Genomic DNA, 57244 nt, shown 5'->3' with positions numbered 1-57244 from the left:
GCAGGCCGTCGTCGCTGTCGGCGGACACGCGTTGGCGAATCAGCTCGAGGCGAGCGGCCAGTTGGTCGACGCCCGCGTCGTCGGGCAGGTCCGGCAACTGGATGGAATCGCCGGCCTGGACGTCGGTCGGCTCGTCCGCCAGCGCGGCGCCAACGCCCGCCAACGACAAGGTCAGCATCAGCAGCACGCGGCTGCAGGCGCGTACGAAGGTTTCCCGCATCTTCCCCCATCCTGTGGTCAAAACGCTTGATGATGTTCGACCGGCCCACGGCCAGGACAATTCCCTGAGCATAGCGCCGCTGGGATGGGTCTTTGCCGGCCGAAAGCGGATAATCAATCGATACAGATGGTTAAGGGTCAGAAATTCTGGCCACATCGATCCCCTTTTGGCCGCTTCCGCTGTTTTGTGTCGCGCGGTCGCTGGGCAGAATTCCCGTCACCGGACAACAAGAATCCTTCAGAGGGTACTCCCATGCTTACCGTGTACAGCGATGATCACCGCCTGCATTTCGGCCAGTCCGAACTGGTCGACGGCAAACTCCAGCCCTGCTTCGAGATGCCCAGCCGCGCGGACACCGTGCTGGCTCGCGTGAAGTCCCAGAACCTGGGCGAAATCATCGAGCCCAAGGACTTCGGCATGGAGCCGATCCTGCGCGCGCACAACACCCGTTACGTCGAATTCCTCAAGGGCGCCTGGGCCCGCTGGGCGGCCGAAGGCCACACCGGTGACCTGGTCTCCACCACCTTCCCGGGCCGCCGCCTGCTGCGCGACGGCCCGATCCCGACTGCGCTGATGGGCGAAGTGGGTCACTACAGCTTCGACACCGAGGCGCCGATCACCGCCGGCACCTGGCAGGCCGTGTACAGCTCGGCGCAGGTCGCGCTGACCGCCCAGGACCACATGCGCCAGGGCGCCAGCACTGCCTTCGCCCTGTGCCGTCCGCCGGGCCACCACGCCGGCAGCGACTTCATGGGCGGCTACTGCTTCCTGAACAACGCTGCCATCGTCAGCCAGGCCTTCCTCGACCAGGGCGCCAAGCGCGTGGCCATCCTCGACGTCGACTACCACCACGGCAACGGCACCCAGGACATCTTCTACCGTCGCAACGACGTGCTGTTCGCCTCGATCCACGGTGACCCGCTGGTGGAGTACCCGTACTTCCTCGGCCATGCCAACGAGCACGGCGAAGGTGCCGGCGAGGGCTACAACCACAACTACCCGCTGCCCCATGGCACCGGCTGGGACGGCTGGTTCGCCGCGCTGGACGACGCTTGCCGGAAGATCGCCGATTACGCGCCGGACGCGGTGGTTGTATCGCTCGGCGTGGATACGTATAAGGACGACCCGATTTCCGAGTTCAAGCTGGACAGCCCGGACTACCTGAAGATGGGCGAGCGTATCGCCGCACTGGGTATTCCGACCCTATTCATCATGGAAGGCGGCTACGCGGTGGAGGCCATCGGCGTCAACGCGGTGAACGTGCTGCAGGGCTACGAAGCCGCTGCAAGCCGATAAGACGAGTCGGGCGGATGAGAATCCGCCCGATTGCTTTTCATTGCTCGCAACCGTTTGCGCGAGCGCATCCAGCTGGGGAAGGACATGAACAAGAATACCGCGCTGCGCGGCCTGCTCGCCGCCGCCACCCTCATCACGGCCAGCGCCGCCAGCGCTGCACCGGAAGTGCGCATCTACAACTGGTTCGACTACATCGGCCCGGACACCCTCAAGGGCTTCCAGGGCGAGACCGGCATCAAGCCGCAATACGACGTCTACGACAGTAACGAAGTGCTGGAAGCCAAGCTGCTTTCCGGGCACTCGGGCTATGACGTGGTCGTACCCAGCGACAGCTTCCTCCCCAACTACCTCAAGGCCGGCGTCTTCCAGCCGCTGGACAAGAGCCAGCTGCCGAACTGGAAGAATCTCAATCCCGCACTGCTCAAGGTGCTGGAGAGCAAGGACCCGGGCAACCAGTACGTGATGCCCTACATGTGGGGCACCAACGGCATCGCCTACAACGTCGACAAGGTCAAGGCCGTGCTCGGCGACAACGCGCCGGTCGACTCCTGGGACCTGGTGTTCAAGCCGGAGAACCTCGCCAAGCTGAAATCCTGTGGCGTGGCCTTCCTCGATTCGCCCACCGAGGTGATCCCGCAGGTCCTGCATTACCTGGGCCTGTCGCCCAACAGCCACAACCCGGACGACTACAAGAAGGCCGAGGCACTGCTGGCGAAGCTGCGCCCGAACATCACCTACTTCAGCTCCTCGAAGTTCGTCACCGACCTCGCCAACGGCGACGTCTGCGTGGCCCTGGCCTGGTCCGGCGGCGCGATGCAGGCGGCCAACCGCGCCAAGGAAGCCAATAATGGCATCCACATCGAGTACCGCATTCCCAAGGAAGGTGCCGCGGCTTGGTTCGACGTGCTGGCGATTCCGAAGGACTCGAAGAACGTCGAGCAGGCCCATGCCTTCCTCAACTACCTGCTGCGCCCGGAAGTGGTCGCGCCGATCTCCGACTACGTGGCCTACGCCAACCCCAACCAGGCGGCGGACGGGCTGATCTCCAAGGAGCTGCACGACAACCCCAACGTCTACCCGCCGGCGGACGTGCAGGCCAAGCTGTTCTCGGTGGAAATGCTGCCGCCCAAGCTTGAGCGTATCCGTACCCGCACCTGGACCCAGGTGAAGTCCGGCAAATAATGTCGCTGGCGGCTGGCTGAACAGCGGATTTCCGTTGGCGGCCGGCTGGCGCGAACTGGCATGATCGGCGGACTTTCTTCGAGGAAGTCCGCCGATTGTTCTTTCGGCTTCCCAATTCCTGACAATTGCTGCCGAGCCCTTCCATGAACTCCCAAGCCAACATCGTCGAGCGCAAGGGCGCCGACGCCTTCGCCATCCAGGTCATGACCGGCCTGTGCGTGATCTGGGGCATCCAGGCGGTGATGGTGAAACTCGCCGCACCGGACATCGCGCCGATCATGCAGGCCTTCGGGCGCAACCTCGTGGCCGCCGTCGCGGTAGGCCTGATCATGTGCTGGCGCGGCGGCTGGGAGGGCTTCCTGCGCCAGGGCACGCTCAAGGGCGGGTTGCTGGCCGGTGTGCTGTTCGCCGCCGAGTTCTTCTTCATCGCCCAGGGCCTGGTCTACACCTCGGCCTCGCACATGGCCGTGTTCATCTACACGGCGCCGATCTTCTCGGCGCTGGCGCTGCATTTCCTCCTGCCCAGCGAGCGCCTGCGGCCACTGCAGTGGCTGGGAATCGGCGTGTGCTTCGGTGGTATCGCCCTGTGCTTCGGCGGTGGCTTCGACTTCGCCAGCATGGATGGCCACGTGCTGATGGGCGATGCCTTCGGTGTGCTCGCCGGGTTTTCCTGGGGCATGACCACGGTGGCGGTGCGCACCACGCGGCTGTCCGAGGCGAAACCGATCCTGACGCTGTTCTACCAGTTGCTGATCGCCGCGCTGCTGTTGCCCTTCGCCGCGCTGGCGCTGGGCAAGACCGAGGATGTCAGCTTCACCGCCATTGGCGTGGGCAGCGTGCTGTTCCAGGGGCTGGTGGTGTCGTTCTTCAGCTACTTCACCTGGTTCTGGCTGCTGCGCCGCTACCTGGCGTCGAACCTGGCGGTGTTTTCCTTCATGACGCCGATGTTCGGCATCGCCTTCGGCGTGCTGATCCTCGGCGAGCCACTGACCCTGAACTTCGTCGGAGGCGCCGCGCTGGTGCTGGCGGGCATCACGCTGGTAAGCAGCGAGCAGTGGATCCGGCGAATGCTTCGCCGCTGATGGGAACTGTCGCGCTCTTGATTCAGGTCAGGCGCTGCGGCGGGGGAAGGCGATAGGCTTTGTATCAAGGAGTGAGTGGCACGGGCGGAGAGTGGGACGCCGGGCTATTCTTCCTAGGGCGGCCCATGGTGGTAACGGGCCGCCCGACCTGAATTCGAACGAGGAGGCATTCCATGAAAGTCTGGCTGCAAAGCGTTGCGTGGAAACTCGGTGTCGCGCTCGGCCTGATCGAGCCTCCACGTCTGCAACCCATCCCCATCCGTAGCGACGAGCATCGTCGGCTGATGGAACAGCGCCGCCGATACTGACGGTGCCTGAGTTGGACACGAAAAACCCGCCTGATGGCGGGTTTTTTAATGGGTTCTCAACGGATTGCCCGTTATTCGTGGGCCTTGAACCAGTCGTCGATCATTCCCTTCAACCGCTCTCCGGAGAAGCTGTCGAAGTGTCCGCCGTGCACGGTGCGCACCGGCAGCTCGCGCAGGCGCGCCAGGCTGGCAGCGTAGTCGTCGAGGTTGGAGTGGTAGGCATCCTCGATCAGCGGGCCGTCGTAGATGATGTCGCCGGAGAACAGCGTCCGGGTCTTCTCCTCCCACAGGCTGATCCCGCCTGGCGAGTGGCCGGGCGTGTGCAGGACCTGCAGGGTGCGGTCACCAAGGTCGAGCACATCGCCTTCATCGATGGTGCGGGTCGCCGGAGCAGCCTTGACGCGGTATTCGGCGTAGCACAGCGGGCAGTCCGGGTGCGCGTCGAACATCTCGTCGTCGACGAAGGCGGTGGCCAGAGTACGTTCGCCGTCGGGACTGGCGAGAATGTCGGCTTCGGCCGGGTGCACGAGGCGCTCGTCGAACTCGTGATGGCCGGCGATGTGGTCGAAGTGGGTGTGGCTGGCCACTGCCAGCAGCGGGCGGTCTGTGAGCCAGGGCAGTTGCTCGCGCAGGCTGACCAGGCCGGAGCCGCTGTCGACCAGCACGTCGCGGTCGCGCCCCTGGATGTGCCACATGTTGCAGCGATAGAAGGGGCGGACGTAGGGCTCGTGGATCAGGCTGACGCCGTCGTAGCAGTGACGAACCTCGAACCAGCGGTCACGGGTGACGATCTTCATGACTCGGATTCCGGGCTTTTTGTGTAGGAGCGAGCTTGCTCGCGAACAATCCCGAACTGGGCGGTTCGCGAGCAAGCTCGCTCCTGCATGAGAGGGTTACTACCCTAACCTCTCCCAGGGGGAGAAGGAACCGTTCGGAGCCTTGGGGGATTGGAGCGACGTTGCCGGTAGCTGCGCGGCCGCTCGGCTCTGGCGGGTTCCCGCTCCCCCTGGGAGAGGGCAGGGCGAAGATGAAATGGCTTGAACGTAGGTTTGGGTGGAGCGGAGCGATACCCATGCCGATGGGTATCGCAGGCTCCACCCATCCTACGACAGCACTACGGCGCGAAGGGCGCCGCTTCCATCACTTCCACGATCAGTGGGCGATCGCTCGGCGCAGTGCGCAGCAGTTCCTGCAGGTGCGCGAGGTCACGGGCGCGCTCGGCGGCGCAGCCGAAGCCGCGGGCGATGGCGAGGAAGTCCGGGGTGTAGATGTCCACGCCCAGCGGGGTGATGTCGCGGCGTTCCATGTAGCGCTTGATCTCGCCGTAGCCATGGTTGTTCCACAGCAGCACGACGATGCCCACCTTGGCTTCCACGGCGCTGGCCAGTTCGGTCATGGTGAACTGCAGGCCACCGTCGCCCATCAGGCTGATCACTGGGCGGCCCGGCTCGCCGAGCTTTGCGCCGATGGCTGCCGGCAGGCCGTAGCCCAGGGTGCCGTAGCCGGTGGAGGCGTTGAACCAGCGGCGGCCGCCGTCCAGTTCTACCAGGTGGTTGCCGCTGTAGACAGTCTGGGTCGAGTCGCCGACGAAACGGGCGTCGGGCAGCACCTCGAGGATCTTGTCGAACAGGGTGCGGTAGTGCGCCCAGCCGCTGAAGTCCTCGGCCAGTTGCGCGCGTACCTTGGCTGCGCGTTGTGCGCCGGGGCTATTGGCGTCGGCTTCGCGGGCCGGCAGCAGTTCGAGCAGGGCGCGCATGGCCGTGCGGGCGTCGCTGTGGATGGCGATGCTCGGTGCGTAGTTGCGCATCAGCTGTTGCGGGTCGATGTCGATGCGGATCAGCTCGCCGCCGATCTTGAAGTTGCCATCGAACACCACGTCATAGTCGGTTTCGCCCAGCTCGGTGCCGATGGCCAGGACCACGTCGGCCTGCGCGGCCAGCTCACGAACGGGAATCAGCGACTGGTTGCTGCCGATCAGCAGCGGGTGGTCCGGCTGCAGCAGGCCCTTGGCGTTGATGGTCTGTGCGGTCGGTGCGTCCAGCGCGATGGCCAGGGCGCGGGCTTCGGCCTGGGCCTCGACGCAGCCGCCGCCGAGCAGCAGCAGCGGGTTCTTTGCCTTGGCCAGCTTGGCGGCGGCTTCATGCAGCGGCGAGCGAGCCGGGGCCGGGCGCGCCAGTTGTACGCGCGGGCGTACCTGCATGTGGTCGGCCGGGGCGGTGATGATGTCCAGCGGCAGTTCGATGTGCACCGGGCGCGGACGCTCGCTGTCGAACACGGCGAAGGCGCGGGCCAGTACGGCGGGCAGTTCCTCGACGCTCATCAGGGTGTGGCTGAAGGCACTGACGCCGGCGACCATGGCGCGCTGGTTCGGCAGCTCGTGCAGGTAGCCGTTGCCGTGGGCGAGGCGCGAGCGCTCGTTGACGCTCGAGATCACCAGCATGGGAATGGAATCGGCGTACGCCTGGCCCATGGCGGTGAGGATGTTGGTCATGCCCGGGCCGGTGATGATGAAGCAGGTCCCCGGCTTGCCGGTGACGCGCGCGTAGCCGTCGGCCATGAAGCCGGCGCCCTGTTCGTGGCGCGGGGTGATGTGGCGGATGCCGCTGTGGGGCAGGCCGCGGTACAGCTCGACGGTGTGTACGCCGGGGATACCGAAGACGGTATCGACGCCCCAGGCTTCGAGTTGCTTGACGAGGAATTCGCCGCAGGTGGTCATGGCAGTTCCTTAAGATTCGTGGGTGAGGTCGTGGTGATCATGCACAGTGCTGATCATGAAAAAGGGCGCGGAGATCAGCTCGCCGCGCCCTTTTGCCTAGCGCACTTTCCTTGTCAGGCCGCGTCGGCGACTGCCGCCGGGCGGGGCGACAGCAGGCTGACGACGATGAAGCTGACCAGGCCGATGGCCAGGCTGTAGTAGATCGGGGTGTTGGCGTCGAAGCCATCCTTGAGCATGAACACCAGGGCGGTGATGAAGCCCAGGGCCATGCTGGTGATCGCGCCGGCGGTGGTGGCGCGCTTCCAGTAGATGGCGCCGATCAGCGGGATCAGCATGCCGCCTACCAGCAGGTTGTAGGCCAGGGTCAGGGCGCTGAGGACGTCGTTCACCACCAGGGCGATGGCCAGGACCACGACACCGGTGATCAGGGTGCAGATGCGGTTCAGGCTCAGGCGGGTGGAACGCTGGCCGGTGACGATCGGCAGCAGGTCTTCGGTGATGGTGGTGGAGGCGGCGAGCAGGCCGGCGCTGGCGGTGGACATCATCGCGGCCAGGGCGGCGGCGATCACCAGGCCACGGATACCGTCCGGCAGGGCAGCGCTGACGATGGCGGCGAAGGCGTTGTTGACGTTGTCCAGGTCAGGCAGCAGGACCTTGGCGCACATGCCGATCAGCGCGCCGACCAGGCCGTAGATCACGCAGTACACGCCCGCGGCGGTGCCGGCGTACTTGGTGACCTTCTCGTCACGGGCGGTAAACACGCGCTGCCAGATGTCCTGGCCAATCAGGATGCCGAAGAAGTAGATCAGGAAGTAGGTGATGATGGTGTCGTAGCCGATGGTGTGGAAGCTGAAGGCAGTCGCCGGAAGCTTCGCCACCAGCTCGTCCCAGCCGCCCACGCGGTAGAGGCAGATCGGCAGCAGGATGAACATCAGGCCGACGGTCTTGATGATGAACTGCACGATGTCGGTCAGGGTCAGCGACCACATGCCACCGATGGTGGAGTAGATCACCACGACGCCACCGCCCAGCAGGACGGACACCCAGAACGGCAGGCCGAAGAGGACCTGCATCACGGTGCCGATGGCCAGGGTGGAGACCACGCCGATCATCAGCGCGTAGGCGAACATGATCACCGCGGAGGCCTGGCGGGCCATCGGGTTGTAGCGGCGCTCCAGGACCTGCGTGACGGTGAAGATGCGCAGCTTGAGCAGCGGTTTGGCGAGGAACAGGTTCAGCGCGATGATGCCGGCGCCCAGGGCTGCGCACAGCCAGAAGCCGGAGATGCCGTGGACGTAGCCCAGGCGCACGGTGCCCACGGTGGAGGCGCCGCCCAGGACGGTGGCGGCCATGGTGCCCATGTAGAACGACGGGCCGAGGTTGCGGCCGGCCACGAGGTAGTCTTCATGGGTCTTGGCGCGGCGCATGCCATACCAACCCAGCCACAACATGCCAGCGGCATATATCAGTACGACGATCAGATCTAACGCCATGGTCGGCTCCTCACACTTGCATTGTCATTGTTGCCGCGCGCTTGTGGCGTGCGGTAGGGCATCGGACCGGCGGCAACCGGTCCGATGGGGGCTTTCAGGTGGTGCGTTTCGCGTCAGGTCGCGAAGGCTGGATCAGGCAGTCGGCTCGCTGATGCTGCGAACCGGACGGTCATGGCTGCCGACCCAGCGCGGGCCCTTGGGGCCGTAGACACCGGCGGGTTCCGGGAAGGAGCGCAGCAGGGCCAGGTAGAGCAGGGCGGCCATACCGAGGGTGACCGGCAGGCTGATGTCGATGCCGCCGGCCAGGTTGCCCAGCGGGCCGACGAACTGGCCTGGCAGGTTGACGAAGCACAGGCCCAGGGCCGCACTCGGGATCCACGCACCCATGCCGCGCCAGTTCCAGCCGTTGTGGAACCAGTAGGCGCCGCCTTCCTGACCGCGGGTGAACACCTGCAGGTCGTCGGCGTGGTAGAAGCCACGGCGGATCACCAGGCCGAGGATCATGATCACCATCCAGGGGCTGGTGCAGGTGATGATCAGCACGGCGAAGGTGGACACGCTCTGCACCAGGTTCGCGGCGAAGCGACCGATGAAGATGAAGGCGATGGACAGCAGGCCGATCAGCAGGGTGGCCTGCACGCGGTTCAGCAGGCGCGGGAACACGCTGGACATGTCCAGGCCGGTGCCGTACAGCGAGGTGGTGCCGGTGGACATGCCGCCGATCACCGCGATCAGGCACACCGGCAGGAAGAACCAGCTCGGCGAAACGGCCAGCAGGCCGCCGACGTAGTTGTTCTGCGCGATGTAGTCCGGTGCGTTGACGGCAACGATGGTGGCGGTGGCCAGGCCGAACAGGAACGGGATCAGGGTCGCCAGCTGGGCGCAGATCACCGCCAGCATGATGCGCTTCTGCGAGGTCTCGCGCGGGATGTAGCGCGCCCAGTCACCGAGGAAGGCGCCGAACGACACCGGGTTGCTCATGGCCAGCAGGGCGGCGCCGATGAAGGCGGCCCAGAAACCTTCGCTGCCCATCTGCACGGTGCCGGCGTAGCTGGCATCGAACGGGCCCGAGAAGGCGAACAGGCCGAGCAGGAACAGCAGGCTCGCGGCCCACACGGCGATCTTGTTGACCATCAGCATGAAGCGGAAGCCGTAGATGCAGACGATCAGCACCAGCACGGCGAACAGGCCGTAGGCCAGGCCCAGGGTCAGGTCGGTTTCCGGCAGGTCGAACAGGCGCTTGGCGCCACCGATCAGTGCATCGCCCGAGCTCCAGACGGAGAGGGAGAAGAAAGCGACGGCGGTGAGCAGCGACAGGAACGAACCGACGATCCGCCCGTGCACGCCGAAGTGGGCGCCCGAGGACACCGCGTTGTTGGTGCCGTTGAGCGGGCCGAACAGGCCCATCGGGGCGAGGATCAGCGAGCCGACCAGTACGCCGAGGACGATGGCCCAGACGCCGGCCTGGAACGACAGCCCGAACAGAACCGGGAAGCTGCCGAGCACGGCAGTGGCGAAGGTGTTGGCACCACCGAAGATCATGCGGAACAGGTCGGTGGGCGTGGCGTTGCGTTCGCTATCCGGGATCTGCTCGACCCCGAATGTCTCGATCGTTGTAATTGCGTGTGCGTTGTTCTTGTTATCCATGACTTCCTCCCGGGGAGCCCTGTCTTTATGGCGTCGGTGACGGTGACAGGTGCTCGTGTGTGGCCAGCCAGCGGCCCTGTTTCGGATCACGGCGGAAGATGATGGTCTCCCGTTCGTGGTTCAGGCTTTCCTCTCCCTGGATGCGCAGCCGTGTGGCGACGTCGTGGCAGAACACGGCCACGTCTTCGCCCTGAAGGCTCACAAAGGTGTTGCTCGAAAGGCAGTCAAGGACCTCGAAACCATCGTCACGCAGCCAGCCTTCCCATACCTCGCGGTACGCCGCGCGCGAAAGCAGCGGCTGTGGCCAGGTGTGGAAGATGAAGCTGGCGTCTTCGCTGAAGGCCGCGAAGTAGGCTTCGGTGTCGGTGCGCGCGAAGGCTGCCACGAGAACGCGGGCAGCCTCCAGCACCTGTGCTACGCAGGCGTCGTTATTCATGTGTGTGCTCGTGCGCTCAGCGGCGCTCTACGCCCGGGAGGATGCAGAGCATTTCGTACAGCAGGTTGGCGCCGAGCAACGAGGTGTTGCCGGTAGTGTCGTAAGGCGGGGAGACCTCGACCAGGTCGCAGCCGATGATGTCCAGGCCCTGGCAGCCGCGGACGATCTCGATCGCCTGGATGGTGGTCAGGCCGCCGATTTCCGGGGTGCCGGTACCGGGCGCCCAGGCCGGGTCGATACCGTCGATGTCGAAGGACAGGTACACCGGGCCGCCGCCGACTTTCTCGCGGACTTCGGCCATCAGCGGTTCCAGCGACTTATGCCAGCACTCTTCGGCCTGCACCACGCGGAAGCCCTGCTTGCGGCTCCAGTTGAAGTCTTCGGCGGTGTAGCCCTGCGCACGCAGGCCGATCTGCACCACGCGGTCGCAGTCCAGCAGGCCTTCTTCCACCGCGCGGCGGAAGGTGGTGCCGTGGGCGATCTTCTCGCCGAACATGTGGTCGTTCACGTCGGCGTGGGCGTCGATGTGGACCAGGCCGACCTTGCCGTGCTTCTTGTGGATGGCACGCAGGATCGGCAGGGTGATGGTGTGGTCGCCGCCCAGGGTCAGCGGGAGGATGCCGTGGTCGAGGATCTTGTCGTACGCCTCTTCGATGATGCGTACGGCTTCCATCAGGTTGAAGGTGTTGATCGCCACGTCGCCGATGTCAGCAATGTTCAGCGAGTCGAACGGCGCGGCGCCGGTGGCCATGTTGTACGGACGGATCATGACCGACTCGGCGCGGATTTCACGCGGACCGAAGCGGGTGCCGGAGCGCAGCGAGGTGCCGATGTCCAGGGGCACGCCGACGAAAGCGGCGTCGAGTTCGTTGAGCTCTTCGGGGGACTGGATATGCGGCAGGCGCATCATGGTGGCGATGCCGCCGAAACGCGGCATTTCGTTACCGCCCAGGGGCTGGTGAAGTTTCTTGTCCATGGGGAGGGCCTCAGGCTGATCGCTGTCTTCGTGGAAACAGGCTTGTTGAATACTGAGGGTCGATTCTCGTCACGGGCGGTAGTGGAGAAAATCGCTGGCTACAAATAATCACTTCAGAGTTTTCTAAACTAATGGCGGCCGTTAGACTGCGCCACCTTGCCGCAGCAGACGGCTCGCCGGGCTTATAGCCTGCGGTTCCTGAATAGATAGGTGGCTTGCTATCATCCATTTTTCAGGTACAGAAAGTACTGAACTAGAGCGGCCCGGCCGCGGTTTTGCGGAGTCATCATGAGCGCGAGCGCACTGCCCGACGTCAAACTGCTGCGGATTTTCGCCTGCGTGGTGCGCAGCCAGGGCTTCGCTGCCGCCCAACAGGAACTCAACCTGTCGACCTCGGCGATCAGTACCTACATGAGCCAGCTGGAAAACCAGTTGGGTATCGTGCTCTGCCACCGTGGGCGTGGAGGCTTCGGCCTGACCAGCAAGGGCGAGCTGTTCCATCAGGAAACCCTGCGGATTCTCGGTGAACTGGAAGGTTTCGAGCGTTATGCGGCGACCCTCAAGGGCGAGCTGCGCGGCACACTGAACCTCGGCGTGCTGGATTCCACCGTGAGCGACCCGGCGCTGCCGCTGGCCGATGTGATCGGCTCCTTCAGCAGCCTGCACCCGGCGGTGCACCTGCATCTGCAGGTGCAGAGCCCCTACGAGCTGCAGTTGGCAGTGCTGGACAATCGCCTGGACCTGGCCATCGGCTCCTTCTTCAGCCGGATGAACGGCCTGGTCTACCAGCCTCTTTATAGAGAGCAGCACTGGCTGTACTGCAGCGACCGCCATCCGCTGTTCGACGGCCGGCGCATTCCCGCCGAGCTGATCACCCAGCAGCGCATGGTCGGCCGTGGCTACTGGAGCCAGGCGGAACTGGCGCGGCACGGCTTCAAGCACAGCGCCGGTACCGTGGAGAGTATGGAAGCGCAGTTGATCCTGATCCTTTCCGGCGGCTACATCGGCTACCTGCCCGAGCACTACGCCCATCCCTGGGTGGAGCAGGGCCGCCTGCGTGCGTTGCTGCCGGCGACCTTCGGCTACCAGGCGCCGTTCTCGCTGATCCTGCGCCGTGGCCGTTCCCGCGAGCCGCTGATCCAGAACTTCCGCGACCTGCTGCGTACCCAGCCGAGCCAGTCATGAGCCGTGCCCGTTGCCCGCGCTGCGAGCGCCCACTGAACCACTGCCTGTGCGCGCTGATCCCGCGCCTGGACAACCGCACCCGCATACTCCTGCTGCAGCATCCGAGCGAGGTCGGCCATGCGCTGAACACTGCGCGTCTGGCGGCGCTTGGCCTGGCCAATGCGGAGCTGAGGGTGGGCGAGGATTTCAGCGACCTTGACCTGTCCGCCTGGGACGCCTGGCTGCTGTTTCCCGGCGAATCCGCCGTGGCGCTGGACGAGCTGGCCGCGCGGCCTGTGGATAAGCCGCGCCTGCTGGTCGTGCCCGACGGCACCTGGCGCAAGGCGCGCAAGCTGCTGCACCTGAATCCGAACCTGGCAGCGCTGCCGCGGGTCGTTCTTCCTGGCGGACTGACCTCGCGCTACCGCCTGCGCAAGGCGCCGGCCGAGGGCGCGCTGTCAACCATCGAGGCAGTGGTGCATGCGCTGGACGCGCTGGATGCGCCGCAGTCCCATGCCGAGCTGCTGCGCCCGTTCGATGCGCTGATCGAGGGCCAGATCGCCGCGATGGGCGAGGAGACCTTCCGGCGCAACCACGGGCCGCGTCCGTCTTCATGATGGCGGCGGACCGTGTCCGCCTTTGCGTGCAGCTCCCGCCGGCAGGGTCGGCGTAGGTCTTGCTGCCAATATTCCTGTCCGCGCACGGAATGACCGGGGTATCGCTGCGCTCCACGCGGTCCTGCGCGCTGCCTTTCCCGTAAATACCGACGTTTACCGGGACGTCCCCCGGTAGCGCTCCAGTAGCAGTGGAATGGCCCGCTCGCGCCAGAACTGAGTGCTGATCATCCCACTGGACATGCCGCCGTGGGCATGGCGAGGCAGGTGTACGTGAGTGGGATGGTCCAGGCCGATACCGGCAAGCTCCTGGAAAAGCCGCGCGAGCAGTTGCGCCAGCGCGGCCTCGCTGGCGGGCCAGTGCGCGTCGGCGAGGTGCTCGGCCATTTCCCGCCACAGGTACGGGTCGCCGCGCAGGCCCCACTGGATGGGCTCTTCGCGGAACAGCTCGGCGACGGAGAGGGAACGGGGCATGGGCTGACGTCCTTGTGCGGTGGGATTGGCTGCCGCGCGCTGGCGGAAAGGCAGTGTCGCCGCTCGCAAGGGCGTCTGGAAAGGTTCTCTGCGCGTTGATTTCTGCCCGGCGGCCTCACCAGCGCAGCGACTGCCGCTATACTGCGCCCTTCATTTCCCTTCGCGAGGTGTTCGTCCGATGCGCAATTGATGCCGCCGTGGTTTCACGGCCCGTTTCCTTCCCTGGCCCGTTCCCGGGGGATTTTCGGCATCAATCTGGTAATGCGCATGACGAGCCCGTTCACCCTGGCGCTGCAAGGCGTCTCTTTCCAATTGCCCAGCGGCGAGCCGTTGCTGAGCGATCTCAACGAAACCTTCGACGACCGCCGCACTGCGCTGGTCGGGCGCAATGGCGCGGGCAAATCCGTGCTGGCGCGGATCATCGCCGGCGAGCTGGCGGCCAGCGCTGGCCGCTGCCTGGCGTCCGGGCCGGTGCATTACCTGCCGCAGCGCATCGAACCGCAGGCGTTTCGCAGCGTCGCCGAACTGGCTGGCGTACAACCGTTGCTGGATGCGCTGGCGCGTGTCGAAGCCGGTGGTGTCGACCCCGCTGACTTCGAGTCCCTGGACGGTCACTGGGATATTCGCGCGCGTCTGGAAGCCGAGCTGGCTGCCGCCGGGTTGGCGCACCTGCTGCCGGACACGCCTGCGACGCGCTTGAGTGGTGGTGAATGCACGCGGGTGGCGTTGCTTGGTGCGTGGCTCAGCGAGGCGGACTGGCTGATCCTCGATGAACCGAGCAACCACCTCGACCGCGCCGGCCGCGCGGCCCTGCGCGAACAACTGCAGCGCTGGCGCGGCGGGCTGATCCTGATCAGCCATGACCGTCTGCTACTGGACGACATGCAGCGGATCGTCGAGCTGTCGCCGGCCGGCCTGCGCAGCTATTGCGGCAACCATGCCTTCTACCGCGAGCTGCGCCAGCAGGAGCAGGACAACGCCCGCCGCGAGTTGCAGCGGCGCAAGCTGGAACGCGATCGTCAGCAGCACGCCATGCACGAGCAGAGGGAGCGCCAGGAACACCGGCAGGCGAAGGGGCGCAAGGAGGCGAAGGAAGCCAATCAGGCGAAGATCCTCGTCGACCGGCAGAAGGAGCGCAGTCAGACCAGCATCGCCCGTCTGGCCACGCAGCACGGCGAGCGCCGCGAACAACTGGCGCGAGAGGTGCACGAGGCTTTCGGGCCGTTGCGCGACGACATCGCGGTGCTGCTGAACGCGCCCGACTGCGAGCTGCCCGAGTCCCGTGGCGTGTTGCTGCTGGAAGCAGTGCGCCTGCCGTTCGGCAATGCCGCGCCACTCGATCTGCAACTGAATGGTCCGCGCCGCGTGGCGGTCACCGGACGCAACGGCTGTGGCAAGTCGACGCTGCTCAAGGTGATCGCGGGTGTGCTGAGCCCGATGGACGGGGTGTGTGAGGTCAAGGTGCGCCGTGCCTATCTGGATCAGCACCTCGCCGCGTTGCTGCCCGATCGCTCGGTGCTGGAGCTGCTGCAGGGGCGCAATCGCCCGGCAGACCCATCGGTGCTGCGCACGCGTCTGGCGCAGCTGGGCCTGCCAGCGGCACGGGTCGAACTGCCGAGCGCGCTGCTCAGCGGTGGCGAGCGGCTGAAGGCGGCACTGGCCTGCGAGCTCTACGCCGAGCATCCGGCCCAGCTGCTGCTCCTGGACGAGCCGGACAATCACCTCGACCTGCCGTCCCGCGAGGCACTGGAGCACGTGCTGCGGCAGTACCGGGGGGCGTTGCTGGTGGTGTCCCATGACGATGCGTTTCTCGGTCGGCTGGACCTGGATGCACGGCTGGAGTGCGGGGAGACCGACTGGCGCTGGCGGGTAGAGTGAGGCTTTACCCGCCGGGAAGGGCTGGGTAGGATCGTCTTCCCTCTCTTTCCGGCTGCCTCTGCCGTGCTCCGCCCAGGCGTTGAATCGCGAAGCGGGCATTCATGCAGCCGACGCTCCAACGGCCGTCACCACGGGTGGCGCGCTATCCCTTTGTGATCTGCTGAATCAGGATGCATTCATGCTTATTCGCCAACGCATCGCTGCGGACAACCCGCGGCTGCTCGATATCTGGCTGGGCGCCGTACGCGCGACCCACCATTTCCTCCAGGCGTCGGACATCGACGACCTGTTGCCCCAGGTTCGCGACCTCTACCTACCCGCCGTCGAGGTCTGGGTGGCTGCGGATGCCGAAGACTGCCCGCTGGGTTTCATCGGGCTCAATGGACAGCACGTGGAGATGCTCTTCATCGATCCGGACCTGCGTGGTCAGGGTATCGGCCGCGCGCTGCTGGACTTTGCCCGTGAAGCGCGCGACACGCTGAGCGTCGACGTCAACGAGCAGAACCCGCAGGCGGTGGGGTTCTACCTGCACTACGGCTTCGTCCAGACCGGACGTTCGCCCCTTGATGGCGAAGGCCGGCCCTTCCCGTTGCTGCATATGAGCCTGCCGGCGGGTTGATTACGCTGCTCCCCTGTAGGGGCGGGCCCATGGGGCGCTCCTGCAGGGGAATCCGTGTCAGGCCGTCTCGCCGCTACCGAAGCGAATGCTCCGCGCACCGAGCTTGAGCAGGCTGTCCGCGAACAGGTCGCTGGCCGTCTGGCGGCAGTCCCAGGCGGCTTCCCAGTCCTCCTTGCGGCGCCAGTGCAGCCGGCCGACCAGGCGCTGCGGTTCGCCCTCGGCATGCACCTCGCTGGCGAGGTAGCCGGGGCGCAGGTAGAACAGCGCCTGCAAGTGCGAGAGGTAATCGCCCAGGCGTGCGGCGATGTGCGGGCGCTGCTGGGGCGTCACGTCGATCTCGATCTGCAGCACGAAGTGCGGGTTGTCCACGCAGGCATGGGCGGTGATCGGGGCGGGTTGAGTCATGTTCCTTGGCTCCCTGGCTTGAAGCGAATGCCTGGCGAGGGTAAAACCTCAACATAACTTGAGGTCAATAGCCCATGAAGAAATCTTCCTCCTGTTCCATGCACCGGGAGCTGAGCGTTGGCGAGTTGGCCTCGCGCGCAGGCGTTGCAGTTTCCGCGCTGCACTTCTATGAGGCCAAGGGCTTGATCAGCAGCTCGCGCAATGCCGGCAACCAGCGCCGCTATGCCCGTGACACGCTGCGCCGGGTAGCGGTGATCAAGGTTGCACAACGCGTGGGTATTCCCCTGGGCGAGATCGCCGAGGCGCTGGGTTCGCTGCCGACCGGGCACAATCCGACGGCGGCGGACTGGGCACGCCTGTCGGCGCGTTGGCGGGATGATCTGAACGAGCGGATCGAGAAATTGCTGTTGCTGCGCGATCAGCTCGATGGCTGCATCGGCTGCGGTTGCCTGTCGATGGAGGCCTGCCCGCTGCGCAATCCGGGGGATCGGTTGGCGGAGGAGGGGCCGGGGGCGCATTGGCGGGGGGAGGAAGAGTGAGTGTGCAGGGGGCTCAAGAGCTGAAGAGCCCCTCTCCCTGAAGGGAGAGGGAACCGTTCGGCATGGGCCGTTGCTTCCGAGTCGGCCGGCAAGCTCAGCAGTGTCCGGCTAGAACGATAATTCCTCTCGGCACGGATTGGCCCCCTCTCCCTTCAGGGAGAGGGCTGGGGAGAGGGCAATGCCCCCACTCCGGAACCCCAGGAAATCCTCACCGCTCCCGCAAAGCCTCCCACCTCGCCTTTAACACCGGCTTGAGGATGTAGTCCAGCACGCTCTTTTCTCCGGTGATGATGTCCACCGTCGCCACCATGCCGGGGATGATCAGCAGGGGCTTGGCGTCGGTGCCCAGGTGGTTCTTGTCGGTGCGCACCTGGATCATGTAGAAGCTGTTGCCCTTGTCGTCGGTGATGGTGTCGGCGCTGATCACTTCCAACTTGGCCTTGAGCCCGCCGTAGATGGTGTAGTCGTACGCAGTGAACTTCACCGTGGCGCTCTGGCCCGGGTGAAGGAAGGCGATGTCCTGTGGGCGTACGCGTGCTTCCACCAGCAGGTTGTCTTCGAGCGGGACGATTTCCACCATGTCGTTGCCTGGCTGTACCACGCCGCCGATGGTGTTGACCTTGAGCTGCTTGACGATGCCGCGCATCGGCGAAACCACCAGGGTTCGGTTGACCTTGTCGTCGATGGCGCGGCTGGTGGCGGTGAGCTTGTTGAGATCGGTGCGGACGTCATTGAGCTCCTTCAGCGCATCGCTGCGAAAGCCCAGTTTCGATTCCTCCACCTTGCGCTGGATCTCGCTCACTGCGGCCTCGGCGCGGGGGATGGCGAGGTTGGTGGCGTTGAGATCGCCGCTGATCTCCACCGCGCTGCGGCGCAGGCGGAGCAATTCCACGGGGGACACCGCGCCGGCCTTCACCAGCGGCTCGGACATGTTGATCTCCTGCTGCACCAGCCCGAGGCTCGAGCGGTACTGCTGGGTCTTGGCGCGGAACTCCTGCAGCTCCTGGCCTTTCTGTCGCAGCTGTTCCTGGAGGATATTCAGCTCGCTGTTCTGCCGTTGCATGCGGGTCTGGTAGAGCGCCAACTGGTCTTCTACCACCTGCGGTGCGGCTTTCTTCAGATCATCGGTGAACACCGGTTCGCGCCCTTCGGCCTCCGCGCTCAGTCGCTCGACACGGGCTTCGAGGGAATTGCGGTCGGCTTCGGTCTCGCCCTTGTTGGAGGTGAATCGGGTGTCGTCCAGGCGCAGCAGCGGCTGGCCCTTGTTCACCACTTGCCCCTCGCGAACGAAGATCTCCGAGACAATGCCGCCTTCCAGGTTTTGGATGGTCTGCACCTTGGAGGAGGGGATGGCCTTGCCTTCACCCTTGGTCACCTCCTCGATGTCGGCGAAGTAGGCCCAGGTGATGGCCGCCACCAGCAATCCGAGCGCTGCCCAGAGGGTGATGCGGGTGGCGTTGGGGGAGTCCTCCAGCAGGGTGCCCTGTACCTCGGGCATGAATTCGGTGTCGCGGGCGCCGTTGCCGCCCAGGTAGTTGCGGATCGACTGTGAGAAGTGCATGGCCATTACCCCGCTGCCTGGCCGACATGGCCCTTGCGCAATGCTTCGATGACCGCGTCTTTCGGGCCGTCGGCGACGATGCGACCGCTGTCCAGCACCAGCAGGCGGTCGACCAGGCTGAGCATCGAGGTGCGGTGGGTGACCAGCAGCAGGGTCTTGTCGCGGCAGGCCTCGTGCAGGCGCTTGCGAAGGATCTCCTCGCTGCTGTTGTCCATGGCGCTGGTGGGTTCGTCCAGCAGCAGGATCGGTGGATCGAGCAACATCGCGCGGGCCATCAGCACGGCCTGGCGCTGGCCGCCGGAGAGCAACTGGCCGCGCTCGCCCACCGGGCGGTCGAAGCCGGCCGGGTGCTGCCGGGCCAGTTCGCTGACGCCGGTCAGCTCGGCCACTTCGAGCATCCGCGCATCGCTGACGTAGCGCGCGCCGAGGGTCAGGTTGTCGCGCAGGCTACCGGCCAGCAGCGGCAGGTCATGGGCGACGTAGCCGATCTGCTGGCGCAGGTCGGAGACGTCGAGCTGGCGCAGGTCCAGGCCATCCAGCAGGATCTGCCCTTCGTCCGGGTGATAGAAGCCCATCAGCAAGCGGCCGAAGGTGCTCTTGCCCGAGCCGCTCTTGCCGATGATGCCGATCTTCTCGCCGGGCGCCAGGCGCAGACTGACGTTGTTCAGCGCCGGGGTGGTCTGGTCCGGGTAGCTGAAGCTCAGTTGGCGGACTTCCAGCGCGCCGTGCAATTGGGTGCGCTCCAGCGGACGCTGGCGCGCCTGGCGTTCCTGCGGCAGCTCCATCAGCGCGTCGGTGCTCTTCATGGTCAGGCGCGCCTGCTGGTAGCGGGTGATCAGCCCGGCGATCTGCCCCAGCGGGGCGAGCACGCGGCTGTTGAGCATGTAGCTGGCGACCAGCGCGCCGACGCTGAGGTTGCCGTCGAGGATGCTGTAGACCCCGGCGCAGATCATTGCCAGGCCGGCGAACTGCTGGAGGAACAGGGTGCCGTTGGTGGCCAGTGCGGAGAGGAAGCGTGCGTGGTTGTCCAGCCGCGCCAGGGCGCCGTGGGTGGACTCCCAGCGGTACTGGCGTTCACTTTCGGCGCCGCAGGCCTTGAGGGTTTCCAGGCCACCGAGGGTCTCGATCAGCAGGGCCTGGCGTTCAGCCCCCAGGGTCAGGCTTTTCTGCACGGTGTCGCGCAGGCGGCTCTGAATGATGAGGGCGAAGATGATGGTGATGGGGAAGGCCAGCAGCGGCACGGCCACCAGCCAGCCGCCGAGCAGGCCGATGACCAGGATCATCAGCAGCGAGAAAGGCAGGTCGATCAGGCTGGTCAGCGTCAGCGCGGTGAGGAATTCGCGCAGGCCCTGGAAGTCATGGATGCTCTGGGCGAAACCGCCGACAGTCTCGGGCTTGGCCTTGAGCGACATGCCGGTGATGCGTTCGAACAGGGTGGCGGAGAGCACCACATCGGTCTTCTTGCCGGCCATGTCCAGCAGGTTGGAGCGCAGCACCCGCAGCAGCAGCTCGAACAGCGTACCGATCAACAGGCCGGCGGCGAGCACCCAGAGAGTCGAGAGCGCCTGGTTGGGCACCACGCGGTCGTAGGTCTGCATGACGAACAGCGGCACCAGCATGCCCAGCAGGTTGATCAGCAGGCTGGCGACCAGGGCGTCGGTATAGAGCCAGCGCGAGAGTCGCAGGGTGTCGCGGAACCAGGCCTCCACGCGCGGCACCAGCGGCTTGCGTGCGGCTTCCAGTTCGTGGCGCGGGCGGGCGAAGAGGGCCTGGCCGCTGTATTGCGCCGCCAGCTCGTCGGCGCTCACCGCCTGTTCGCCGCCATCGGTCTCGCACGGCAGGATCAGCGCCTGGCCGTCGTCGCGCCATTGCCGCAGCACGGCGCTGCGGCCGTCATTGAGCAACAGCAGGACCGGCAGGTTCAGGCTGGAGATGCTGCGCAGCTCGCGGCGCAGCAGGCGCCCCTGCAGGCCGGCACGGGCGGCGGCGCGGGGCAGCAGGGCGGCGGAGAGTCGTTGCTCGCGCAATGGCAGGCCGGCGGACAGGCTGTTGCGGCTTACCGCGCAGCCATGCAACCGGCACAGGATCAGCAGTCCGTCGAGCAGGGGATCGTCGTGGCTCAGGCGCGGATCGCCCGGCGCGGTTGTGCCGCGCTCCTGGATGATCATGGTCACGCTACTTCCTCCCGGGCCGGGCCGACCCGCACCGGCAGCTCCGGCGAGCACGTGCAGGTGCTCGCCGGCAGGCGCCGTTGCGGATTCGCCGTGCCCCGTCGTATCGCTTCACGGCCGTCGCCCCGACGCCAGGTGGCGCGGGGCACTGTGACGAGCGCGTGCGATTTTCTTATTTCAGGTCAGGCAGGCGTGCCTCGTTCTTTACATCCGACAGGGCCACGGCCTCGTGCGGCGCGACGACATGCTGCGAGCGCAGCAGGGCGCCCATGCTGCCAAGTACGCGGTACATCGAGTATTCCTCGGTGTAGCGGACCTCGGTGTAGCGGCGGTTGGCGGTGAACAGTTCGTTCTCGCTGTCCAGCAGGTCGAGCAGGGTGCGCTGGCCGAGGGTGAACTGCTGCTGGTACGCCTCGCGCACCTTGCGGGTGTAGTCGGCGTATTCGCGGGCGGGTTGGGTCTGCTTCTTGGAGTTTTCCATCGCATCCCAGGCCAGCGAGAGGTTCTCGTTGAGCAACCGCAGCGCGTTGTTGCGGATGTCCTGAGCCTCGTTGATCTGGTGCGAGGTGGCGTTCAGGTGGGCCTTGTCGCGCATCCCGTTGAACAGGTTGTAGCGCATCACCACCTGGGCTTCCCAGCTGTTGTAGTGGCCTTCGTCGCCGTCGACGTTGTTGTTCGCGGCCTTGGCCAGCTCGGCGTCGAAGCGCGGGTAGAAGGGCGCCTTGGCGGCTTCGTACTGGGCTTCAGCGGCGTTGACGTCGGCTTGTGCCGATTTCAGCAGCGGGTTGTCGGTGAGCATGCCCTGGCGCGCTGCGAGCAGGTCGGGCGGCATGTCCGCCTTGACGGTGGACGGCGCTTCCAGCTGGTCCGGCATGCGGCCGGTGGCGCTGTAGAAGTTCGCCTCGGCATCGGCCAGGTTCACTTCTTCCGTATAGAGGTTGTTTTGCGCCAGGGCCAGACGGGCGATGGCCTGGTCGTTGTCGGCGGTGCTGCCGACGCCGCGCTCGCTGCGCAGGCGGATCTGGTCGCCGATCCGTTCGTGGGCCTGCAGGTTGTTCTTCGCCAGGGTCACCATCTCGCGTCGCTTGAGCACTTCGAGGTAGACCTCTACGGTGCGCAGGGCGGCGGTTTCCGAGGTGCCGAGGATTCGGAAGGCCTTGGCGTTGACGTTGGACTCGTTTCGCTTGACCTCGTTGGGCGTGCCGAAACCGTCGAACAGCATCTGCCGCAGACGGATTTCCGCGTCGCCACGGGTCAGGGTTTCGTCGTGGTGATTGCCCTGCGCGCGAGTCGTGGGGCTGTCGGTGTTCTCCCGGCCGTAACCGGCCACGAGATCGACGGTTGGCAGGTAGCCGCCCCTGGCGAACTTCAGTTCCTCATCTGCAGTGAGGCGACTGTTCACGCTCTGGCTGATTTCCGGGTGGTACTGCAGCGTGCTTTGTATAGCTTCGGTCAGCGTCATGGCTTGCCCATGAGTCCCCGACACCGCCAAAAATACACCGCTCCATAGTGCCGCGTTACGACTGCGCATGGTTGTGCTCCTGGTGTTCTTGTACTTCGATGCTCTTTGGTCGCCAATTTATTGGCTTTTTTCTCTTATCAAGCGTTTCACGCCTGTAACATCAGAGCTAAGAACAACTTTTCGAAAACCTCAGAAGAATTTTTCACAAGGGTTATTCGGAAAAAATCTTATGAGCCCCGTGAAAAGCAGCACATTGTTTGAGCGTGCAAGCCCTCGTATTTCCTGGGTATGGGCCGGATAAGGCGCTTGCAATCGAAGCCAGGTACGGTTTGTAGCAGTTAGGGCGGGGACCACCGCAGAAGGACAAGAAACGCGTGGCCAGCATGACAGAAATTTGTCGCTGGCTTTTTGATGCACAAGCGCTATCAGTCCTCCTTGCTCCCTTCGCAACTTTCTTCGCAGCATCCGGATACAAGCGTGCCTTGGCCTGTTTCGGACAATCGCGCGTCGGTGGAACCGGCCGCAGGATGTGCAGCGGAGGAAGGACTCATGGCTACGTTGATGGGTGTCGTCAGCAAGGTAATCGGCGAAGTGTTTGCGGTAGCCGCCGATGGATCGCGTCGTCCTTTGTCACAGGGAGACAAGGTGTTTGTCGGTGAGCAACTGGTCACCGGCGCCAATGGCGCAGTCGCGCTGAAGGTTGCTGGAGGTGGCGAGATCACGCTGGGGCGTGACAGCTCCCTGCCGCTGACCTCGCAGATGCTCGCTGCTGCGCACCAGTCGGACCAGGGCGACCAGGCGGTTGCCCAGCAGCAGCCGGCGACGCCGACCAAACAGGATGTCACCGACGTCAAGGCCCTGCAGGCTGCCATCGCCGCCGGTGCGGACCCGACCCAGGCTGCCGAAGCCACCGCCGCCGGCCCGAGCGCCGCCGGCGCTGCCGCCAACGGCAAACCCGGCGGTGGGCACTCCTTCGTGCTGCTGACTGAAGTCGGCGGCCATATTGATCCCACCATCGGATTCCCCACCGGGCCGATCGGCTCCGGACCGCTGCCCCTGCGTGAGTTCGTTGGTGTTCCGCAACCGAGCGTCGAGGCCGTTACGCCGCCGCCCGATGGCCAGCCGAGCGCCGGCCCCAGCGGTCCTGGCGCCGCCAACGTGTTCGAGGCCGGCCTGCCCGGCGGCCTGCCCGATGGCGCGGGCGAAGGCTCCACCTTCACCGGCAGCCTGGGCTACAACTTCGGTCCCGATGGGGTCGGCAGTTTCTCCTGGGGCACCGCGGGGTTGCCCAGCCTGACCTCCGGTGGCGTCGCCATCACCTACAGCGTCAGCCCCGACGGCCACGTGCTCACCGGTAGCGCCAATGGCACCCCTGTCTTCACTGTGACGCTTACCGATATCAACACTGGCGCATTCCAGGTCACCCTGCTGCAGCCCGTGGATCACCCGGTGAAGGGCTCCGAAGACACCCTGACCTTCAATCTTCCCTACACCATCACCGACGGCAACGGCACCCCGGCCAGCGGAACGCTGACCGTGGGCATCGTCGACGATGCACCGCAGGCCGGCCTGTCCGCCAACAACGGCGTGGACGTGCTGCTGCAGACCCATGATGCGAACACCGCCGGCGCAGCGTTCGACACCTCCACCGCCGACTACAGCTCGGCGTTCCAGGTGACCGCCAACTACGGTGGCGACGGTGCCGGCAGCACCCAATTGAGCTACAACCTGAACCTGGTCGGCGGCAACGGCGTCAACTCGGGCCTCAGCAGCGGCGGGGCGACCATCTACCTGTACAGCGTGGGCGGCGCCATCATCGCCTCCACTTCCGCCAGCGCGGCCGGTGTCACGGGCGAGAACACCATCTTCAGCCTGTCGGTGAACGGCAACACCGGTGTGGTCACCCTGACCCAGTACAGCGCCATCGACCATGGCCTGCCGGGCAGCGACGGCAACTACGCCAGCCAGACCGTCGCCCTCGATTCCGGCCTGGTGCAACTGCAGGGCAACCTGACGGTCACCGACCGTGACGGCGACAGCGCCACCTCCAGCAGCTCGCTGGATCTGGGCGGCCGCGTGAGCTTCACCGATGACGGCCCGAGCATTGCCGTGGGCAATACCGAGGGCCTGCACCTGACGGTGGACGAGTCCGACCTTGGCCAGGATGCCACCAGCACCGTGGCGGCCAGCGATCTGTTCAACGCGCAGTACGGCGCTGATGGTGCCGGTTCGATCACCTATACGATCAGCGCCACCGACAACGGCGACAGCGGCCTGAAGGACAGCGCCACGGGCGACAAGATCTTCCTGTTCAACACGGCGAATGGCGTGGAAGGCCGCGTGGGCGGTGCCGACGGTGCCGTCGCGTTCCGCGTGACGCTGGGGCCGGACGGCAAGATCACCCTCGACCAGGTCCGTGCCCTGGTACACCCGGACGCCACTGACGCCAACGATCCGCTGAGCCTGGGCGCCGGCAAGATCAGCCTGACGGCCACGGTGATCGATGCCGATGGCGACCATCAGAGCGCCAGTCTCGACCTGGGCAGCAAGCTGACCTTCCTCGACGACGGTCCGAGCATTTCCGTGGGCAATACCGAAGGCCTGCACCTGACAGTGGACGAGTCCAGCCTCGGTCAGGCTGCCACCAGCAGCGTTGCGGCAGGCGATCTGTTCAATGCCCAGTACGGCGCTGACGGCGCCGGCTCGACCACCTACACGATCAGCGCGTCCGATAACACCGACAGTGGTCTGACGGACACTGCCACCGGCAGCAAGATCTTCCTGTTCAACACCGCCAGTGGTGTGGAAGGCCGCGTGGGCGGCGCTGATGGTGCGGTCGCCTTTCGCGTGACCCTGGGCGCCGACGGCAAGATCACCCTCGATCAACTGCGTGCCCTGGTACACCCGGACGCCACTGACGCCAACGATCCGCTGAGCCTGGGTACCGGCAAGATCAGCCTGACCGCCACGGTGACCGACGCCGATGGCGACCACCAGAGCGCCAGCCTCGACCTGGGCAGCAAGCTGACCTTCCTCGACGATGGTCCGAGCATTTCGGTGGGCAACACCGAAGGCCTGCACCTGACGGTGGACGAGACCCAACTGGGCGTGCCGGCGACCAGCGATTCGGTCGCTGACCTGTTCAACAGCCAGTTTGGGGCCGACGGCGCGGGCTCGATCACCTATAAGCTCGAAGCCGCCAACAATACCGACAGTGGCCTGACGGACACCGCCAGCGGCGAGAAGGTCTTCCTCTACAACACCGCCAACGGGGTGGAGGGGCGCCTGGAAAGCACGGGTGAAGTCGCCTTCCGCGTGACCATCGGCCAGGACGGCAAAGTCACCCTGGAGCAGCTGCGCGCGCTGGTGCATTCCGACCCCAATGACCCCAACGATTCGCTGAATCTGGCCGGCAAGATCGACCTCAGCGCCACCATTACCGACAAGGATGGCGACAGCGCCACGGCGCACATCGACCTGGGCAGCAAGCTCACCTTCCTCGACGACGGTCCGAGCATCGAGCCGTGCAAGGACGCCGACATCCGGCTGACCGTGGATGAAACCCACCTGGACGTCGACGCTACCAGCTCTGTCACGGTCTCCGACCTGTTCACCGCGCATTTCGGCGCTGACGGTCCCGGGCAGATCACCTACAAGGTCGAGACCCAGGACAACACCGACAGTGGCCTGAAAGACACGGCCACCAGCAGCCAGATCTTCCTGTTCAACACCGCCACCGGTGTGGAAGGGCGGGTGGGCGGCGTGAATGGCGAAGTCGCCTTCCGCGTGACCCTGGGGCAGGACGGCAAGATCACCCTCGACCAGGTGCGCGCGGTCGTTCACCCGGATACCACCCAGGCCAATGAGGGCGTCAGCCTCGACCCGAACAGCATCACCCTCACGGCGACCGTCACCGACAAGGATGGCGACAGCGCCCAGGCCCACATCGACCTGAGCGACAAGCTGACCTTCCTCGACGACGGCCCGAGCATCACGCCGTGCAGTGATGTCGATATCAGGCTGACCGTGGACGAGACTCAACTGGGCACGCCGGCTACCAGCAGCGCCTCGGTGGCCGACCTGTTCACCGCCCACTTCGGTGCGGACGGTGCGGGTGGGATCACCTATAAGGTGGCCGGGGCTGACAACACCGACAGCGGGCTCAAAGACACCGAGACCGGCCAGAAGGTCTACCTCTACAACACCGCCAACGGCATCGAGGGGCGCCTGCAGGGTACCGACACCGTGGCCTTCCGCGTGTATGTGGACGGCGACGGCAAGGTCACCCTTGAGCAGCTGCGCGCCCTCGCGCATCCGGATACCAGCAACCCCGACGACGCCCTGAGCCTGAAAGGCCAGGTCACCCTGACCGCCACCATCACCGACAAGGACGGCGACAGCGCCAGCGCCCACATCGATCTGGGCAGCAGCCTGACCTTCCTCGACGATGGCCCGAGCATTACCCCGTCGAGCGTCTACGACATCAGCCTGGAGGTGGACGAGTCCAATCTCGCCAACGACGCCCGCGTCGAATCCAGCCTGGTTTCCTTGCTGTTCGAGTCGCACTTCGGCGCCGATGGCCCGGGCAGCATCACCTACAAAGTCAGCACGGTGGATGGTACCGACAGCGGCCTGAAGACCACTCAGGGCGACTCCATCCTGCTGTACAACGTCAATGGCACCGTGGAGGGACGCGTGGCGGGCAGTGGCGAGGTCGCCTTCGTGGTCAGCGAGGACAACGGAGCGCTGATGCTCGACCAGCGCCTGGCGCTCAAGCATCCGGACACCAGCAATCCGGATGATCCGCTGCGCCTGGACAGCGGCAAGATCACCCTGACTGCCACCATCACCGATGGCGACGGCGACAAGGCTTCGGCCCATGTCGACCTGGGCAGCAAGATGGTGTTCTACGACGACGGTCCTCACATCGAACCATCGACGTCTGCCGACATCCGGTTGACGGTGGACGAGACTAATCTGGGGACTGACGCCCAGGCTCCCGCCGGCGACGTCGCGGCGCTGTTCACCAGCCATTTTGGCAATGACGGCGCCGGTGACATCACCTACAAGATCACCACTACCGATGGCACTGACAGCGGACTGAAGGACACCGCGACCGGCGGCAGGATCTTCCTCTACAACACGGCGGACGGCGTTGAGGGCCGCGTGGAGGGCACCAACCTGGTGGCCTTCACCGTGACCCAGCACAACGGCGCCATCACCCTGGATCAGCAACGTGCGCTGGTGCATCCGATTACCACCGATGCCAATGATCCGTTGAGCATCGGCGCCGACAAGATCGCTCTTACCGCCACCATCACCGATGGCGACGGCGACCACGCCTCGGCCAGTATCGACCTGGGTGGCAAGCTGACCTTCCTCGACGACGGCCCGCACATCGAGCCTTGCACTGACGCCGACATCCGTCTGGTCGTGGACGAAACCAACCTCGCCAGCGACGCGCGGGTAGAAGCGCCGCTGGTGGCCGAGCTGTTTACTCCCAGCTTCGGTGCCGACGGTGCCGGATCGATCACCTACAAGGTGACCACGGTCGATGGCACCGACAGCGGCCTGCGCGAAAGCGCCGGTGGCGCGCGCATCCTGCTGTTCAACGACGGCAATGGCGTGGTCGGCAAGGTCGAAGGCAGTGGTGCCATCGCGTTCGTGGTACGCCCCGATGGCGGTGCGCTGACCCTTGATCAGCGGGTGGCCTTCATCCACCCCGACAGCAACAGCGACGATGAAGCCCTGAGCATCGCTGCGGGCAAGATCAGTCTGACCGCCACCATCACCGACAAGGACGGCGACAGCGACAGCGCTTCCATCGACCTGGGCAGCAAGCTGGTGTTCCACGACGACGGTCCGAGCATCAGCGCCAACGCCGGCCTGGCGCCGACGCTGACGGTGGATGAAACGGTGCTGACTACCGACGCCACCGCCAACTTCAGTGGAGCGTTCACCTCCAATGGCGGCGCCGATGGCGGCACCGTGCGCTACAGCCTGGCTTCTGCGGCCGACGGCACCCCGAGCGGGCTGCAGACCACCAGTGGGCAGAGCATCGTGCTGGTCAAGGTCAGCGATACCGTGGTCGAGGGCCGCGTGGGCAACGCCAGCGGCACGGTTGCCTTCAGCCTGACCCTCAACAGCGCTACCGGTGATCTGACGCTCGATCAGAAAGTGGCGTTCAAGCATGCGGATGCCACCAATCCCAATGACTCGGTCAGCCTGCTGGGCAGCAAGATCTCCCTGGTGGCGACCATCACCGATGGCGACGGCGACCAGAAGTCCGACAGCATCGACCTGGGCGGCAAGCTGGTGTTCAAGGACGACGGGCCCGTGCTCATCGCCGGTGGCAGCGTGACCGGCCAGGTCATGGAGGATGCACTGCCTGGTGGCAACCCCGATGGCGCCAGCGATACCACCGTGGCCAAGGGCTCCCTCGCCAGCCTGGTGAACTTCGGTGCGGATGGTCCCGGTGCCTTCTCGCTGACCGGCGACTACACGTCGCTGACCGCGCAGCACCTGACCTCTGGCGGTGTGGCGCTGGTCTACAGCGTGGTCGGCAACCTGCTGACCGCCATGGCCGGCGCCAAGACCATCTTCACCCTCTCGGTGGATGCGTCAGGCAACTACGAGTTCAAGCTGGTCGGCCCGCTGGACCATCCGCTGCACAACGGCAGTGATGCGGAGCAACTGGCACTCAACCTCGGTGGCGTGATCAAGGCCACCGACGGTGACGGCGATCCGGTCAGCCTGGGCAGTGGCTCGCTGGTGATCAACGTGCAGGACGACCTGCCGGTGGTCCACAGCGAACCGCCGTGCCAGACCGTCGCCGAGGTTCCTGGCTTCGTGCTCAACGGCACACTTGATGTGAGCTTCGGTGGCGATGGTCGTGGAGCATTCGACCTCAGCGGCAATACCGCACCGGACGGCTTGACCTATGTAGTGACCCAACTGGTCGGCGGCGGGTCGCAACTGACCGCCTATGACGGCAACAACGAGGCCTTCTTCGTCCTCAAGGTCAACGCTGACGGCACCTATAGCTTCGAGGTGCTCAACGCGCGGCCGATCTCCGAGGTGGAATACGATCTGACCAAGCTCGCTGCCGGTGGTCCGCAGCCGTCGTTCACTCTGACGGCCGATGGATTGTCGGTGGTGTTCTCCAGCCCCAATGGGAACGTGAATCCCTCATCCAACGGCATGGGGGTGGGCGGCAACAACCTGATCACCCCCGGCGAGAACCTCAATATCGCCTTCAGCGAGAAGATCTACGACGTCAGCTTCGACGTACAGAAACTCTCCACCAGCGATGTGCTCAGTTGGAAGGTGCTCGGAGACGGCGGGGTGGTGCTGGCGACCGGTACCTTCTCGCCGCCGGCTGGCTATGGGGAAAACAGCTCGATCTCCTTCAACCTGCTCACCGATGGCCACTTCACCACGGGCTCGGCCTTCCAGCTCCAGGAAGGTGGTTTCAACTCGGTGGTGCTGAGCAGCAATAGCGGCGACTACCGCGTGGTGACTGTCTCCGCCGGGCAGTCCGTCCTGCCGAACGACATCGATCTCAACTTCCATGTCGGCATTACCGACGGCGACGGCGACAGCACGGGGCTGAACCTGTGCGTGGACCTGAGCGCTCCGCAGCCCTTGCTGGTGGTCGGCAGCAACAGCAGCGACATCGATGGTTCCACCACCCAGCACACCGTGCCCAACCCGCAGGACGCGGATCATGCCGGGACCATCAGTGGCGGGGCAGGCAGTGACGTGCTGATCGGCGACCCGGGCGGCGTCTCGGTCTACACCCAGCCGGGCAAGAACTACAACATCTCGCTGATCGTCGATACCTCCGGCAGCATGGCCGATCCGTCGGGCAGCGGCGTTTCGCGCATGACCCTGGCAAAGAACGCGCTGATCAACCTGGTGAACACCATCAAGGGGCATGACGGGGTCATCAATGTCAGCCTGGTGTCCTTCGCCGACAGTGCGAAGAGCGTCACCTTCAATGGGCTGACCACGGCCAACGTGACCTTGCTGATCGCCGCGATCAACGCCCTCAGCGCCAACGGAGCGACCAACTACGACGATGCCATGCAGAAGGCCTCGGCGTGGTTCAACACCCAGGTCAATACCAACCACGCGGATGCCGCGCACGGCTATGTGAACCTGGCGTTCTTCCTCACCGACGGCAACCCCACCGTCTACAACGGCGACGTTACCAACAGCGGCGGCGCTACCAGTTACAACGACATGAATGTCGCGCTGAACTCGGCCAACGACATGCTGCACCATGCCGGGACGCTCGTCGGCGACAACTCGGTGGCGGTCAACGCCATCGGTATCGGCAGCGGTATCAACAGTGACTACCTGCGCTACTTCGACAACACCAACACCACCGGCACCGTGTCAACCAACGTCGACGGCACGAACCTGTCCAACACGGTCGGGCAACCGCAGATCATCAACACGGCCGAGCAACTGCAGGCGGCGCTGCAGGAAGGCTTCAGCACCAGCACGCCGGTGACCGTGGGCAACGACCACCTGGTCGGCGGCGCGGGCAACGACATCATCTTCGGCGATGTCATCAACACCGACCAACTGGCCTGGGCCGGGCATGCTGCCGGAACCCACAATGGCCAGGGCTTCCAGGCGCTGGTGGACTACCTGACCGCGACCACTGGCAGTACGCCGACGGTGGCCACGATCAGCAACTACATCATCCAGCACGCGGATCAGTTCAACGTTGCCGGCGATACCCGCGGTGGCGACGACATCCTCGAAGGCGGTCCCGGTAATGACCTGATGTTCGGCCAGGGCGGCAACGACAAGCTGATCGGCGGGCCTGGCGACGACATCATGTACGGCGGCGCCGGCGCGGATGAGTTCATCTGGAAGTCGGGCGATACCGGCCACGACGTGATCAAGGACTTCAGCATCGCCGAGCACGACGTGCTGAATTTCGCCGACCTGCTGCAAGGGGAAACCGCCACGGCGTCGTCGCTGGCGCACTACCTGACCTTCTCGGTCGCCGCCGGCACCACCACCATCGGCGTCAGCCCCACCAGCGGTGGCGCCGTCACCCAGACCGTCGACCTGGCCAACGTCGACCTTGCCGCCAAGTACGCGGGCCATGCCGGCAACGGCGTGCTCTCGGCGGGGGATACCCAGACCGTGCTCAACGGTCTGCTGGGAGATCACGCGATCAAGACCGACACCGTCTGAGCCTGTGTGACGACCGTCGAAACCGCCGCCTTCGGGCGGTGGTTTCGTTTGTGCCCGACGCCACGGGAAATGGAGCGTCTGGGGGCACGGCTATACGGCTGGTGAATGATCGTCGCCCTGTGTCCTCACTGGCGCCTATGCTCGGGGCCACACCATCCTCCCCAACGAACAACAAGCAACGAGGTTTCCCCATGCGCGAAGTGGTGATCGTCGACAGCGTCCGTACCGGCCTGGCCAAGTCCTTCCGTGGCAAATTCAACATGACCCGTCCGGACGACATGGTCGCCCATTGCATCGACGCGCTGCTGGCGCGTAACCACCTCGACCCGCTGCTGGTGGACGACTGCGTGGTCGGCGCCGGCTCCAACGAAGGCGCCCAGGGCCACAACATCGGCCGTAACGCGGCGGTACTGTCCCGTCTGGGCACCCATGTCGCCGGCATGACCCTGAACCGCTACTGCTCCTCGGGCCTGCAGGCCATCGCCATCGCCGCCAACCAGGTAGCCTCCGGCTGCAGCGACATCCTGGTGGCCGGCGGCGTCGAGTCCATCACCCTGACCATGGGCAAGCAGAACCTCGACAACTTCGTCAACCCGCGCCTGAAGGACGAGTTCCCCGGCATCTACTACCCGATGGGCCAGACCGCCGAGATCGTCGCCCGTCGCTACAACGTCACCCGCGAGCAGCAGGACCTGTACGCCCTGCAGAGCCAGCAGCGCACCGCCCGCGCCCAGGCCGAAGGCCTGTTCGACGATGAAATCGTGCCGATGAGCGTGAAGTACCTGGTGGAAGACAAGGCCACCGGCGAGAAGAAGGTGCTGGATGGCGTCGTTGATCGCGACGACTGCAACCGTCCGGAAACCACCCTCGAGGGTCTGAACTCGCTGAAGCCGGTGTTCGCCGAGGACGGTTCGGTCACCGCCGGCAACGCCTCGCAACTCTCCGACGGCGCCTCGATGACCCTGATCATGAGCCTGGAGAAGGCCCTGGAGCTGGGCCTCAAGCCCAAGGCCTTCTTCCGCGGCTTCACCGTCGCCGGTTGCGAGCCGGACGAGATGGGCATCGGCCCGGTGTTCTCGGTGCCCAAGCTGCTCAAGGCCAAGGGCCTGCAGGTCGCCGACATCGACCTCTGGGAGCTCAACGAAGCCTTCGCCTCGCAGTGCCTGTACGCCCGCGACCACCTCGGCATCGACAACGAGAAGTACAACGTCAACGGCGGCTCCATCTCCATTGGCCACCCCTTCGGCATGACCGGCTCGCGCCAGGTCGGCCACCTGGTGCGCGAACTGCAGCGCCGCAACCTGCGCTACGGCATCGTCACCATGTGCGTGGGCGGCGGCATGGGCGCCACCGGCCTGTTCGAGGCCGTTCGCTGAGGCACCCGGCTCTCCCCACGCAGGAGAGCCGAACGCAAAAAGCCCCGGCAGCGATGCCGGGGCTTTTTCTTTGCCCGGCGCTTGAGCCGGGGCCATCCGCAGGCAAAAGAAAACCCCGGCCAGCGGCCGAGGTTCTTGCGGTTGAACCGGTGGCGATCAGCGTCCGACGCGGGCGAACAGGTCGGATGCCTGTTGCATGCGGGTGATGTACAGCATCACCTCTCGCTCGGCATCGAAGCGGGTGAAGTAGGGCCCCTCGAGGGTCCCCTCGCGGGTCGAGAAGAAGTACTGGCCATTGACCGCACTGATCCGGTCGCTGCGGTAATGGGTGGCCGCCTGGCCGTCGCCGACGCGTTGTCCCAACATGAGCTGACCTCCCGAACGAAAGGATTAATTGAATCGAGTGTATGTCGCAAAGCCCCGTCTCGCCTGGGCTGCGAAGGAATGTCGACGAACGGCAGCCATTCGTTTCAGCGGTGAAACACTCGCTCGAGTGGGCTTCACATTCCCTTGACTATGCTCAGTGTCCGGCGGCCGCTGCCGCCGGACAGGGTCGAAAAATTCATGTTTATTTTGGTTATAAGAAAATCAAAATATATTCTTTTTAATGCGTAAAGACCTTGTGCATAGTGCTTACCAACACGAACAAGGAGAGACCCATGAGCTTGCGACTTGGCGACATCGCCCCCGACTTCGAGCAAGAATCCAGCGAAGGCCGCATCCGTTTCCACGAGTGGCTCGGCAACAGCTGGGGCATTCTGTTTTCCCACCCGGCCGACTTCACCCCGGTGTGCACCACCGAGCTGGGCCTGACCGCCAAGCTCAAGGACCAGTTCGCCGCCAAGGGCGTGAAGGTGATCGCCCTGTCCGTTGACCCGGTGGACTCCCACGTGAAGTGGATCGACGACATCAACGAGACCCAGAACACCGTGGTCAACTTCCCGATCATCGCCGACGCCGACCGCAAGGTGTCCGAGCTGTACGACCTGATCCACCCGAACGCCAACGACACCCTCACCGTGCGTTCGCTGTTCGTCATCGACCCGAACAAGAAGGTGCGCCTGACCATCACCTACCCGGCGAGCACCGGGCGCAACTTCAACGAGATCCTGCGCGTCATCGACTCGCTGCAGCTCACCGACAACCACAAGGTCGCCACGCCGGGTAACTGGCAGGACGGCGACGATGTGGTGATCGTGCCCTCGCTCAAGGACGAGGACGAGATCAAGCAGCGTTTCCCCAAGGGCTACCGTGCGATCAAGCCCTACCTGCGCCTGACGCCGCAACCGAACAAGTGATCCGAAGTGGCTGCGCGTCGGCCAGCCTGCGTTGCCAACGACAGCGAGCTGCTCATGTGCTGTAGCACACTCCGCGCTCACTGCCGCTGGCGCCTTGCCTGGCTCTAGCTCGCGCGTTTCGGAGAGCGGAGTTTCAACCTCGAGCGGAAATCGGGCCGGTTCGCCGGCCCATTTTTTATCTTTCATGCGCGGACCACGCCGCGCCTTTTTATTCAAGCTCTGACTTGCCCGCCAAACGGGAAGAAGACGTCAGCCCACGCCAAGGAGAAGACCATGGGTCATTCCACCTGGCGCCGCAGCCTGGCCGTCGCTCTTCTCGCGAGCCTGCCGATCGGCGCCTACAACAGCCCCGCCAATGCCGCAGACGCCCCGAAAGAGGTGCGCCTGGACTACGCCTACTACGCGCCCACCAGCCTGGTGCTCAAGCACTTCGGCTGGCTGGAGAAATCCCTCAAGCCGCAAGGCACCGAGGTGCGCTGGGTGTTCAGCCAGGGCAGCAACCGCTCGCTCGAATACCTCAACGCCGGCAGCACGGATTTCGCCTCCACTGCCGGTCTCGCCGCTGTGCTCAGCCGCGCCAATGGCAGCCCGCTGAAGACCGTCTACATCGCCAGCCGCCCGGAGTGGACTGCACTGGTGGTGCCCAAGGATTCGCCGCTGAAATCCATCGCCGACCTCAAGGGCAAGAAGATCGCCGCCACCAAGGGCACCGATCCCTACCTGTTCCTGCTGCGCAGCCTGCAGCAGGCGGGGCTGGACAAGAACGACGTGGAGATCGTCCACCTGCAGCACCCGGACGGCCGCGCCGCGCTGGAGCAGGGCAGGGTGGACGCCTGGGCTGGCCTCGACCCGCACATGGCGGCCAGCGAGCTGCAGGCCGGTTCGCGGCTGCTGTACCGCAACGTCGACTTCAACAGCTACGGCGTGCTCAGCGTCACCGAGACATTCGAGCAGTCACAGCCGGAGCTGATCAAGCAGGTCATCGCCGCCTATGAAGAAGCGCGCCAGTGGGCCGTGGCGCACCCGGAGGAGACTGCGAAGCTGCTCGCCGAGGAAGCCAAACTGCCGCTGGAGGTGGCCAAGCTGCAACTCTCGCGCACCGACTTCAGCAAGCCGTTGCCGGGTGCCGAACAGGTCGCCGCACTGAAGGCTGCCGCACCCATCCTGCTGGACGAACAACTGGTGCGTCCGGGCACCGATGTCACCGCCGTGGTCGATCAACTGATTGCTCCGCAACTGGCGGGCGAAGTGATCGGCAAGCCCGCCGTCGCCACGGCGGGGCAATAACCCATGCCTGCCCAGAGCCTGCGCCTGGCACGCCAGCGTCGCGCACTGAGGCTGCGCTGGCCACGGCTGAGCTGGCGTGCCTGGCTGGTACCGCTGCTGCTGTGCGCGGTACTGGAGTTGTCGGTGCGTGTCGGCTGGCTGGCCGAGCACCAGATGCCGGCGCCCAGCAGCGTCGCGCTGACCCTCTGGCAACTGGCGCAGGGCGAGCTCTGGAAACACGTCGCCGCCAGCCTGGCGCGGGTCGCTGCCGGCTTCTTCATCGGTGCCGCGGCGGCCGTGCTGTTCGGTACCTGGGTGGGCCTGAGCCAACGCGCCGAGGCCTACCTGGAACCCACCTTCCAGGCGCTGCGGGCCATCCCCAGCCTTGCGTGGGTGCCCTTGCTGCTGCTCTGGCCGGGCATCGACGAAACCCCGAAGATCGTGCTGATCGCCCTGGGCGCCTTCTTCCCCGTCTATCTCTCGCTGGTGGCCGGCGTGCGCAACGTCGACCGCAAATGGGTGGAGCTGGGCCGGTTGTATCACCTGTCAGCCTTTGCCCTGGTGCGGCGCATCCTCCTGCCGGCGGCGTTGCCGAGCCTGTTCACCGGCCTGCGCGGCGCGCTGAGCCTGAGCTGGATGTTCCTCGTCGCTGCCGAACTGATCGCCGCCACCCGTGGCCTGGGCTACCTGCTCAGCGACGGCCGGGAAACCTCGCGGCCGGACATCGTCATTGCCGCCATCCTGGTGCTGGCGGTGCTCGGCAAGCTCAGCGACAGCCTGCTCAAGGCGCTGGAGCAACGTGCGCTGGCCTGGCGCGACACCTTCACCGGCCATGGAGACAACTGATGAGCGCCCTGCTGGAACTGCGTGATATTCGCAAGAGCTTCTCCGGCGTGCGGGTGCTGGACGACGTCAGCCTGAGCCTGGCGCCGGGCGAGGTGGTCAGCCTGCTCGGCCCCAGCGGCTGCGGCAAGAGCACGCTGCTGCGCATCGCTGCCGGGCTCGACGATGCGTTTTCCGGCTCGCTGGAGCGCAATCCGCTGCTGGGCTTCGGCCCGGATGGCGACAGCGGCCGTGGCGGTGGTGGCGTCGGCGTGGTGTTCCAGGAACCGCGCTTGCTGCCCTGGCTGAGCGTGGCGCAGAACATCGGCTTTGCCGACGGCTGGCTGGCGGACGACCACCGCATCGAGCACCTGCTGCGCGATGTGGGGCTGGAGGGCAAGGGCGGCTTGCTGCCCAAGCAACTTTCCGGCGGCATGGCCCAGCGCGCGGCCATCGCCCGTGGCCTTTATGGCCGGCCGCAGGTGCTGCTGCTGGACGAACCCTTCAGCGCAGTGGACGCGTTCACCCGCATCCGCCTGCAGGACCTGATCCAGCAACTGGCGCTGGAATACGACATCAGCATCCTGCTGGTCACCCACGACCTCGACGAAGCGTTCTATCTCAGTGATCGCGTTCTATTGCTGGGCGGCACACCCAGCCGACTGCGCCGTGAGTTTCCCGTCCCGCTGCCGCGCCCGCGTGACCGACGCGCCGTGGAACTGGCCTTCCTGCGCGGTGAAGCGCTGACCGAGCTGCACCAGTCTCACGTCATCTGACGCCCACCAGTTCCTCCAGCGATGCACCCTGCCCGCGGTTCGCGCGCAGGGTGTGCTCGTTTATCTAACAAAAATGCATAACCAAATGAATAAATAACATTTATTGGAATATGAGGTTGCCTGTTAAGGTCTATGCACATTGGTTAGCAGGGCGGCATTTGTACCGCTCTGATCGTTATAAGGAAGCGTGCAGATGTATGTAGTCACCCTTGCCGGCAGCCCGAGCCAGCGTTCCCGTTCCGGTGTCCTCCTGGACGTCGCGCGGAACTGGCTGCACGCCCACGGCGCCGAGGTGCGCTCCTACAGCGTGCACGACTTCCCGGCCGAAGACCTGCTGCATGCACGCTTCGACAGCCCGCGGGTCGTCGAGCTGATCGAGCAGGTGCTGCGCGCCGACGGCCTGGTCATTTCCACCCCGGTGTACAAGGCATCCATCGCCGGTGCGCTGAAGGTCATCCTCGACCTGCTGCCGGAGCGGGCGCTGGCGCACAAGGTGGTGCTGCCCCTGGCTACTGGCGGCAGCAACGCCCACATGCTGGCGGTGGACTATGCGCTCAAGCCGGTGCTCGCTGCGTTGAAGGCCCAGGAAACCCTGCACGGCGTGTTCGCCGAGGAGAGCCAGGTGCAATACCCCGAGGGCAATACCCCGGCGCGCCTGGAATCCACCCTCGAACACCGTCTGCTGGAATCCCTGGAACAGTTCCACGGTGCCCTCGCGCGCCGCCCGAAACCCATCGACCCGAACCTGCTCAACGAACGGCTGATCAACGCCCGCTGGAGCATCTGACCGACACCTTCAACGCAGGCGAACGCCCAGCCCCAACCCGGCAAGCGTCCCCCGCGTCATACAAGAAAAGGCCCTCACCGTCCCGACAACGGGACCGCAGGTCCGGCAAGCACACTCGATAAAGGAGCACTCCCATGCGGACCCTCACTTTGCGTAGTGGACTGGCGGCCCTGCTGATCGCGGCCCTGTCCTACAACGTCCAGGCAGACGAACAACCCGGTACCCTGCGTATCGGCTACCAGAAGTACGGCACCCTGGTGCTGCTCAAGGCCCGTGGCACGCTGGAGAAGCGCCTGGCCGAGCAGGGCGTCAAGGTGCAATGGACCGAATTCCCCGGTGGCCCGCAGTTGCTGGAAGGCCTGAACGTCGGCAGCATCGACTTCGGCGTGACCGGCGAAACCCCGCCGGTATTCGCCCAGGCCGCTGGCGCCGATCTCGTCTACGTCGCCCACGAGCCGCCGGCGCCGACCAGCGAAGCGATCCTCCTGCCCAAGGACTCGCCGATCAAATCCGTCGCCGAGCTCAAGGGCAAGAAGGTCGCCCTGAACAAGGGCTCCAACGTGCACTACCTGCTGGTGCGCGCCCTGGAGAAGGCCGGCCTGAAATACACCGATATCCAGCCCGTCTACCTGCCGCCGGCCGACGCCCGCGCCGCCTTCGAGCGTGGCAGCGTGGATGCCTGGGTGATCTGGGACCCGTACCAGGCCGCCGCCGAGAAGCAACTCTCCGCCCGCACCCTGGTGGATGGCACCGGTCTCGTGGATAACCACCAGTTCTACCTGGCGACCCGCCCCTATGCGACCAACCACCCGCAGGTGATCACCACCCTGATCGACGAAGTGCGCTCGGTGGGCGAGTGGTCACAGCAGAACCCGCAGCAGGTCACCGACCAGGTCGCGCCGCTGCTCGGCCTGTCGGCGGACATCACCTTCACCGCGGTGAAACGCCAGGGCTACGGCGCCCAGCCGATCACCCCGGAGGTCACTGCCGCACAACAGAAGATCGCCGACACCTTCACCCAGCTGAAGCTCATTCCCAAGCAACTGAGCATCAAGGACGTGGTGTGGACGGCGCCGGCCAAGGTGGCCGCCGCTAACAATTGATTCACCTGGTACTGCCCTCTCCCTAACCCTCTCCCTGAAGGGAGAGGGGACCGGATCGGCGCCGGCTGAAGCTGATGTGTCAGCCGGCTCGGATAGCTCCCTCTCCCTTCAGGGAGAGGGCGGGGAGAGGGGCTCTCGATGGTGCAGAAAGTTGGGACCGCGAGAAGCAAAGCAACACGAAACACACCAAACCCATCATCGCGCGGCTACGCCACGCCGGCGCGCTTATCTGGAGTTACTGCGATGAGTCTCAACATATTCTGGTTCCTGCCGACCCACGGCGACGGCCACTACCTGGGCACCGCCGAAGGCGCCCGCGCCGTGGACCACGGTTATCTGCAACAGGTCGCTCAGGCTGCCGACCGCCTCGGTTTCGGCGGCGTGCTGATCCCCACTGGTCGCTCCTGCGAGGATTCCTGGCTGGTCGCCGCCTCGCTGATCCCGGTGACCCAGCGCCTGAAGTTCCTGGTCGCCCTGCGCCCGGGCATCATTTCCCCGACCGTGGCCGCCCGCCAGGCCGCAACCCTCGACCGGCTCTCCGGTGGGCGCGCGCTGTTCAACCTGGTGACTGGCGGTGACCCGGACGAGCTGGCCGGTGACGGCCTGCACCTGAGCCACGCCGAGCGCTACGAAGCCTCGGTCGAGTTCACCCGCATCTGGCGCCGCGTGCTGGAAGGCGAGACCGTCGACTACGACGGCAAGCACCTGCAGGTGAAGGGCGCCAAGCTGCTCTATCCGCCAATCCAGCAGCCGCGTCCGCCACTGTATTTCGGTGGCTCTTCCGATGCCGCCCAGGACCTCGCCGCCGAGCAGGTCGAGCTTTACCTGACCTGGGGTGAGCCGCCGGCCGCCGTCGCCGAGAAGATCGCCCAGGTGCGCGAGAAGGCCGCCAAACAGGGGCGCAGCGTGCGCTTCGGCATCCGCCTGCACGTGATCGTCCGCGAGACCAACGAGGAGGCCTGGCAGGCCGCCGACCGCCTGATCTCCCATCTGGATGACGACACCATCGCCCGCGCCCAGGCCTCGCTGGCGCGCTTCGATTCCGTCGGCCAGCAACGCATGGCCGCCCTGCACGGCGGCAACAAGGACAACCTGGAAGTCAGCCCCAACCTGTGGGCGGGCGTCGGCCTGGTACGTGGCGGCGCGGGCACCGCGCTGGTGGGCGATGGCCCGACCGTGGCGGCCCGTGTGAAGGAGTATGCGGATCTCGGCATCGACACCTTCATCTTCTCCGGCTACCCGCACCTGGAAGAGTCCTACCGGGTTGCCGAACTGCTCTTCCCGCACCTGGAACTGGCCCAGGCTCAGCCACCGCAGGCGCGTGGCTACGTCAGCCCGTTCGGCGAGATGGTCGCCAACGACATCCTGCCCAAGGCTACCTCGGCCAGCTGAGGGCCGGACCAGCGGGGCGGCGTTTCGGCGCCGTCCAACGGGTGAACGTGACATGCAGGCGCGGGCCATGCCCGCGAAGCGTCGAAGGTCGCGGGCATGGCCCGCTCCGACGGGAGAACGGAAAGTGAGCAACAAGAACGTCAATACAATCGCCCAGCGCCTCGCGCCCTGGGCCCTGCCGGTGGGCCTGGTGGTCATCTGGCAGCTGGCGGTGGAATTCGGCTGGCTGTCCAGCCGCATCCTGCCCGCGCCCAGCGCCGTGGCCGAAGCCGGCTACCACCTGGTGGTCAGCGGCGAGCTCTGGCAACACCTGGCGATCAGCACCTGGCGCGCCGCCGTCGGCTTCGTCATCGGCGGCAGTATCGGCCTGGCGCTGGGCCTGATCACCGGCCTGTCGCAGTGGGGCGAACGTTTCCTCGACAGCTCGGTGCAGATGATCCGCAACGTGCCACACCTGGCGCTGATCCCGCTGGTGATCCTGTGGTTCGGCATCGACGAGTCGGCGAAGATATTCCTGGTCGCCCTTGGCACGCTGTTCCCGATCTACCTCAACACCTACCACGGTATCCGCAACATCGATCCGGGCCTGCTGGAAATGTCCCGCAGCTACGGGCTGTCCGGCTTTGCGCTGTTCCGCCAGGTGATCCTGCCGGGGGCGCTGCCCTCGATCCTGGTGGGCGTGCGCTTCGCCCTGGGCTTCATGTGGCTGACCCTGATCGTCGCCGAGACCATCTCCGCCAACTCCGGCATCGGCTACCTGGCGATGAACGCCCGGGAGTTCCTGCAGACCGACGTGGTGGTGCTGGCGATCCTGCTCTACGCCGTGCTCGGCAAGCTCGCCGACCTTGCCGCCCGCGGCCTGGAACGCATCTGGCTGCGCTGGCACCCGGCCTATCAGGTCAAGGGAGGTGCGGCATGAACGCAGTCAATCAGCTGCCCCAGCAACTCAAGAAAGGCATCCCGCTGGCGCTGGAAGACGTGCGCAAGCGTTTCGGCGAACGCGAAGTGCTCAAGGGCATCGACCTGCGGATTCCGGCTGGCCAGTTCGTCGCCATCGTCGGCCGCAGCGGTTGCGGCAAGAGCACCCTGCTGCGCCTGCTGGCTGGGCTGGATGAGGCCAGCGACGGCCAACTGCTGGCTGGCTCCGCGCCGCTGGAAAGCGCCCGCGAAGAGACCCGCCTGATGTTCCAGGACTCGCGCCTGCTGCCCTGGAAACGGGTGATCGATAACGTTGGCCTGGGCCTCAAGGGCGACTGGCGTCCGAAAGCGCTGGAAGCGCTGGCAGCGGTGGGCCTGTCCGACCGCGCCAACGAGTGGCCGGCGGGCTTGTCCGGTGGCCAGAAGCAGCGCGTGGCCCTGGCCCGTGCGCTGATCCACCAGCCGCGCCTGCTGTTGCTCGACGAGCCGCTGGGCGCGCTGGATGCCCTGACTCGCATCGAGATGCAGCAACTGATCGAGAACCTCTGGCAGCAGCATGGCTTCACCGTGCTACTGGTCACCCACGATGTCAGCGAGGCCGTGGCCATCGCCGACCGGGTGATCCTCATCGAGGAGGGCGAGATCGGCCTGGACCTCAACGTCGAGCTGCACCGCCCGCGTGCCCGTGGCTCGGCGAGGTTGGCCGCGCTGGAAGCCGAAGTGCTCGAGCGCGTGCTGTCGCTGCCGGCCCAGCCGCCCGAGCCGGAACCTGTATCCCCACTGCCCACGCAATTGCGCTGGGCGCTCTGATCCAACGTTCGTTCGAAGACCCCATTCTCCCAAGGAGCTACGCCATGACCATTAAAGCCATCAACGTCCGCAACCAGTTCAAAGGCACCATCAAGGAAATCGTCGAAGGCGATGTGCTGTCGGAAATCGACGTGCAGACCGCTGCCGGCATCGTCACCTCGGTGATCACCACCCGTTCCGTGAAGGAGCTGGAACTGGCCATCGGCAGCGAAGTGATCGCCTTCGTGAAGTCCACCGAGGTCTCCATCGCCAAGCTGTGAGTGCGGCGCTGGAACTCAACGGGCAGCCCGGAAACGGGCTGCCCGTTTTTCTTTTGCACGACCGCTTCCGGCACGCACCGGGTGCTTTTGTAGGATGGGTGGAGCGCAGCGATACCTATGCTGTCGGCGCGAGGCTCGATGGGTATCGCAAGCTCCACCCATCCTACGAGGAGCCCACCGTTGCGCCGGTAATTCGTGCCTAGAGCAATTGCTCTACTTCCCCTAGACTCCGCTCACACCAACAAGAGAAAGGAGTCCCGCATGTCCCTGAGTCCCTCTGCCTTCGCGTTGCTCGGCCTGGTCGCCTGGACCGTGCTGCTGGTCCTGCTGCTGGTCAACCAGCGCGGCCTGCTGGTGATGTCCGGCCGCATGAAGGTCAACGTCTTCGCCGCCGATGGCAGCAATACCCCCGGCACCTTTGGCCAGCGCCTGGTGCGCGCCCACGCCAACTGCGTGGAGAACGTGCCGTTGTTCTGCGCCGTGCTGCTCTACGCCATGGTCACCCAGCAGGTGGTGATCACCGACCCGCTGGCGCCGACCCTGCTGGTCGCGCGCATCGTTCAGTCGGTGGTGCATCTGCTCAGCACCTCGGCGCTGGCGGTGTGGGTGCGCTTCGCCGCCTTCTTCGTCCAGCTGATCATCCTGATCTGGTGGCTGCTGCGCCTCTCGACCCTGATCTGACTCCCTGCAACGCCGCGTTGTCGGCGGATGACCGGAACAGTTGCACAGCGCAACTGTTCCTATGGGGCGATACCGCCATGACATAGCATGGCGGACCGCACACGCGTCGAGGCTCTCATGCACGTTTCATCCGGCCGCTGGCAGTTCGGTCTGTTCCTGGCCCTGGTCACCGCCGTCCTCTGGGGCATCCTGCCGATCAAACTCAAGGAAGTCCTGAAGGTCATGGACCCGATCACCGTCACCTGGTTTCGCCTGGTGGTGTCCGGTGGTCTGCTGCTCATCTACCTCGGTTTCACCCGCCAGTTGCCGCGCTTCTCGCCTCTGGGCAAGCGCGGCAAGGGGCTGGTGCTGGTCGCCATCCTCGGCCTGACCGGCAATTACGTCTGCTACCTGGTCGGTCTGCGCATGCTCACGCCGGGGACCACGCAACTGGTCATCCAGATCGCGCCGATCCTCCTGCTGCTGGGCAGCCTGTTCGTCTTCAAGGAGAGCTTCAGCGTCGGCCAGGCGCTCGGTCTCGTGGTGCTGATCGCAGGCTTCGGGCTGTTCTTCAATCAGCGCCTGGCGGAGCTGTTCGGCTCGCTCGGCGAGTACACCACCGGCGTACTCATCGTGGTCTTCGCCGCCTTCATCTGGACCTTCTACGGCCTGGCGCAGAAGCAGCTGCTGACGCAGTGGACGTCGGTGCAGGTGATGATGGTGATCTACCTCGGCTGCGGCGCGCTGCTCACGCCCTGGGCGCATCCGCTGGAGGCGCTGCACCTGTCGCCGTTGCAGGGCTGGCTGCTGCTGGCCTGCTGCCTGAACACCCTGGTGGCCTACGGCGCCTTCGCCGAGGCACTGGCGCACTGGGAGGCCTCGCGAGTCAGCGCAACCCTGGCGATCACCCCGCTGGTGACCTTCGCCTCGGTGGCACTGGCTGCCTCGCTGTGGCCGGACTTCGTGCGCCCCGAAGACCTCAACGGCCTGGCCTATGTCGGTGCGTTGCTGGTGGTCAGTGGCTCGGCGCTCACCGCCCTGGCGCCGTCGTTGCTGCGCAGCTACCGGGCGCGCAGGGCGCGTATCGCCAACGTCTGAGTTCCCCGAAGGCCGCCGCGAGGCGGCCTTTTGCTATCCATCGCTCTCGTTCGACTTCAATTTCGCAAATGATATGTATTATCATTTGTGCAATTCGATAGTTGCCGAAGGCCAAGCGCCTCGGCTCTGGGGGCGACGTGGTAGTGGGCAAGCATGGGGCAGGGCGGCGACGCCGGGAGGCGTGCGTCGATGGATGAGCGTTTCTCCCGTTCGGTGTCCCAGGCCTATCGCTCCTTCCACGGCGAATTGCTGCGCTTCCTGCGCAAGCAACTGGGCAGCTCGGCGGACGCCGCCGATCTTGCCCAGGACGCCTTCGCCCAGTGGCTCAAGTCTTCTTCGCGGCATGAAGTGGAGCAGCCGCGCGCCTTCCTGTTCCAGGTCGCGCGCAACCTGCTGCGCGACCACTGGCAGCGCTCCCGGCGCTTCGCCGGCGAGCCTGAAGAGGCCACGGACACTGACCAGCAACCGGCCGCCGAAGGGGGCGAACCCGTGGTGCAGTTCGAGCGACAACGCTACCTGCGGCAGCTTTCCACGGCACTGGACAGCCTGCCGCCGCGGCGCCGCGAGGCCTTCATCCTGCACAAGTTCGACGGCCTGTCGCAGCCCGAGGTGGCGCGGCGCATGGGGATTTCACTGAGCATGGTGGAGAAGCACGTCGCCAGTGCGCTGTTGCACTGCAAGCGACAGGTCCAGGGTGAGGGCGACACATGACGCCGCAAGAAGAACGCCAGCAGGTGATCGACGAACTGGCCGCCAAGTGGTTCAGCCGACAGCGCTCGGGTACCCGTGACGCCCGCGAGCGCCAGGCCCTTGCCGACTGGCTGGCGGAGGACCCGGCCCACGCGCGGGCCTATTGCGAGATCGAGCAGCTGTGGAGCGATCTCGACCAGATCCGCCGGCCTGTTATCGCGCCGCGCCGCCGGCCCCCTCTGCCCTGGCGCGGGCTCGCCGCCGCCAGTGTGTTCTGCGCGGCGTTGCTGCTGGCCAACGACTTCAGCGGTGGCCGCCTGGCTGATCCGCAGCAGGTGCAATCCACCGCACCGGGCGAGCAGCGCGAGGTGACGCTGGTCGACGGCACGCGGGTGTTCCTGGCGGCGGATTCGGCATTGCGCCTGGACTTCTCCGAGGGCTTGCGCGATGTGCAGTTGCTGCGGGGCGAGGCCTACTTCGAAGTGTCTCACGATGCAAAGCGCCCCTTCCGCGTGACCGCTGGCGACAGCCGGGTGCGGGTGCTCGGCACCGGTTTCGATGTGCATCGCGAGCGCGGCGGGCTGACCGTCGCCGTGCGCCACGGCAAGGTGGCGTTGCAGGCGCAGCTCGGTGCGTCGGGCGAGCAGACGCTGACGGCGGGCGACCGTGCCCGGTTGTCGAGCGGGGCAGGGGAGGCGCAGGTGGACCGTGTGCCGGTCGCCTCCATCGGCGCGTGGCGCGACGGCATGCTTGCTTTCCACAACCAGCCGCTGGGCGCGCTGGTGGACGAACTGTCGAACTACCGCGCCGCGCCCATCCGCCTGGGTGACGAGCGTCTCGCGCGGAAACCCATCTCCGGCAACGTGCGCCTGGCCCGCCCGGATGACTTCCTTGCTGCCTTGCCGGTGCTGCTGGAGGTGCGCGTGCAGCGCAAGTCCGACGGCAGCGTCGTGATCCTGCCGCGCTGATTTCCCGGCTCCTGCGCCCTGCCGCTCTGATGGCCCGCCGGGCAGCGTCTCTTGCAGGAGCGAGCTTGCTCGCGAAAGGACTCCCCGGCAGCAGCGGAGTGGGGCGGGTTCGCGAGCAAGGGCTGGGCGTCCCCCTCGCTCCTACAAAAATGCCCACGACCCAGCGTCGATTCTTTTTTTGAGAAATATTTTTATTTGCAGGTGTGGGTTTTTCTCGATTGAGGGTCTTCCCCGTCATTCGCTGCGAAACGCGCAGCGCTTTTCGACCCTGGGGAGGGCCTTGCATGCAGTCTCGTTTCAACTTCCCGTTCGCACGCCCGCTGGGCTGCGCCGTGCTGCTCGGCAGCCTGATGCTGGCCGAGTACAGCCGCGCCGCCGACTGGCAGGTCGACCTGCCGGCACAGCCGCTGAGTGAGTCCATCGGCAGCCTGTCGCAGCAGGCCGGCGTGCAGGTGCTCTACGACGCTGCTCAGCTCGAAGGCCTCAAGGCACCGGCGGTAAGCGGCCGCTACAGCATGCGCGAGGCGCTGGAACAGCTGCTCAAGGGCTCGTCCCTGGAGCTGGTGGAGGCGGGTGACGGTTTCGTGGTACGGCGCGCGGGCAAGGTCGATCGGTTCAGCGACAACGCCATCGAGCTGGATTCGCAGACCATCGTCGGCAGCGGCCTGTCGGTGGATTCCAGCAACGTCGGGCGTTCGACCCTGACCCGCAAGGACATCGAGCGTCTCCAGGCCGACAACATTCCCACCCTGTTGCAAACGCTGCCCGGCGTGAGCATGGGCGGCTCGCCCAAGCCGGGGGGGCAGACCGTCAACATCTGGGGCCTGGGCGATGCCGAGGACGTCCCCTTCACCCTCGACGGTGCACCCAAGAGCGGCTTCGAGCGCTACCAGCAGGGCACCGTGTTCATCGAGCCGGAGCTGATCAAGCGCATCGAGGTGGAGAAGGGCCCGCACTCGGTCTACAACGGCAACGGCGGCTTCGGCGGCACCGTGCACATGGAAACCAAGGACGCCCCGGACATGCTGCGTGACGACCAGAACGTCGGCGCCATGCTCAAGTACGGCTACCACTCCAACGACCAGCAGAAAATCTACAGCGGCGCTGTCTACGGCCGCACCGAGGACCGCAAGGTCGACGCGCTGGCCTACCTCACCGCCCGTGACGGCCGTGACATCAAGCTCGCCGGGCACATCCCCGATCCGAACGGCAACTACCCGATCAACCCCAGCCGCCTGCCCAACAGCGCCCAGGACCTCGACGCCGGGTTGTTCAAGCTGAACCTGCACCCGAACCTCGACAACGACATCAGCCTGGCCTACAGCCGCTCGCACAGCACCCGCTGGACGCCGTTCTCCTCGGCGTCCTACCCGACGCCACCGACCCAGTCGAGCATCGACCGCTACGGCTACGAGGCCGCGCTCAAGCGCCTGCTGGCGCACCGCGACACCACCGACACCACCTGGTCCGGCAAGTACGAATACCACCCTGTGGATAACCCACTGGTCGACCTGATGGTGCAGTACTCCGAGTCGCATATCGACCAGACCGACGAGCGCAATCCGGACGCCTTCTTCCAGGTCTCCACCGGTGGTCGCAAGATGGACACCGACTACAAGGACAAGGTGCTGGAGCTGCGCAACACCAGCCTGTTCGCCACCGGTCCGGTGCAGCACGCGTTCACCGTCGGCACGCAGTTCCACCGCCACACCCGCACCACCGACATGTACATCCCCGGTTCCACCTACAACACCGCGCGCTACAACTACGGCCATTTCCAGCCGACCTTCATGCCCAGCGGCAAGCAGAACACCAACAGTGCCTACATCCAGGACGCGCTGACCCTGGGCAGCGTGACCATCACCCCGTCGCTGCGCTTTGACCATGTACGCAACCAGGGCAAGGACAACGACGCGCCGCTCTACAACAATGCCGCGCAAGGCCACGACTACAGCGCGCAGACCTACAGCGGCTGGTCGCCGCGCCTGTCGCTGTTCTGGACCGCCACCGAGCGCCTGGGCTTCTTCGCTGACTACAGCCGCACCTGGCGCGCGCCGGTGATCGACGAGATGTACGAGGTGCAGAACAGCAGCACGGTGAGCGCCACCAGCCGGGATCTCGACCCCGAGCGCATCCACGCGCTGCGCTTCGGTTCGCTGGTCAACCTGCCGGACCTGTTCATCAACGGCGACAACCTGCAGGTGCGCACCACGCTGTTCCAGAACAAGATCAAGGATGAAATCTTCCGCACCCGCAGCGTCGGCTGCGAACAGCAGGCCATCGACAACGGCAGCATTTCCGGCAGCTGCGGCGCGTACCTGCCGCTGTCCAACTACCGCAACCTGCCGGGCGTGACCTACAAGGGCTTCGAGATCGAGAGCTTCTACGACAGCCCCTGGCTGTTCGGCGGGCTGTCCTACTCCTGGGTGACCGGCCAGCACGAGGGCGCCTACAGCAATCCCTGGGGCCCGAACGTATGGGCGCGCGACGTGCCGCCGGCCAAGTGGGTCGCCACCCTGGGCACCAAGATCCCGGCCTGGGACGCGCAGATCGGCTGGCAGGGCGAGTTCGTCCGCAAGACCGACCGCCTGCCCAGCGACAAGTACTCCGGCGGCATGGGCACCAGCGTCGGCGACATCTTCTGGGACCAGACCGTCAACGACAGCTACGACACCCACCGCGTGTTCGCCAGCTGGAAGCCGCGTCGCCTGGGCCTGGAGAACACCGAGCTGAACTTCACCGTCGACAACCTGTTCAACCGCGACTATCACCCGGCGCTGGCCGGCGACAGCGTGTATAGCCAGGGCCGCAACGCCAAGTTCAGTCTTACCCAGTACTTCTGATCCGCCAATCAAACGGGCGCCCGAAGGCGCCCGTTATCGGAGTCGCGAGTGCCGGGCTCAGACGGCGTTCGGGCGCACCGCACGGTAGGTCAGCGCACCGATCACGCCGCCCGCCAGCGGTCCGAACCAGAACAGCCACAACTGGTGCATGAACAACGGGTCGGCGAAGATCGCCACGCCCAGGCTGCGCGCCGGGTTTACCGAAGTATTGGTGATCGGCAGGCTGATCAGGTGGATCAGCACCAGGGTCAGGCCGATGGCCAGCGGCGCGAAGCCGCTCGGTGTGCGAATGTCGGTGGCACCCATGACCACGAACAGGAGGAACGCGGCCAGCAGGACCTCGATCGCCAAGGCTGCCTGCAGGCTGTAACCGCTGGGCGAGCCTTCCGCATAGCCGCTGGCGGCGAAGCCGGCCAGCGCATCGAAGTCAGGCTTGCAGGAGGCGATGGACAGGAGCACGGCACCGGCCAGTACACCGCCGATGACCTGCGCGGTGATATAGGGCAGCACGATATCCCGGTGGATGCGGCCACCGGCCCACAGGCCGAGGGTGACGGCGGGGTTGAGGTGGCACCCGGAGATCGGGCCGATCGCGTAGGCCATGGTCATGACCGTCAGGCCGAAGGCCAGGGCGACACCCAGCACGCCGATGGCGTGGAACGCGAAGATGGCGCTCCCGCAGCCACCGAACACCAGCCAGAACGTGCCGATCATTTCGGCAGAGAATTTGCGAAGCATGCTGCCTCCAGAGGCAATGGGAACCCTCGGATTGGGGCAAGCGCATGCTAGGGAGAGGGGACCGGGGGTGGGTGTAGGTGGCTTCCGGATGAGGGCGGGAAATGACTGATGGGGATGGCGGGAGGTCGCGAGGCGCCCTCCCGTCGCTCAGGCCTGCGAGCCCAACTGCTCGGCACGGCGCAGCCAGGCCTGCCGCTGTTCTTCGCTGGAGCCGCGCACCGGACTGAATTCCTCCAGGTGGTGCAGGGCGATGCCGCAGGGCGCAAGGATGCAGCGGGTCATCTGCCGATGCGCCGGGGCGCCCTGGCGCAGACGGTAATGCCAGTGGGTCTGGTCGTGGCTGACCAGCAGGTCCGCAGTGCGCCCGCCCAGCAGCGGTTCGAACTCGCGGGATTCCATCGAGCGGTAGCGGAAGGCGAAGCCCGGCTGCAGCACGCGGTCGAAGAAGCCCTGCAGCAGGCCCGGCAGGCCGCCCCACCAGATCGGGTAGACGAAGACGATGTGCTGTGCCCAGTGGATCTGCCGCTGGGCTTCCAGCACGTCCGGCTCCAGGCTCTGGCTCTGTTCGTAGCCGCCGCGCAGCACCGGATCGAAGTTCAGCTCGCCGAGCTTGAGCGTGTGCACCACGTGACCCTTGGCGCGGGCGCCGAGGGCGTACGCGTCGGCCACCGCATGGCAGAAGCCGCCAGGCTTGGGCGAGCCCAGCACCAGCAGCACGCGCTTGCCGTCGCCCTCGATCGGCGTGGCGCCGGAGCGGGTCGCTTCAACCATTCTGCCCGGCCTCCAGCATGGTCTCCGGGCGCACCCACTGGTCGAACTCGGTATCGGTCAGGTAGCCCAGTTCCAGCGCGGCTTCGCGCAGGGTCTTGCCTTCGGCGTAGGCCTTCTTGGCGATCTCGGCGGACTTGTCGTAGCCGATGTGCGGGTTCAGCGCGGTCACCAGCATCAGGCCGCGGTCCAGGTGCTCGCGCATCTTCGCCGCGTCCGGCTCCATGCCGGCGATGCAGTGGGTGTTGAAGTTGCGGCAGCCGTCGGCCAGCAAGCGTGCGGACTCCAGCAGGTTGTGGATGATCACCGGCTTGTAGACGTTGAGCTGCAGGTGTCCCTGGCTGGCGGCGAAGGTGATCGCGGCGTCGTTGCCGAACACCTGGCAGGCGAGCATCGACAGCGCCTCGCACTGCGTCGGGTTGACCTTGCCGGGCATGATCGAGGAACCCGGCTCGTTGGCCGGCAGCTTCACCTCGGCGAAGCCCGCGCGCGGGCCGGAGCCGAGCAGGCGCAGGTCGTTGGCGATCTTCATCAGCGCCACCGCGAGGGTCTTCATGGCGCCGGCCAGGGTCACCAGCGGTTCGTGGCCGGCAAGGGCGGCGAACTTGTTCGGCGCAGAGACGAAGGGCAGGCCGGAGAGGTCCGCCAGCTCGGCGGCGATGGCATCGGCGAACTCTTTCGGCGCGTTCAGCCCGGTGCCGACTGCGGTGCCGCCCTGGGCCAGCTCGTGGACCGCCGGCAGCGCCGCGCGCAGGGCGCGCTCGGCGTAGTCCAACTGGGCAACGAAGGCGGAGAGCTCCTGGCCGAAGGTGACGGGCGTGGCGTCCATCAGGTGGGTACGCCCGGTCTTCACCAGATTGGCGTGGCGCGCGGCCTGCTGGGCGAGGCCGCCGCTGAGCTCGGCAATGGCCGGCAGCAGGTCGTTGTGCACCGCTTGGGCGGCGGCGATGTGCATGGCGGTGGGGAAGCTGTCGTTGGAGCTCTGTGCGCGGTTCACGTGGTCGTTGGGGTGCACCGGCTTCTTGCCGCCGCGACCGTTGCCGGCAATCTCGTTGGCGCGCCCGGCGATGACCTCGTTGACGTTCATGTTGCTCTGGGTACCGCTGCCGGTCTGCCAGACGACGAGGGGGAACTGGTCGTCATGCTCGCCTGCCAGCACTTCGTCGGCCGCTTCCTCGATCAGGCTGGTGATGTTCTCGGGCAGCTCGCCCAGTTGCGCGTTGACCCGCGCGGCGGCCTTCTTGATCAGGGCCAGGGCGTGGACCACGGCCAGCGGCATGCGCTGTCCGCCGATGGCGAAGTTCTGCAGCGAGCGCTGGGTCTGCGCGCCCCAGTAGGCATCCTCAGGGACTTCGATGGGGCCGAGGCTGTCGGTTTCGGTGCGGCTCATGGTGTTTTCTCCGGAAAGGGTCTCGGCCAGTTTAGGCCGCTGCGGGGCTTCCGGGTTCCACTCTGGCTCAATGGCCGTGATAGAGCGGTTTCAGTGGTGTTTCATTTCCCCGGCGACGGGTCACCAGCGAGCGTGTGTCGCACCGACCCAGCCCAGCGCGGCCTTGACCGGCACCAGATCGCCCTCGGCGCTGCGCAAGGAGCCGTCGAAGCGGCCGAACCACTGGCTGGTTTCGGCGAACAGCGGCCCCAGGCGAGGGCAGGCGCGGTGCAGCTTGCTTGGCGTGAAGGTGAGATCGACGCGCTCGTCGGCACCACGCAGTTTCCAGGGCGACAGCGGGTCATGCGGCACCTGGCGGATATCCACGGTGCCGCTCAGGGGCTGCAGCTCGCCGCCGAACCACAGGGCGTTCTCGCTCAGATGGCTGTTCTCCGTCCAGCCGCTGCCGAAGTTGCCGGCGATGCCGCCGGGCGCGGCGAAGGCGGCGCGGGTCCAGTGGGTGTTGAAGGGCCAGACGCCCCGGCCGAAATCCAGCGCGGCAAAGCTCCGGCCCTCGGTGCAGCGGTAGGTCTTGTGGCCAAGGGTGAGGCTGCCGTTGATCGGCAGGCCCATCTGTCGGCTGCAGGCGTGGAAGCACTTGCCGGTCATCGGCACCACCAGGTTGACCGATTCCAGGTGCGCCGGGCGCTGCACCTCCAGGGACAGATTCAGCGGCTGCCCGCCCAGGTTCGGCGCGCAGGCTGTGATGCGCAGCTGGCCGGGCTGCTCGTCGAAGCCCAGGCGCAACTGGCCGTGTTCGAAGCGGTGGCTCTGGTTCGGGGTATCCGGCAGGTGGCAGCCCAGGCCGAAGGGGCTGAACTGGGTGCGATGCACCGAGCGCCCGGTTTCCAGGTCGAGGAAATACACCGCGCCGTAGCCCAGGTAGTCGAGGTCGGCGATGGTGACGGAGAGCATCCAGCCCGGCGCGTTGATGCACCAGTGGTTCCAGCGCTTGCGCCGGCCGGCGTTGCCGGAGAGCTGGCAGAGTGTCTGCGGCCGTGACGACCAGCCCACTGCCGCGGCGTTCAGGCGGCCGCGCGCATCGCACAGGGGCGGTGCGGCGACGGGCGTCGGCGGGTGGGTAAGGGTGTTCATCGGTCACATCCATGTGGCAACGCGCCGCAGCATGCCGTTTCACGGACTGTCCTACAAGAGAAGCCCGTCACTTCCAGGCCATTTGGCATTCGCTTGAGCACATTCCGAACTTAGGCGCAGAATGGCGGGTCCCACCCGGACACCCTTCAGACTCACAGGACCGCCCCATGACTGTTCTTCGTTCCCTCTGCACCGCAGCACTTCTGGTTGGCTTCAGTTCCGTGGCACTGGCTGATGCCAACGCCGAGGCGGAGAAATTTCTCAAGCAGGTCCATGCCGACAAACTGACCGTACCGGTTTACGCGCAAGTCCAGCAGATGCTCGCCCAGCGCTTCGCCCAGGCCAAGGCGCCGGACAGCAAGAAGGCCGTACTCGACCGCTACCAGGCCAAGGCCAACGCCGAACTGGACCGCGCCGTGGGCTGGGAGAAGATCAAGCCTGATCTGGTCAAGCTCTACACCAGCAACTTCAGCGAGTCCGAGCTCAAGCAACTGAACGATTTCTACGCCTCTCCCCTGGGCCGCAAGGTTCTGGAGAAGATGCCGCGCCTGACCGCCGAATCCGCCCAACTGACCCAGGCCAAACTGCAGACCGCAGTGGACCCGGTGAACAAGCTGATGGCCGACATGGACAAGGAACTGGGCGTGAAGGCCCCGGCCGCACCGGCCAAGAAGCCCTGATCATCCTGATTCCGACCTGACTGAACCGTACTGATTGCCAGCGAGACCCGACATGAGCATGCGTGACCGACTCCAATCCGCCCTGGGCGCCCTCGAACCGCAACACCTCGAGGTGCTCGACGAGAGCCATATGCACAGCCGCGGACAGGAAACGCACTACAAGGCGGTGATCGTCAGCCCGGCCTTCACCGGGCTGAACGCGGTGAAGCGGCATCAGAAGGTCTACGGCACGCTCGGTGAGCTGATGGGCCAGATCCATGCGCTGGCCCTGCACACCTACACCCCTGAGGAATGGGCGCAGCAGGGGCAGGCACCGGATTCGCCGACCTGCCGCGGTGGCAGCAAGCACGATCAGCAGTGAGCGGCGAGCTGACCAAGCGCGTGCGGGGCTGGCCCCGCTCCGTGTAGAATGCGACTCCCAGCGCCGGCCTTTGGCCGGCGCTGTCATTTTCAGCTGTCGATCAGCTTTTGTTTCCCAAGAAGCCCGGTCCGCCCTTTACGCGGGCGACCACTGGAGTGATGCATGACCACCGAAAGAATCGTCGTCGCGGCGTTGTACAAGTTCGTCTCCCTGCCCGACTACGTCGCCCTGCGCGAACCCCTGCTGCAGACCCTGCTGGACAATGGCGTGAAGGGCACCCTCCTGCTCGCCGAGGAAGGCATCAACGGCACCGTCTCCGGCACCCGCGCCGGCATCGACGGCCTGCTCGCCTGGCTGCGCACCGATGCGCGCCTGGCCGATGTGGACCACAAGGAGTCCTACTGCGACGAGCAGCCCTTCTACCGCACCAAGGTCAAGCTGAAGAAGGAAATCGTCACCCTCGGCGTGCCGGGCGTGGACCCCAACGCGAAGGTCGGCACCTACGTCGAGCCCAAGGACTGGAATGCCCTGATTTCCGATCCCGAGGTGCTGCTGATCGACACCCGCAACGACTACGAAGTGGCCATCGGCACCTTCGAAGGCGCCATCGACCCGAAGACCAAGTCGTTCCGCGAATTCCCCGACTACATCCGCGAACATTACGACCCGGCGAAGCACAAGAAGGTCGCGATGTTCTGCACCGGCGGCATCCGCTGCGAGAAGGCCTCGAGCTACATGCTCAACGAAGGCTTCGAGGAGGTCTTCCACCTCAAGGGCGGCATCCTCAAGTACCTGGAGGAAGTGCCCGAGTCCGACACCCTCTGGCGCGGTGACTGCTTCGTGTTCGACAACCGGGTGACCGTGCGCCATGACCTGAGCGAAGGCGACTACGATCAGTGCCATGCCTGCCGCAATCCGATCTCGGTCGAGGATCGCGCCTCCGAACACTACGCACCGGGCATCAGTTGCCCGCATTGCTGGGACTCGCTGTCGGAGAAGACCCGCGCCAGCGCCCGCGAGCGGCAGAAGCAGATCGAGCTGGCGCGTCAGCGCAACCAGCCGCACCCCATTGGCCGTGATCCCCGCGCGGAGAACTGATCCATGACCAGCCGCCTGCTCTACGTGATGGACCCGATGTGCTCCTGGTGCTGGGGGTTCGCCCCGGTGGCCGGGAAGCTGGTGGAGCAGGCGCGCGCCGCAGGTGTGCCGCTGGCGCTGGTGATGGGCGGGCTGCGCACGGGGCAGGGCGCTGCGCTGGAGCCGACCACCAGGCGTTACATCCTCGAACACTGGCATGCGGTGCATGACGCCACCGCCCAGCCGTTCCGCTTCGAAGACGCGTTGCCCGACGGTTTCATCTACGACACCGAGCCGGCCTGCCGTGCAGTGGTCACCGCACGCCGCCTGGACGAGGAGTGCGCCTGGGCGCTGGTCGGCGAGATCCAGCGCGCCTTCTACGCCGAGGGCCGCGACGTGACCCAGGCCAGCGTGCTCACCGAGCTGGCCGAGCACGTGGGCTTGCCGCGCATCGAGTTCGCCGAAGCCTTCGACAGCCAGGACAACCACCTGGCAACCCTGGCCGATTTTTCCTGGGCCCGCGACCTGGGCATCGCCGGCTTCCCCACGCTGCTGGCCGAGCGCGATGGCCAACTGGCCCTGCTGACCAACGGCTACCAGCCGTTGGGCGAACTCGCCCCGCTGCTGGAACGCTGGCTGGAGCGCGGGCGGTATGCCTGAGCTGTCCGCTGACCGCCTGAGCTGGGCGGAGATTCGCCGGCTCGCTTTCCGTCACCGCAAGGCCCTGCTCCTCGCCAACCTGGTCGCCGTGCTGGCGACCGCCTGCAGCGTACCGATCCCGCTGCTGCTGCCGCTGCTGGTAGACGAGGTGCTGCTGGGCAAGGGCGACGCTGCCCTGCAGGTGATGAACCACTGGCTGCCCGAAGGGTGGCACAAACCGGTCGGCTACATCGGCCTGATGCTGTTGGTGACCCTGGTGCTGCGCAGCTGCGCGCTGGTGTTCAACGTGCTGCAGGCCAAGCTGTTCGCGCGGCTGTCCAAGGACGTGGTGTACCGCATTCGCCTGCGCCTGATCGAGCGCCTGAAGCGCATCGCCCTGGGCGAGTACGAAACCCTCGGTGGCGGCTCGGTCAGTGCGCACCTGGTGACCGATCTCGACACCCTCGACAAGTTCGTCGGCGATACCCTGAGCCGCTTCCTGGTCGCGCTGCTGACGCTCTGCGGCACCGCCGGCATCCTGATCTGGATGCACTGGAAGCTGGCGCTGCTGATCCTGTTGTTCAACCCATTGGTGATCTTCGCCACGGTGCAGCTGGGCAAGCGCGTGAAGCACCTGAAGAAGCTGGAGAACGACAGCACCTCGCGTTTTACCCAGGCACTGACCGAAACCCTCGAAGCGATCCAGGAAGTGCGCGCCGGCAACCGCCAGGGCTTCTTCCTCGGTCGCCTGGGCGTGCGCGCCCGCGAAGTGCGCGACTATGCCGTCGCTTCGCAATGGAAGAGTGATGCCGCCGGGCGTGCCAGCGGCCTGCTGTTCCAGTTCGGCATCGACCTGTTCCGCGCCGCGGCCATGCTCACCGTGCTGTTCTCCGACCTGTCCATCGGCCAGATGCTCGCGGTGTTCAGCTACCTCTGGTTCATGATCGGCCCGGTGGAACAACTGCTCAGCCTGCAGTACGCCTTCTACGCCGCCGGCGGTGCGCTGGCCCGCATCAACGAGCTGCTGGCGCGTTCTGACGAGCCACACTACGAACATCGCCGCGACCCGTTCGCCGGGCACACCAGCGTTGGTATCCAGGTGCGCGACCTGAGCTTTGCCTACCGCGACGAACGGGTGCTGGATGGCCTCGACCTGGACATCGCCCCCGGCGAGAAGGTGGCCATCGTCGGTGCCAGTGGCGGCGGCAAGAGCACCCTGGTGCAGCTGCTGCTGGGGCTCTACCAGCCGCAATCCGGCAGCATCCGCTATGGCGGCGCGGCGCTGGAGGAGATCGGCCTGGACTGCGTGCGTGAGCATGTCGCGGTGGTGCTGCAGCATCCGGCGCTGTTCAACGACACGGTGCGAGCCAACCTGACCATGGGCCGCGAGCGTGACGACGAAGCCTGCTGGCGCGCACTGGACGTGGCGCAACTGGCGGACACCATCCGCACCTTGCCGCACGGGCTGGACAGCGTGGTCGGACGTTCCGGCGTGCGCCTCTCCGGCGGCCAGCGGCAGCGCCTGGCGATTGCGCGGATGGTGCTCGCCGAGCCGAAGGTGGTGATCCTCGACGAGGCGACCTCTGCTCTCGACGCCGCCACCGAATACGCCCTGCACCAGGCACTGGAGCGCTTCCTCGAGGGCCGTACCACGCTGATCATTGCCCACCGCCTGTCCGCGGTGAAGCAGGCCGACCGTGTACTGGTATTCGACGGCGGTCGCATCGCCGAGGATGGCGACCACCAGCAACTCATCGCCGGAGGCGGACTTTACGCCCGCCTGTACGGTCACCTGCAGCAGGGTTGATCAGCCGTAGCGGGTGACTTCGAGGAAGGCCACGCAATTGCCCAGGTCGTGGAAGACCCGCGCGCTGCCGATGTCGTTGTAGGGGATGCCCAGCAGCAGGTCGAGCAGCGAGGCGTCGCTGCGG

General features: G+C 65.8%; 49 protein-coding genes (2 of these 49 only partly in view). 31 read left to right on the top strand and 18 right to left on the bottom strand.

The window, feature by feature from the left end; genetic code table 11:
- Positions 1-220 carry the start of a DUF3772 domain-containing protein gene (locus tag AC1ZV1_RS22080; RefSeq protein WP_484293630.1) on the bottom strand. It extends 2240 nt beyond the left edge of the window, so 220 of the gene's 2460 nt are visible here — the first part of the coding sequence; the start codon lies at positions 218-220; its stop codon lies beyond the left edge, outside the window.
- A gap of 252 nt (positions 221-472) precedes the next feature.
- Between AC1ZV1_RS22080 and AC1ZV1_RS22075 the strand changes: the two genes are divergently transcribed.
- The 4 genes from AC1ZV1_RS22075 to AC1ZV1_RS22060 all read left to right on the top strand — a co-directional run bounded on the left by AC1ZV1_RS22075 (position 473) and on the right by AC1ZV1_RS22060 (position 4088).
- On the top strand, positions 473-1516 hold the full coding sequence (locus AC1ZV1_RS22075) for a histone deacetylase family protein (RefSeq protein WP_484293629.1): 1044 nt from the start codon (positions 473-475) through the stop codon (positions 1514-1516).
- 84 nt (positions 1517-1600) lie between these two features.
- The gene (locus tag AC1ZV1_RS22070; protein WP_484293628.1) at positions 1601-2698 is read left to right on the top strand and encodes an extracellular solute-binding protein; all 1098 of its coding nucleotides are present in this window, start codon (positions 1601-1603) and stop codon (positions 2696-2698) included.
- 143 nt (positions 2699-2841) lie between these two features.
- Positions 2842-3780, top strand: coding sequence for a DMT family transporter (locus AC1ZV1_RS22065; protein WP_484293627.1), 939 nt, complete (start codon positions 2842-2844; stop codon positions 3778-3780).
- Positions 3781-3953: 173 nt separating this feature from the next.
- The gene (locus AC1ZV1_RS22060) at positions 3954-4088 is read left to right on the top strand and encodes a PA1414 family protein (RefSeq protein ID WP_484293626.1); all 135 of its coding nucleotides are present in this window, start codon (positions 3954-3956) and stop codon (positions 4086-4088) included.
- A gap of 71 nt (positions 4089-4159) precedes the next feature.
- On the opposite strand, the gene AC1ZV1_RS22055 is transcribed toward AC1ZV1_RS22060, so the two are convergent.
- From AC1ZV1_RS22055 to speB, 6 genes are all read right to left on the bottom strand, one after another.
- The gene (locus AC1ZV1_RS22055) at positions 4160-4885 is read right to left on the bottom strand and encodes an MBL fold metallo-hydrolase (RefSeq protein ID WP_484293625.1); all 726 of its coding nucleotides are present in this window, start codon (positions 4883-4885) and stop codon (positions 4160-4162) included.
- A gap of 317 nt (positions 4886-5202) precedes the next feature.
- Positions 5203-6804, bottom strand: a complete 1602-nt coding sequence (locus tag AC1ZV1_RS22050) for a 5-guanidino-2-oxopentanoate decarboxylase (RefSeq protein ID WP_484293624.1) — start codon at positions 6802-6804, stop codon at positions 5203-5205.
- Between the two features lie 113 nt (positions 6805-6917).
- Positions 6918-8297, bottom strand: coding sequence for a sodium:solute symporter family protein (locus tag AC1ZV1_RS22045; RefSeq protein ID WP_484293623.1), 1380 nt, complete (start codon positions 8295-8297; stop codon positions 6918-6920).
- 132 nt (positions 8298-8429) lie between these two features.
- Complete coding sequence (locus AC1ZV1_RS22040) at positions 8430-9944, bottom strand: purine-cytosine permease family protein (RefSeq protein ID WP_484293622.1); 1515 nt, start codon at positions 9942-9944, stop codon at positions 8430-8432.
- Between the two features lie 25 nt (positions 9945-9969).
- Positions 9970-10380, bottom strand: coding sequence for a YybH family protein (locus AC1ZV1_RS22035; RefSeq protein WP_484293621.1), 411 nt, complete (start codon positions 10378-10380; stop codon positions 9970-9972).
- Between the two features lie 16 nt (positions 10381-10396).
- Positions 10397-11356 carry an agmatinase gene (gene speB / locus AC1ZV1_RS22030; protein ID WP_015476374.1) on the bottom strand — a complete coding sequence of 320 codons (960 nt, stop codon included), beginning with the start codon at positions 11354-11356 and terminating at the stop codon, positions 10397-10399.
- A gap of 288 nt (positions 11357-11644) precedes the next feature.
- Here speB and AC1ZV1_RS22025 point away from each other — a divergent pair, with 288 nt between their 5' ends.
- Together AC1ZV1_RS22025 and AC1ZV1_RS22020 are read left to right on the top strand one after the other, a co-directional pair.
- The gene (locus tag AC1ZV1_RS22025; RefSeq protein ID WP_024765259.1) at positions 11645-12541 is read left to right on the top strand and encodes a LysR family transcriptional regulator; all 897 of its coding nucleotides are present in this window, start codon (positions 11645-11647) and stop codon (positions 12539-12541) included.
- A complete protein-coding gene (locus AC1ZV1_RS22020; protein ID WP_484293620.1) occupies positions 12538-13137 on the top strand; it encodes a tRNA-uridine aminocarboxypropyltransferase in 600 nt (199 codons plus the stop codon). Before AC1ZV1_RS22025 ends, AC1ZV1_RS22020 begins: the two co-directional genes overlap by 4 nt.
- A 153-nt stretch (positions 13138-13290) precedes the next feature.
- Here AC1ZV1_RS22020 and AC1ZV1_RS22015 read toward each other — a convergent pair whose 3' ends face one another.
- Complete coding sequence (locus tag AC1ZV1_RS22015) at positions 13291-13608, bottom strand: hypothetical protein (protein WP_484293619.1); 318 nt, start codon at positions 13606-13608, stop codon at positions 13291-13293.
- A gap of 267 nt (positions 13609-13875) precedes the next feature.
- Between AC1ZV1_RS22015 and AC1ZV1_RS22010 the strand changes: the two genes are divergently transcribed.
- Positions 13876-15486, top strand: coding sequence for an ATP-binding cassette domain-containing protein (locus AC1ZV1_RS22010; RefSeq protein WP_484293618.1), 1611 nt, complete (start codon positions 13876-13878; stop codon positions 15484-15486).
- Positions 15487-15664: 178 nt separating this feature from the next.
- Entirely contained in the window at positions 15665-16105 is a 441-nt protein-coding gene (locus tag AC1ZV1_RS22005) for an acetyltransferase (protein WP_484293617.1), read from the top strand.
- 57 nt (positions 16106-16162) lie between these two features.
- Here AC1ZV1_RS22005 and AC1ZV1_RS22000 read toward each other — a convergent pair whose 3' ends face one another.
- Positions 16163-16510, bottom strand: coding sequence for an antibiotic biosynthesis monooxygenase (locus tag AC1ZV1_RS22000; RefSeq protein ID WP_484293616.1), 348 nt, complete (start codon positions 16508-16510; stop codon positions 16163-16165).
- Between the two features lie 74 nt (positions 16511-16584).
- On the opposite strand from AC1ZV1_RS22000, the gene soxR reads away from it, so the two are divergent.
- Complete coding sequence (gene soxR / locus AC1ZV1_RS21995; protein WP_484293615.1) at positions 16585-17049, top strand: redox-sensitive transcriptional activator SoxR; 465 nt, start codon at positions 16585-16587, stop codon at positions 17047-17049.
- A gap of 208 nt (positions 17050-17257) precedes the next feature.
- Here soxR and AC1ZV1_RS21990 read toward each other — a convergent pair whose 3' ends face one another.
- From AC1ZV1_RS21990 to AC1ZV1_RS21980, 3 genes are all read right to left on the bottom strand, one after another.
- Positions 17258-18610, bottom strand: a complete 1353-nt coding sequence (locus AC1ZV1_RS21990; protein ID WP_484293614.1) for an HlyD family type I secretion periplasmic adaptor subunit — start codon at positions 18608-18610, stop codon at positions 17258-17260.
- Between the two features lie 5 nt (positions 18611-18615).
- Complete coding sequence (locus tag AC1ZV1_RS21985; protein ID WP_484297604.1) at positions 18616-20778, bottom strand: type I secretion system permease/ATPase; 2163 nt, start codon at positions 20776-20778, stop codon at positions 18616-18618.
- Between the two features lie 175 nt (positions 20779-20953).
- Positions 20954-22243, bottom strand: a complete 1290-nt coding sequence (locus tag AC1ZV1_RS21980; protein ID WP_484293613.1) for a TolC family outer membrane protein — start codon at positions 22241-22243, stop codon at positions 20954-20956.
- 549 nt (positions 22244-22792) lie between these two features.
- Between AC1ZV1_RS21980 and AC1ZV1_RS21975 the strand changes: the two genes are divergently transcribed.
- Together AC1ZV1_RS21975 and AC1ZV1_RS21970 are read left to right on the top strand one after the other, a co-directional pair.
- Positions 22793-31459 carry a retention module-containing protein gene (locus tag AC1ZV1_RS21975; protein WP_484293612.1) on the top strand — a complete coding sequence of 2889 codons (8667 nt, stop codon included), beginning with the start codon at positions 22793-22795 and terminating at the stop codon, positions 31457-31459.
- A 191-nt stretch (positions 31460-31650) separates the two neighbouring features.
- Complete coding sequence (locus tag AC1ZV1_RS21970; protein WP_484293611.1) at positions 31651-32835, top strand: thiolase family protein; 1185 nt, start codon at positions 31651-31653, stop codon at positions 32833-32835.
- 156 nt (positions 32836-32991) lie between these two features.
- Here the strand turns inward: AC1ZV1_RS21970 and AC1ZV1_RS21965 are convergent, their stop codons facing one another.
- Complete coding sequence (locus tag AC1ZV1_RS21965; RefSeq protein ID WP_081519197.1) at positions 32992-33201, bottom strand: DUF6316 family protein; 210 nt, start codon at positions 33199-33201, stop codon at positions 32992-32994.
- Positions 33202-33494: 293 nt separating this feature from the next.
- On the opposite strand from AC1ZV1_RS21965, the gene AC1ZV1_RS21960 reads away from it, so the two are divergent.
- The 15 genes from AC1ZV1_RS21960 to AC1ZV1_RS21890 all read left to right on the top strand — a co-directional run bounded on the left by AC1ZV1_RS21960 (position 33495) and on the right by AC1ZV1_RS21890 (position 48526).
- Entirely contained in the window at positions 33495-34133 is a 639-nt protein-coding gene (locus AC1ZV1_RS21960) for a peroxiredoxin (protein WP_484293610.1), read from the top strand.
- 273 nt (positions 34134-34406) lie between these two features.
- The gene (locus tag AC1ZV1_RS21955) at positions 34407-35420 is read left to right on the top strand and encodes an aliphatic sulfonate ABC transporter substrate-binding protein (protein ID WP_484293609.1); all 1014 of its coding nucleotides are present in this window, start codon (positions 34407-34409) and stop codon (positions 35418-35420) included.
- A 3-nt stretch (positions 35421-35423) separates the two neighbouring features.
- A complete protein-coding gene (locus tag AC1ZV1_RS21950; protein ID WP_484293608.1) occupies positions 35424-36245 on the top strand; it encodes an ABC transporter permease in 822 nt (273 codons plus the stop codon).
- Positions 36245-36997 carry an ABC transporter ATP-binding protein gene (locus tag AC1ZV1_RS21945; protein WP_484293607.1) on the top strand — a complete coding sequence of 251 codons (753 nt, stop codon included), beginning with the start codon at positions 36245-36247 and terminating at the stop codon, positions 36995-36997. Before AC1ZV1_RS21950 ends, AC1ZV1_RS21945 begins: the two co-directional genes overlap by 1 nt.
- Before the next feature lie 193 nt (positions 36998-37190).
- Positions 37191-37784, top strand: a complete 594-nt coding sequence (gene ssuE / locus AC1ZV1_RS21940; RefSeq protein ID WP_169940776.1) for an NADPH-dependent FMN reductase — start codon at positions 37191-37193, stop codon at positions 37782-37784.
- Between the two features lie 134 nt (positions 37785-37918).
- The gene (locus tag AC1ZV1_RS21935) at positions 37919-38887 is read left to right on the top strand and encodes a sulfonate ABC transporter substrate-binding protein (protein ID WP_484293606.1); all 969 of its coding nucleotides are present in this window, start codon (positions 37919-37921) and stop codon (positions 38885-38887) included.
- A 243-nt stretch (positions 38888-39130) separates the two neighbouring features.
- Entirely contained in the window at positions 39131-40279 is a 1149-nt protein-coding gene (gene ssuD / locus AC1ZV1_RS21930) for an FMNH2-dependent alkanesulfonate monooxygenase (protein ID WP_484293605.1), read from the top strand.
- 148 nt (positions 40280-40427) lie between these two features.
- Positions 40428-41198: an aliphatic sulfonate ABC transporter permease SsuC gene (ssuC, locus tag AC1ZV1_RS21925; RefSeq protein ID WP_484297603.1), complete on the top strand. Its 771-nt coding sequence runs from the start codon at positions 40428-40430 to the stop codon at positions 41196-41198.
- Complete coding sequence (gene ssuB, locus AC1ZV1_RS21920) at positions 41195-42007, top strand: aliphatic sulfonates ABC transporter ATP-binding protein (protein WP_484293604.1); 813 nt, start codon at positions 41195-41197, stop codon at positions 42005-42007. Before ssuC ends, ssuB begins: the two co-directional genes overlap by 4 nt.
- 44 nt (positions 42008-42051) lie before the next feature.
- Positions 42052-42267, top strand: coding sequence for a TOBE domain-containing protein (locus tag AC1ZV1_RS21915; protein ID WP_017517652.1), 216 nt, complete (start codon positions 42052-42054; stop codon positions 42265-42267).
- A 261-nt stretch (positions 42268-42528) separates the two neighbouring features.
- A complete protein-coding gene (locus tag AC1ZV1_RS21910) occupies positions 42529-42948 on the top strand; it encodes an MAPEG family protein (protein WP_484293603.1) in 420 nt (139 codons plus the stop codon).
- Between the two features lie 117 nt (positions 42949-43065).
- Positions 43066-44025: a DMT family transporter gene (locus tag AC1ZV1_RS21905; protein WP_484293602.1), complete on the top strand. Its 960-nt coding sequence runs from the start codon at positions 43066-43068 to the stop codon at positions 44023-44025.
- Between the two features lie 189 nt (positions 44026-44214).
- Complete coding sequence (locus AC1ZV1_RS21900) at positions 44215-44736, top strand: sigma-70 family RNA polymerase sigma factor (protein ID WP_484293601.1); 522 nt, start codon at positions 44215-44217, stop codon at positions 44734-44736.
- On the top strand, positions 44733-45683 hold the full coding sequence (locus AC1ZV1_RS21895; RefSeq protein ID WP_484293600.1) for a FecR family protein: 951 nt from the start codon (positions 44733-44735) through the stop codon (positions 45681-45683). Before AC1ZV1_RS21900 ends, AC1ZV1_RS21895 begins: the two co-directional genes overlap by 4 nt.
- Before the next feature lie 284 nt (positions 45684-45967).
- Positions 45968-48526: a TonB-dependent receptor gene (locus AC1ZV1_RS21890; RefSeq protein WP_484293599.1), complete on the top strand. Its 2559-nt coding sequence runs from the start codon at positions 45968-45970 to the stop codon at positions 48524-48526.
- Positions 48527-48583: 57 nt separating this feature from the next.
- Here AC1ZV1_RS21890 and aqpZ read toward each other — a convergent pair whose 3' ends face one another.
- The 4 genes from aqpZ to AC1ZV1_RS21870 form a co-directional block, all read right to left on the bottom strand.
- Positions 48584-49264 carry an aquaporin Z gene (gene aqpZ, locus AC1ZV1_RS21885; RefSeq protein WP_484293598.1) on the bottom strand — a complete coding sequence of 227 codons (681 nt, stop codon included), beginning with the start codon at positions 49262-49264 and terminating at the stop codon, positions 48584-48586.
- A gap of 147 nt (positions 49265-49411) precedes the next feature.
- Positions 49412-50035: an NAD(P)H-dependent oxidoreductase gene (locus tag AC1ZV1_RS21880; RefSeq protein ID WP_484293597.1), complete on the bottom strand. Its 624-nt coding sequence runs from the start codon at positions 50033-50035 to the stop codon at positions 49412-49414.
- Positions 50028-51422, bottom strand: coding sequence for a class II fumarate hydratase (locus AC1ZV1_RS21875; protein ID WP_484293596.1), 1395 nt, complete (start codon positions 51420-51422; stop codon positions 50028-50030). The genes AC1ZV1_RS21880 and AC1ZV1_RS21875 overlap by 8 nt, the downstream gene beginning before the upstream one ends.
- Positions 51423-51542: 120 nt before the next feature.
- Complete coding sequence (locus tag AC1ZV1_RS21870; protein WP_484293595.1) at positions 51543-52556, bottom strand: DUF2804 domain-containing protein; 1014 nt, start codon at positions 52554-52556, stop codon at positions 51543-51545.
- 167 nt (positions 52557-52723) lie between these two features.
- Between AC1ZV1_RS21870 and AC1ZV1_RS21865 the strand changes: the two genes are divergently transcribed.
- The 5 genes from AC1ZV1_RS21865 to AC1ZV1_RS21845 all read left to right on the top strand — a co-directional run bounded on the left by AC1ZV1_RS21865 (position 52724) and on the right by AC1ZV1_RS21845 (position 57120).
- On the top strand, positions 52724-53236 hold the full coding sequence (locus AC1ZV1_RS21865) for a DUF2059 domain-containing protein (RefSeq protein ID WP_484293594.1): 513 nt from the start codon (positions 52724-52726) through the stop codon (positions 53234-53236).
- A 52-nt stretch (positions 53237-53288) separates the two neighbouring features.
- Positions 53289-53597, top strand: coding sequence for a BolA family protein (locus AC1ZV1_RS21860; protein WP_484293593.1), 309 nt, complete (start codon positions 53289-53291; stop codon positions 53595-53597).
- Between the two features lie 162 nt (positions 53598-53759).
- Positions 53760-54695, top strand: coding sequence for an oxygen-dependent tRNA uridine(34) hydroxylase TrhO (gene trhO / locus AC1ZV1_RS21855; protein ID WP_484293592.1), 936 nt, complete (start codon positions 53760-53762; stop codon positions 54693-54695).
- Positions 54696-54698: 3 nt separating this feature from the next.
- Positions 54699-55334, top strand: a complete 636-nt coding sequence (locus AC1ZV1_RS21850; protein WP_484293591.1) for a DsbA family protein — start codon at positions 54699-54701, stop codon at positions 55332-55334.
- Entirely contained in the window at positions 55327-57120 is a 1794-nt protein-coding gene (locus AC1ZV1_RS21845) for an ABC transporter ATP-binding protein (RefSeq protein ID WP_484293590.1), read from the top strand. The genes AC1ZV1_RS21850 and AC1ZV1_RS21845 overlap by 8 nt, the downstream gene beginning before the upstream one ends.
- Here AC1ZV1_RS21845 and AC1ZV1_RS21840 read toward each other — a convergent pair whose 3' ends face one another.
- Positions 57121-57244: the final stretch of a class I SAM-dependent methyltransferase gene (locus AC1ZV1_RS21840; protein ID WP_484293589.1), read on the bottom strand. It continues 764 nt past the right edge of the window; the window shows 124 of its 888 coding nt (coding positions 765-888); its start codon lies beyond the right edge, outside the window; it ends in the stop codon at positions 57121-57123.

Source organism: Pseudomonas sp. BB438, from assembly GCF_057180225.1.
This window is presented reverse-complemented; position numbering and strand designations above follow the sequence as displayed.

Bases quoted from the DNA above. Each gene is read 5' to 3' on its own strand.
- AC1ZV1_RS22075 (WP_484293629.1), top strand. From the start codon at position 473: ATGCTTACCGTGTACAGCGATGATCACCGCCTGCATTTCGGCCAGTCC.
- AC1ZV1_RS22070 (WP_484293628.1), top strand. From the start codon at position 1,601: ATGAACAAGAATACCGCGCTGCGCGGCCTGCTCGCCGCCGCCACCCTC.
- AC1ZV1_RS22065 (WP_484293627.1), top strand. From the start codon at position 2,842: ATGAACTCCCAAGCCAACATCGTCGAGCGCAAGGGCGCCGACGCCTTC.
- AC1ZV1_RS22060 (WP_484293626.1), top strand. From the start codon at position 3,954: ATGAAAGTCTGGCTGCAAAGCGTTGCGTGGAAACTCGGTGTCGCGCTC.
- AC1ZV1_RS22055 (WP_484293625.1), bottom strand. From the start codon at position 4,885: ATGAAGATCGTCACCCGTGACCGCTGGTTCGAGGTTCGTCACTGCTAC.
- AC1ZV1_RS22050 (WP_484293624.1), bottom strand. From the start codon at position 6,804: ATGACCACCTGCGGCGAATTCCTCGTCAAGCAACTCGAAGCCTGGGGC.
- AC1ZV1_RS22045 (WP_484293623.1), bottom strand. From the start codon at position 8,297: ATGGCGTTAGATCTGATCGTCGTACTGATATATGCCGCTGGCATGTTG.
- AC1ZV1_RS22040 (WP_484293622.1), bottom strand. From the start codon at position 9,944: ATGGATAACAAGAACAACGCACACGCAATTACAACGATCGAGACATTC.
- AC1ZV1_RS22035 (WP_484293621.1), bottom strand. From the start codon at position 10,380: ATGAATAACGACGCCTGCGTAGCACAGGTGCTGGAGGCTGCCCGCGTT.
- speB (WP_015476374.1), bottom strand. From the start codon at position 11,356: ATGGACAAGAAACTTCACCAGCCCCTGGGCGGTAACGAAATGCCGCGT.
- AC1ZV1_RS22025 (WP_024765259.1), top strand. From the start codon at position 11,645: ATGAGCGCGAGCGCACTGCCCGACGTCAAACTGCTGCGGATTTTCGCC.
- AC1ZV1_RS22020 (WP_484293620.1), top strand. From the start codon at position 12,538: ATGAGCCGTGCCCGTTGCCCGCGCTGCGAGCGCCCACTGAACCACTGC.
- AC1ZV1_RS22015 (WP_484293619.1), bottom strand. From the start codon at position 13,608: ATGCCCCGTTCCCTCTCCGTCGCCGAGCTGTTCCGCGAAGAGCCCATC.
- AC1ZV1_RS22010 (WP_484293618.1), top strand. From the start codon at position 13,876: ATGACGAGCCCGTTCACCCTGGCGCTGCAAGGCGTCTCTTTCCAATTG.
- AC1ZV1_RS22005 (WP_484293617.1), top strand. From the start codon at position 15,665: ATGCTTATTCGCCAACGCATCGCTGCGGACAACCCGCGGCTGCTCGAT.
- AC1ZV1_RS22000 (WP_484293616.1), bottom strand. From the start codon at position 16,510: ATGACTCAACCCGCCCCGATCACCGCCCATGCCTGCGTGGACAACCCG.
- soxR (WP_484293615.1), top strand. From the start codon at position 16,585: ATGAAGAAATCTTCCTCCTGTTCCATGCACCGGGAGCTGAGCGTTGGC.
- AC1ZV1_RS21990 (WP_484293614.1), bottom strand. From the start codon at position 18,610: ATGCACTTCTCACAGTCGATCCGCAACTACCTGGGCGGCAACGGCGCC.
- AC1ZV1_RS21985 (WP_484297604.1), bottom strand. From the start codon at position 20,778: ATGATCATCCAGGAGCGCGGCACAACCGCGCCGGGCGATCCGCGCCTG.
- AC1ZV1_RS21980 (WP_484293613.1), bottom strand. From the start codon at position 22,243: ATGACGCTGACCGAAGCTATACAAAGCACGCTGCAGTACCACCCGGAA.
- AC1ZV1_RS21975 (WP_484293612.1), top strand. From the start codon at position 22,793: ATGGCTACGTTGATGGGTGTCGTCAGCAAGGTAATCGGCGAAGTGTTT.
- AC1ZV1_RS21970 (WP_484293611.1), top strand. From the start codon at position 31,651: ATGCGCGAAGTGGTGATCGTCGACAGCGTCCGTACCGGCCTGGCCAAG.
- AC1ZV1_RS21965 (WP_081519197.1), bottom strand. From the start codon at position 33,201: ATGTTGGGACAACGCGTCGGCGACGGCCAGGCGGCCACCCATTACCGC.
- AC1ZV1_RS21960 (WP_484293610.1), top strand. From the start codon at position 33,495: ATGAGCTTGCGACTTGGCGACATCGCCCCCGACTTCGAGCAAGAATCC.
- AC1ZV1_RS21955 (WP_484293609.1), top strand. From the start codon at position 34,407: ATGGGTCATTCCACCTGGCGCCGCAGCCTGGCCGTCGCTCTTCTCGCG.
- AC1ZV1_RS21950 (WP_484293608.1), top strand. From the start codon at position 35,424: ATGCCTGCCCAGAGCCTGCGCCTGGCACGCCAGCGTCGCGCACTGAGG.
- AC1ZV1_RS21945 (WP_484293607.1), top strand. From the start codon at position 36,245: ATGAGCGCCCTGCTGGAACTGCGTGATATTCGCAAGAGCTTCTCCGGC.
- ssuE (WP_169940776.1), top strand. From the start codon at position 37,191: ATGTATGTAGTCACCCTTGCCGGCAGCCCGAGCCAGCGTTCCCGTTCC.
- AC1ZV1_RS21935 (WP_484293606.1), top strand. From the start codon at position 37,919: ATGCGGACCCTCACTTTGCGTAGTGGACTGGCGGCCCTGCTGATCGCG.
- ssuD (WP_484293605.1), top strand. From the start codon at position 39,131: ATGAGTCTCAACATATTCTGGTTCCTGCCGACCCACGGCGACGGCCAC.
- ssuB (WP_484293604.1), top strand. From the start codon at position 41,195: ATGAACGCAGTCAATCAGCTGCCCCAGCAACTCAAGAAAGGCATCCCG.
- AC1ZV1_RS21915 (WP_017517652.1), top strand. From the start codon at position 42,052: ATGACCATTAAAGCCATCAACGTCCGCAACCAGTTCAAAGGCACCATC.
- AC1ZV1_RS21910 (WP_484293603.1), top strand. From the start codon at position 42,529: ATGTCCCTGAGTCCCTCTGCCTTCGCGTTGCTCGGCCTGGTCGCCTGG.
- AC1ZV1_RS21905 (WP_484293602.1), top strand. From the start codon at position 43,066: ATGCACGTTTCATCCGGCCGCTGGCAGTTCGGTCTGTTCCTGGCCCTG.
- AC1ZV1_RS21900 (WP_484293601.1), top strand. From the start codon at position 44,215: ATGGATGAGCGTTTCTCCCGTTCGGTGTCCCAGGCCTATCGCTCCTTC.
- AC1ZV1_RS21895 (WP_484293600.1), top strand. From the start codon at position 44,733: ATGACGCCGCAAGAAGAACGCCAGCAGGTGATCGACGAACTGGCCGCC.
- AC1ZV1_RS21890 (WP_484293599.1), top strand. From the start codon at position 45,968: ATGCAGTCTCGTTTCAACTTCCCGTTCGCACGCCCGCTGGGCTGCGCC.
- aqpZ (WP_484293598.1), bottom strand. From the start codon at position 49,264: ATGCTTCGCAAATTCTCTGCCGAAATGATCGGCACGTTCTGGCTGGTG.
- AC1ZV1_RS21880 (WP_484293597.1), bottom strand. From the start codon at position 50,035: ATGGTTGAAGCGACCCGCTCCGGCGCCACGCCGATCGAGGGCGACGGC.
- AC1ZV1_RS21875 (WP_484293596.1), bottom strand. From the start codon at position 51,422: ATGAGCCGCACCGAAACCGACAGCCTCGGCCCCATCGAAGTCCCTGAG.
- AC1ZV1_RS21870 (WP_484293595.1), bottom strand. From the start codon at position 52,556: ATGAACACCCTTACCCACCCGCCGACGCCCGTCGCCGCACCGCCCCTG.
- AC1ZV1_RS21865 (WP_484293594.1), top strand. From the start codon at position 52,724: ATGACTGTTCTTCGTTCCCTCTGCACCGCAGCACTTCTGGTTGGCTTC.
- AC1ZV1_RS21860 (WP_484293593.1), top strand. From the start codon at position 53,289: ATGAGCATGCGTGACCGACTCCAATCCGCCCTGGGCGCCCTCGAACCG.
- trhO (WP_484293592.1), top strand. From the start codon at position 53,760: ATGACCACCGAAAGAATCGTCGTCGCGGCGTTGTACAAGTTCGTCTCC.
- AC1ZV1_RS21850 (WP_484293591.1), top strand. From the start codon at position 54,699: ATGACCAGCCGCCTGCTCTACGTGATGGACCCGATGTGCTCCTGGTGC.
- AC1ZV1_RS21845 (WP_484293590.1), top strand. From the start codon at position 55,327: ATGCCTGAGCTGTCCGCTGACCGCCTGAGCTGGGCGGAGATTCGCCGG.